This is a genomic window from Paenibacillus sp. Paensp38 (assembly GCF_059491915.1).
Genome location: NZ_CP168516.1, coordinates 57,186 through 114,856 on the forward strand (window position 1 = coordinate 57,186; position 57,671 = coordinate 114,856).

The following is a 57,671-nucleotide window of genomic DNA, read 5'->3' on the forward strand; positions in this document are numbered from 1 at the left end:
TGTGAGAAGCATGCGGAACTTGTGCATGAAGGTGAACTATGACGGAACCCACTATGATGGCTTTCAGACGCAGCCTAACGGTAACACCATTCAGGACTGCCTTGAACATGCTATCTACTCATTGACGGGCGAGCGTCTTAAAATTACAGGCTCAGGCCGTACAGATGCAGGTGTACATGCATACGGGCAGGTATTCAATTTTCACACTGAATCGCCGATTCCAATACAGCGCTGGTGTCTGGCACTTAATGCCTGGTTGCCTCGTGATATCATCGTTACGGATGCGAGAGAGGTGCCAATGTCCTTTCATGCACGCCGCATGGCGAAGCGGAAGACATATCGGTACAGTATTAATGCGAACCGGTTTCCGGACATCTTTCACCGTCGTACACAGGCCCATCATCCAACGAGTTTGGATGTAAGAGCGATGGAGGAAGGGTTGGCTCATTTAGTTGGCACCTTTGATTATACTTCGTTCGCATCTCGACGTTCCCAAAAGACGAATCATGTTCGCACTATTTACGAAGCCTATATGACAGTAGACCATTCCTTTTCACGTCCGGGCTCGGATGATCAGGGAATTATCCATACTTATATTACAGGTAGCGGATTTTTGCAGCACATGGTTCGGATTATTATGGGGACTTTGCTGGAAGTGGGAGAAGGCAAAAAATCGTCGGATGATATTCCTTCCATTTTGGAGGCGAAAAATCGTTCAAAGGCTGGACCTACGGCCGTCGGACACGCTTTAACTCTCTGGAATGTAGAGTACGACAAAAACATCAAAAAACATTGATTTTACTCTTGCGGAATTGATGGTTATCCTGTAATATAAAAGTTGTGTTTTCTTAATGGCTTTCCCACAGCCCCAATTAAGATAATCACTTTAAAGTAACATCTAATCCATCAATAATGCAGCAACTTAACGAACGAAGATAAATGATGATTTCTGTTAACGAACTTAAGGAGGATACTTTTCATGCGTACTACGTATATGGCGAAGCCAAATGAAGTTGAGCGCAACTGGCACATCATTGATGCCGAAGGCAAAACGCTCGGTCGTCTGGCAAGCGAAGCGGCTGCGTTGATTCGCGGCAAACACAAGCCACAATTTACACCACATGTGGACACAGGTGATTTTGTTGTTGTAATCAATGCGGAAAAAATCGTATTGACCGGTAAAAAAATGGAGAACAAGAAATACTACCGTCACTCCCTGCATCCGGGTGGTCTGAAAGTAACGGTTGCACAAGAAATGGTTAAGAACAAGCCTGAGCGTATGTTGGAATTGGCTGTTCACGGTATGCTTCCTAAAACTCGTCAAGGCGAGAAAATGAAGCTGAGACTTAAAGCTTACAGAGGCACTGAGCATCCACATGCAGCACAAAAACCTGAAGTTTACGAACTTCGCGGATAATTAAAAGGGAGGACAGTTTCATGGCACAAGTACAATACTATGGGACAGGTCGTCGTAAACATTCGGTAGCTCGTGTTCGTCTCGTACCGGGTGAAGGACGCATTGTCATCAATAAGCGTGATATTAATGAATATTTCGGTTTGGAAACTCTCAAACTGATCGTAAAACAACCACTGAACCTGACAGAAACAGTTGGTAGCTATGACGTACTCGTTATCGCTCATGGTGGTGGTATCTCTGGTCAAGCCGGCGCAATTCGCCACGGTATTTCCCGTGCTCTGTTGAAAGCAGATCCGGAATTCCGTCCAGCTTTGAAAAAAGCAGGATTTTTGACTCGTGACCCACGTATGAAAGAACGTAAAAAATACGGTCTCAAAGCCGCTCGTCGTGCACCACAGTTCTCGAAACGTTAATATTTCGAATACAAAAGAACCTTTTCCTTATGGAAAGGGTTCTTTTTTAATTTCCTAATCATTATCCACATGTGGATAAGTAGACCTAGTCTAAAGCTATGAGTTTCAGCATGTTTCAGCGAATACATAAATAACCGCATGGAAATGCACGGAAAACGAGAAGTTATCCACGAAGGAATTGAAGATGATATTGTTATATACAAATACAGTTTGCTATTTCAACGTAGTTTATTCTGTAATGTTTATAACATGTGACTAAATATATTGTCCGGCTATTTAGTTTAGCCTGGTCTTAATATTCTTTGCTAAGTGCTGTTTTGTGAGGATACTTTGGTATCACCTGTTTATGTAAAGATCTCCTTGATATGTTCTGGAGGGGTTGTCTATGCCTCTTGTAGAGCTGTTTTGGGCGCAGCTAGGGATAGGGCAAGGAATACCTCTTTTTATTTGTGCGCACTGGGCAGCAGGACGATCCTTAGCCTAACAATGTCCGCTGCCTAAGCTGCTGCAATTGTAGCGGCGATGTACATGTTACTGGTAATGGAAATAGTCTACACAGCAATCGCCCTAAACTATGACCAGGAGCACTATTGTATTGTCCGACTGTTTACTCTCATAAAATCGCTCCTCATTGATGACAGACTCTAAAAAGGCTTCCAGTAGCGATAAGAGCTTTGTTTGTGTCCAGTGGATCAATTGTTCGGTAATTGCCTCTACAAGCGCTATAGGATTGGATAGAGGCATAATAAGAGTTCAGCGCGGAGTCATTTCTTTTATAATTTCCACAATGAAGGTATCGCTGACGCCAGAGCTCCAGAATAGTGTAGTGGTTTCATCTGGCTAAAAATTCGGGTAAATGCTATTTCGCTTTTGCCCTCTTCTGAACTTATCCACATACGGACTTCATCTTTTGAATGCAAAATAAGAATTCTGAAGCTAAAGGTATTTTCAAATCCCTCAGTTGGCACCCTCCGATAATCTTAGATTCAGAAACGATGCTTGTTATCTTCTATAGATAGTTTTGCATGATCAAGTAACCCAAAGCTGTTCAGTATTGCCGATGGCTGCCTCGCACTGGGCACAGGATTAGGATACGCTGCTCCTAGTTGATTCTAAAGCATTTTACTCAGAAAATCCGCAAGCAGACGTTAAGTACAAAAACATTTTGGCTATCAAATCATTCAACCAAGTGATTTTACGTAGCATGATAGATTGTCAAAAAAATGCTTATCCGTACGTTCGGTTTGCTCTTCCAAAGTCACCATAGGAATATTCCTTCAAGGACCAAACTATTTCCATATGTTGTTGTATAAGAAAGGCCTTTTTTAAAAGCGTACTGTTAGTACATCTTTGTCTTCGACAGGGTGGAGAACAAGCCATCTTTCTTGACGGAAAAAATCCCTAATTCAAGCATACTTTCAGCTACAATAGTTACCTTTAGTAACCAAAGAGCCTATGGACCATTCTCAAATGTTTGGTATAAGAATATTTTATATAAAGTCAATGAACTTGGTTGGATACGCAAGAAAGCATTAAAGAATGCTGACAGAACAACATTCCTACAAGTTTGGGTGGATAAATGCTTGCATCAGGACATTTTGCCTTGGATTGACAATGATTAAGAAAGTTTTATACTGTATTTAATCTTATTAGTTTAGTCGGTATTGGAGTGACACTATTTATGAATCTTCATATGGAGGCGCATTGATAATGAATTTATTGGAGAAAGAAGCGTTGATTAGAGTCAAGGCAATTGAACTGGAAGATGCTACGCCAGAGGAAATTATCCAGTATGCTGTTCTTACATTTCCCAATCTTACCTTTGCTTGTAGCTTCGGAGCAGAAGATGTAGTACTAGTAGACATGCTTCAAAAAATTAGCCCTTCCACCGACATTTTTTACTTGGACACCGACTTTCATTTTCAAGAAACTTACGATACGCGAGATCAGATGAAGGCCAGGTACAACTTGGATTTTGTTAGAGTCTCTCCCTTAATTACTCCCGAAGAGCAAGCGGCTAAACATGGAGAGGAACTGTGGAAAACAGATCCTAACACATGTTGTGGTATACGCAAAGTTGAGCCGCTGACACGCATTTTGTCGCAATACGATGCATGGATTACCGGTATTCGCCGCGATCAGGCCCCTACCCGTGCGAATTCAAAAAAGATAGAGTATGATGAAAAGTTTGGACTCGTTAAATTTAACCCCTTGGCAAGCTGGACATCCGAGGATGTATGGAACTATATCCGCACTCATGAAGTGCTGTATAATCCATTGCATGACCGTAATTATCCAAGTATCGGTTGTGAGCAATGTACCCGTGAGGTTCTACCAGGTGAAGATCCTCGTGCAGGTCGCTGGTCTGGCAATGAGAAAACGGAATGCGGGCTCCATCAATAAAATGATATCCAGGTAGCTATGAGTCATATTTATGAAGAAGAAGGGAAGTGCATTATGACTGCAATTCTTCCGCATGGCGGAACACTTGTTGATAAAATCATTACAGGACCGAAGCAAAAAGCACTTTTGCAGGCCGCAGAGGAATTGTTTCCTATCCGTGTAAACTCATGGACCATTTCTGATCTGGATTTGATTGGAGTGGGGGCTTTCTCTCCTTTGACGGGGTTTATGAATGAAACTGACTATCGGTCAGTGGTAACAGATATGCGTCTTGCCGATGGTACAGCCTGGAGTATTCCCATTACTCTTGCAGTTGCAGAAAGTATAGCCAGTGAATTGAAATTAGGTCAGCAGGTGGCTTTAGTGGGGGAAACAGATGGTACCATTTATGCTGTACTTAATATTGAAAGTATTTATCAGGTAGATCAGGCTGAGGAAGCCAGAAGAGTATTCAAGACGGATGATCCGGCTCATCCTGGCGTAAACAAACTGTTAGATCGACCTGCTACGTATGTTGGTGGATCTGTGCAAGTGCTGAATCGGCCGGAGCCCACACAATTTAGTGAGTTTTACTATACACCATCACAGACACGCGACTATTTTGCAGAAAAGGGCTGGAAAACAGTGGTCGGTTTTCAAACGCGAAACCCGGTACACCGAGCACATGAGTACATCCAAAAAAGCGCGATGGAGATTGTGGATGCATTGTTTCTAAACCCACTCGTTGGTGAAACCAAGTCAGATGACGTTCCGGCAGATGTGCGTATGAAGAGCTATCTGGTGCTGCTGGACAATTATTATCCGGCTGATCGGACTTTTCTGGGGGTATTTCCTGCTGCCATGCGATACGCGGGCCCTAGAGAGGCCATTTTTCATGCTATTGTGCGAAAGAACTATGGCTGCACCCATTTTATTGTTGGAAGGGATCATGCTGGTGTAGGAGACTATTATGGTACCTACGAGGCACAGGAAATTTTCAGGCACTTTACACCTGAAGAGCTGGGGATTACTCCATTGTTCTTTGAACACAGCTTTTATTGCACCCGATGTGGAAACATGGCTTCAAGTAAAACATGCCCACATCCCAAGGAGCATCATTTAACGCTCTCGGGCACCAAGGTACGGGAATTGTTGCGCTCTGGGGTTTGCCCGCCACCTGAATTTACACGACCGGAAGTCGCTCAAGTGCTGATTGAAGGTATGAAGGAATTTGTTCATGCCTGAGTTGTACTATCTACACGCCTCGTCCCATATAGATTATTAGTATCTGTATAGGACGGAGGCGTTTTGTTATGCAAAAAAATAATCGTAAAAACGAGGTTACACTGTGGATTCGCTATCGGACGTTGCAAAAAATGCTGTTGGGCTGTTGTCTCGCCGTTCTATTTATTACACTGGCATTGTATGAGATACCTGCTTCGAGAGCTTGGACCCATTGGAGTTTACCCCTTACAGGTAAAGTAATTGCCATAGATGCTGGACACGGAGGGCCTGATGGAGGGGCGGTTAGCAAAGAAGGGATTATTGAAAAGGATATTAATCTGGCAATCGCTTTTTATTTGCGGGATTATTTACAGCAAGCAGGTGCTGTTGTTGTCATGACACGTGAGGATGACCGTGACCTGGCGCAGCAAGAAACGAAAGGTTATTCCAGAAGGAAAACGGAGGACTTGAAGCAGCGTGTGCGTATAATTGAGGAGCAGAAAGCAGACCTCTTTCTAAGTATTCATATGAACAGTATCCCGTCGAGCCGTTGGAGTGGAGCCCAGACCTTTTACGTACCTAACCATGCAGATAACGAGAATTTGGCGTCTTTAATTCAGGAAGAGATCAAACGCAACTTGGAAAATACGGACAGAGTGGCTAAGACCGTGAACACAGTTTATTTATTGAAAGCTCTCAAAATGCCATCAGCCCTTGTTGAAGTCGGATTTTTGTCCCATCCAGAGGAGGCCAGACGACTAAGTGACGTGAACTATCAAAGACAGGTGGCGGCGTCCATATATAAGGGGATTTTGCGTTACTGTGCCGGGGAAAAGGGGATCTCACCAGCACCTGAGGCCAGATAGTGGTATACTGTAAGTGTTTACCACTCCGTAAATTCATCAAAGCAGAGGTGCTGATAAATCATGCAATCAAGAGAGCAAGTTATAGAGTTACTTCAACAAGTACGGGAGCCTTATACAGGACGCCGTCTAGTCGATCTCCATTTTATTCGGGATGTGGTTGTTAAAGAGGAACGTGTATCCTTGACCGCTATTAGTCTGAATAACCAGGAAGAGACGCTTGCAGAACTGGAGCGGGAAATCCGGCAGACTTTAGAAGAGGCGGGATTAAGCCACGTCCATATTCGTATTCGTGAGGCATCTGAGCATGAAAAGTCCGCAATTCAAGCTGGGGAGAATACCGAGGACGCCGCTGACCCGGTTTTGACCAAAGGACATGCTGTCGGTATGGAAGAACATGAGCTGCTTAACCCAGCATCTGGCGTCCGGTTTATTGCTATTGCAAGCGGAAAAGGTGGTGTCGGAAAATCGACAGTAGCTGTAAATTTGGCTGCTGCTTTAGCTAGACAGGGGAAGCGTGTGGGTTTAATTGATGCGGATATCTATGGATTCAGTGTGCCGGATATGATTGGAGTAGAGGATGTGCCTTCTGTCGTAGAGGGTATCATTCAGCCAGTAGAGCGATTTGGTATCAAAATCATGTCTATGGGCTTCTTTGTCAGAGAGAACAACCCGGTGATCTGGAGAGGTCCCATGCTGGGGAGAATGCTCAGACAGTTTTTTAGTGATGTCGAATGGGGAAAACTGGACTATATGATTCTCGATTTACCACCAGGCACTGGCGATGTAGCGCTTGACGTACATCAAATGATTCCGCAGAGTGAAGAAATCATTGTTACTACTCCACATGCGACGGCGGCTTTTGTAGCTGCACGTGCAGGCGCAATGGCGCTTCAAACGGATCATAAGGTCATCGGTGTTGTGGAGAACATGTCTTATTATGTGTCCTCCACTGGAGAAAAGGACTATGTTTTTGGGCGAGGAGGAGGGGCTATGCTGGCAGACACTCTTCATACAAAACTTCTTGCTCAAATTCCGCTGGGTATTCCAGATAATCATCCGTCAGAAGCCGACTTTTCTCCATCAGTATATAAATCCGAGTCGGCGACAGGAGCCATTTACAATGATATTGCTGCTCAAATTATGATCTTGCACACGAAATCTAAATAAAGAAAAAAGGCTGGTTTTTAAACCAGCCTTCAGATTGTCGAGAAACCCCGTCATTTTGAGACGTGGGTTTCTTTTTTACATCATAATGCTTTGGTCTCTGGAGAAGCAGGGGGGGTTACCCCTGTTTCTCCAGGCGATCTAGGTGGATCGCCATCTTCTTCATGTTCTGCACGGCTGCCGTCATAAGGGCTTGTTCCCTGACGTTTGGAAGACCGCGCAAACGGCAATAGCGAAACCCATGGAGCTCTTTGGCATCCGCGAAGCTTCGCTCAATCGTCTCTTTTCGTTTGCGGTACAGCTTTTTACCAGATGGGCTCAGCCGGTTGCTCCGTACCCACTCTTTGCTGTCTTCCCAGACATGCCGAGTCACCACTTTGCGGTGGTTTCGAGACTGGGTACACTGACTTAGCAGTGGGCAATGCTGGCACTGAGCTGGGTCAGAGGCATACTGCCGGTATCCCTTACGGTCCGTCGTTCGGTAGGGCAGTTCCTGTTGGGCTGGGCATCTATACGCATTGCGTTTGGCATCGTATTCAAACTTCCATTTCGGAAACAGTCCTTGTCTGGGATGGAATCTTCGGTGAGCAATCACGGCAAAAATCTTTCGGTTCTGCAACCCTCGGCAAATCGGCGTTGTTAAATAACCTGAATCTAGTGCAACAGCTTCTACTTGAAAACCAAAACGTTCTCTTTGGCGATCCAAACGGGACAAATAGGGGACAGAATCATGTACATTCCCCGGTGTCACATGCACGTCCGTAATCAGATTGTACTTCATATCCACCGTGCGGTGGTCCAGATAGAAGAAGCCTTCGGGCTTGCCATCACGGATCATATAGCCGCTGTCCGGGTCTGTTTTGCTCACTTTAATTTCTTTTTCTTCATTCACTTCCTCTCGGGATTTTAAGGCTTTTTTCCGTGGTTTCTCCGGTCATCCTTCACCGCTTCGTTCAGCTCGTCCATATAGTCTTTAGTATTCTGCGACACTTGTTCTTTGGTGTACTGGTGCCTGTTAGCATTGGCTTTGACGTGTGTGGAATCGGTGACGAGAACACGCCCACCCACCATTCGGTGAGAGATCGCCTGCAGCACAATTTCATCGAAGATATCTTGAAAGATCGTGGTGTCTTTAAAGCGAGTGCGACGATTCCAGCTCATCGTCGTATGGTCCGGAACTTTATCCGTTAAGCCCAACCCCAGAAACCAACGATAAGCTAGGTTCGTCTGAATTTCTCGCTCGAGTTGCCGTTCTGAGCGAATGCCATAGAAATAACCGAGAAAGATCATTTTAAACAATACGGTAGGATCAATGGCAGGACGCCCGTTGTCTGCACAATACAGTGGTCGAACTTTATCATCGATAAACGAAAAATCGATATACTTATCTACTTTGCGGAGCAAGTGATCTTGAGGAACCAGATCTTCGATGGAAACAAATTCGTAGGATTGTTGTTTTTCGCGGTTGGAGCGTAGCATATCAACACCATCCGTTCTACAATAGTTACCTATATTATACAACATTAACGCGGTGTCGTCTTAAACAAAATTAATATAAAATAGGCTGTCGAGACTTTCTCGACAGCCTGAGGCTGGTTTTTAAACCAGCCTTTTTATTATTGGCTTCCTCCTTGTTCTCCTTCGCCTCCACCTTCGCCGCCTGCACCGCCTTGCTTATCGCCGCCTGCACCGCCTTGCTCACCACTTTTTTTCTCAACCTTGGGTTGAAGCTCCTCTTGTACGACGGTTTTGAGTAAATTCATAACCTCAAGTCGGAAAATCGGATTTTGCATGGCATCATGCATGACTGTCATAGATTGTTTGCGATATTCAGGGGTTTTAGTTAAGTCCATATACATTTTGGTTAATTCTGGCGACTTGAGCATTGCTTCAATTGATTTTTGATAAGAAGGGTCTTTTATAAGTTGCATATGAAGCTGTTTGCTTTGGCTGTTGATGGCTTTGGCAAATTCTCCGGCAAAACGCGGATCAGTCATAATCTTTTCGATTTCTTTTTTATATTCAGGTGATATCAAAGTATCTTTGACTGCGATCTTCATCTGCTCAGCCGATTGCATGGGCATAAGCATTTTCATTCCCATGCTGCCACCAGCCCCACCCTCTTCACTGCTTTGACCGGATTGTCCTTCTTTGGATGAACTGTTTTCCCCAGTTAAAGCTTCCTCTACCGCTTTTTTTCCGTCATCACTTTTCAGGATATCGACAACCATCGTTTTCATCTCTTTATAACTGTTCTGGGGGGGCGCAGAACCCTGATCCGAGCCGCATCCACTCAGTGCAACGCCCAGTACGCATACCGTGCTAACAAATCGCAAACGAGTCCAATTCATGGCCGTATTCCTCCTTCATCATGAATGTGGATAGTATGCGGATGAATGGGGAGAAATATGTTGATTTGCTTTTGGTTTTTAGCTGAGAACGATGTAAAATAACTCCTTAAAGACCCAGTGCCTGATCGCGTACTTCTTTGCCTTTTACTGTACCCTGTTGAAGCAGTTCAGATACAGTCACGAATTCATAGCCCTGTGCACGCAACTTGTCGATAATGACGGGCAAGGCTTCATGCGTTTGTTTACAGGAATCACTGGCATGCAGAAGGACGATATCGCCAGGATGCGCTTTATTTACAACACGGTCGATTATGACCTGAGTACCAGGGTTTTTCCAATCCAGGGAATCTGTATCCCACTGAATGGTTTTGTAGCCTAAAGTGCCGGCAACCTGAAGGACTCGTTTATCAAAGTCGCCATTAGGCATACGGATCAACTTCGGGGACTGTCCCGTCAGTTCGGTTAATGTGGTATGAGCAATTGAAATCTGCTTACGAATATCTTCATCGCTTAAGCTACTGTAATTTTCATGTTTATGGCCATGACTGCCGATTTCAAATCCACTTTCTTTAATCTGATTCACAAGCTCTGGATGTGTTTTACTCCAAGGGGCAGAAAGGAAAAAGGTGGACTTGGTCACTTTTTTATCCTCAAGGACTTTTAAGATGGGGGCAGTACGCTTATCCCCCCAACTAATATCAAAGGTGAGAGCGATCAACTTTTTGTCCGTGGGTACACTATAAATAGCGGTTGGTGCTTCCTCGGAAAAAACCGTAACATTATCGGTTTCTACATAAATGACTCCAACGGTAAAGATGGCTGCAGCCATTACGATTAAGAATCGTTTGATTTTTTTACCGTTTAATACATAGAAAAAAGAATTCATGGTTAATAACGCTCCTTTCATCCTAGAAGTGCTTGTTTACTTAAAGCTATGCCGGGGGTTGTCAATTATTCCATTGGACAAAATAGGAGGAATTATCAAATGGGACTAAAAGCATTTCTTCACGATTTACACACGACAAGACGGTTAATTTTAATCTCTGCACTTCTTTTCTGCGCAAGTATTATAGTGGGATGGTTAAGTTCAGGCACTATTCAATCCATACTGGCGCAACAAATGGAGGGGCTGGGAGAAGTAGCGCGGCGCTTGCAGAATTCTGAGCATCCACAATGGAGTTTTTTTGTATTTATCTTTTTCAATAATGCAATTAAATGTGTGCTGGTTATATTTATGGGGGCTGTATTTGGAATCGTACCGTTTATATTTTTGATTGTGAACGGTATGGTATTAGGGTTCGTAGTACACTTGCAGACAGATATAGGAAGAAGTATGTATGAAGTTGTTGTAAAAGGGTTACTGCCTCACGGTGTGATTGAATTGTCTGTTTTGATTATCGCCTGTGCCTTTGGATTGAAGTTTGGAATCAACATAATGGCTACTATAGGTACAAGCATAGGGCTAAAGCGCAAAGGAACTGGCCCATCGTGGGATGTATTTATGAAACAAACGTTGAGGATCTCCCTATGGTCTGTCATCTTACTGCTTATAGCAGCTGCTATTGAGAGTGGCATAACTTATCGTTTATTGTCACAATAAAATATTATGGCCAATTATTTATATATTTCCTGAAAATTGAACATAACAAAGGGGAGAGCCTAAAGAGAAGCTAAAGATTAATCGGGGTAAGTTTGAAACCTTAGCAGTTGAGTTTAAAAACAGGTAAAGATTGGAACAATAGTTGAGCAAATATAAGTACTTTATAATCTGCTGATAAGGGAGTATGGTCATATGTTGGGAATGCTGTTTAACGAAAAAGAATGCAAGGAACTTGACTACGTTCTTCGTAAGGAGCTAGATGAAATGCTGCTTGATATGAGCGATACTCGATTGGATCAAGATATTCGCTACGCAATCGCACTTCGATATAAAACAGTCTTCCGCATGTATGCCCGTTTTGCACCCGCCAAGGAACTATCAAAATATGCTCGCAGAGGGCGAGTCCCACAAACTAAACAATGAAAAGGTAGAAACTACATCAGATATCAGGAAGTAAACTATTTTTAAAAGTTTATACTTTCTGATATCAAAAAAAGTATTGACTCTATTCAATATTCATGGTAAATTAATTTTCGTTCCTTTTTAAAGAATTTGCTCAAAAAAAAAGAAATTAAAAAAACTCTTGCAAATCTTAAAAAGAGATGATATATTATAAAGGTCGCCACTGAGACGCGGTGACGAAACAAAGTAAGGCATTATGCGAGTTTGATCTTTGAAAACTGAACAACGAGTGAGTACGGATTTTGTTTACAAAATCCAACGCTGAAATTTCGGTACATGCCATCAGGCTGTATAAAATGGAAGCAAACAAGAGATATTTTATCTCGTCAGTTTCAACATGAGCTTATCGCTCTTTCTATAAACCAGCTTCGGCTGGTCTTTAATGGAGAGTTTGATCCTGGCTCAGGACGAACGCTGGCGGCGTGCCTAATACATGCAAGTCGAGCGGGGTTATTTAGAAGCTTGCTTCTACATAACCTAGCGGCGGACGGGTGAGTAACACGTAGGCAACCTACCCACAAGACAGGGATAACTACCGGAAACGGTAGCTAATACCCGATACATCCTTTTCCTGCATGGGCAAAGGAGGAAAGACGGAGCAATCTGTCACTTGTGGATGGGCCTGCGGCGCATTAGCTAGTTGGTGGGGTAAAGGCCTACCAAGGCGACGATGCGTAGCCGACCTGAGAGGGTGATCGGCCACACTGGGACTGAGACACGGCCCAGACTCCTACGGGAGGCAGCAGTAGGGAATCTTCCGCAATGGGCGAAAGCCTGACGGAGCAACGCCGCGTGAGTGATGAAGGTTTTCGGATCGTAAAGCTCTGTTGCCAGGGAAGAACGTCTTGTAGAGTAACTGCTACAAGAGTGACGGTACCTGAGAAGAAAGCCCCGGCTAACTACGTGCCAGCAGCCGCGGTAATACGTAGGGGGCAAGCGTTGTCCGGAATTATTGGGCGTAAAGCGCGCGCAGGCGGCTCTTTAAGTCTGGTGTTTAATCCCGAGGCTCAACTTCGGGTCGCACTGGAAACTGGGGAGCTTGAGTGCAGAAGAGGAGAGTGGAATTCCACGTGTAGCGGTGAAATGCGTAGAGATGTGGAGGAACACCAGTGGCGAAGGCGACTCTCTGGGCTGTAACTGACGCTGAGGCGCGAAAGCGTGGGGAGCAAACAGGATTAGATACCCTGGTAGTCCACGCCGTAAACGATGAATGCTAGGTGTTAGGGGTTTCGATACCCTTGGTGCCGAAGTTAACACATTAAGCATTCCGCCTGGGGAGTACGGTCGCAAGACTGAAACTCAAAGGAATTGACGGGGACCCGCACAAGCAGTGGAGTATGTGGTTTAATTCGAAGCAACGCGAAGAACCTTACCAGGTCTTGACATCCCTCTGACCGCTGTAGAGATATGGCTTTCCTTCGGGACAGAGGAGACAGGTGGTGCATGGTTGTCGTCAGCTCGTGTCGTGAGATGTTGGGTTAAGTCCCGCAACGAGCGCAACCCTTATGCTTAGTTGCCAGCAGGTCAAGCTGGGCACTCTAAGCAGACTGCCGGTGACAAACCGGAGGAAGGTGGGGATGACGTCAAATCATCATGCCCCTTATGACCTGGGCTACACACGTACTACAATGGCCGGTACAACGGGAAGCGAAATCGCGAGGTGGAGCCAATCCTAGAAAAGCCGGTCTCAGTTCGGATTGTAGGCTGCAACTCGCCTACATGAAGTCGGAATTGCTAGTAATCGCGGATCAGCATGCCGCGGTGAATACGTTCCCGGGTCTTGTACACACCGCCCGTCACACCACGAGAGTTTACAACACCCGAAGTCGGTGGGGTAACCCGCAAGGGAGCCAGCCGCCGAAGGTGGGGTAGATGATTGGGGTGAAGTCGTAACAAGGTAGCCGTATCGGAAGGTGCGGCTGGATCACCTCCTTTCTATGGAGAATCGTTTCCTGCGATGGAAACATTCAAATTAGCAGGTATAACGTACCTGCGACCGGATATTCAATTCGGTTCATCACGTTCGTGTGAATGAAATGAATATCCTTAAATTACTCACTCGTTGCTCAGTTTTGAGAGCTCAAACTCTCGAACGTTTGGTGGCGATAGCGGAGGGGTTCCACACGTACCCATCCCGAACACGACCGTTAAGCCCTCCAGCGCCGATGGTACTTGGACCGCAGGGTCCTGGGAGAGTAGGACGTCGCCAAGCGCAACCACTAAAGAAGAACTTCTTTGGTGGTTTATTATGGGCCCTTAGCTCAGCTGGTTAGAGCGCACCCCTGATAAGGGTGAGGTCGGTGGTTCGAGTCCACTAGGGCCCACCATATAACTTTATATTCCTTTTGGGGCTATAGCTCAGCTGGGAGAGCGCCTGCCTTGCACGCAGGAGGTCAGGGGTTCGATCCCCCTTGGCTCCACCAAAAAACTGCATGAATATCATCCGCTCGAATGAGATGGACCGATGTGCACACAGGCTACAGTTTCGATGAAACTGTATTGCACCTTGAAAACTGGATACCGAAACGAAATTGCGTTTTAGAATATTCCTTTAAGCTGATCTTGTGTAAACAAGTGAAATAAAGGTAGCAGGTAAGGAAAGATCTTTTGCCTTTGGCAAAAATCATTCTTTATCGAACATCGACATTTTCTTTTATCAAAGAAAAGTCTAGGTTAAGCTACAAAGAGCACACGGAGGATGCCTAGGCGCCAGGAGCCGACGAAGGACGTGGCGAACAACGATAAGGCCTCGGGGAGCTGTAAGCAAGCTTTGATCCGGGGATGTCCGAATGGGGAAACCCGGCTGTCTTCATCGACAGTCACTACTCACTGAATTCATAGGTGAGTGAGAGGCAGACCAGGGGAACTGAAACATCTAAGTACCCTGAGGAAGAGAAAACAATAGTGATTCCGTCAGTAGCGGCGAGCGAACGCGGATTAGCCCAAACCAAGGAGCTTGCTCCTTGGGGTTGTGGGACGTCTCACATGGAGTTACAAAGGAACCGGTTAGATGAAGAGGTCTGGAAAGGCCCGCCAGAGAAGGTAAAAGCCCTGTAGTTCAAAACTTGTTCTCTCCGAGACGGATCCCGAGTAGTGCGGGGCACGTGAAACCCCGTATGAATCCGGCAGGACCATCTGCCAAGGCTAAATACTCCCTGGCGACCGATAGTGAAGCAGTACCGTGAGGGAAAGGTGAAAAGCACCCCGGAAGGGGAGTGAAATAGATCCTGAAACCGTGTGCTTACAAGAAGTCAGAGCCCGATCTATGGGTGATGGCGTGCCTTTTGTAGAATGAACCGGCGAGTTACGTTCCCGTGCAAGGTTAAGGTGAAGAGCTGAAGCCGCAGCGAAAGCGAGTCTGAATAGGGCGATCTTTAGTACGTGGACGTAGACCCGAAACCGGGTGATCTACCCCTGTCCAGGGTGAAGGTGCGGTAACACGCACTGGAGGCCCGAACCCACGCATGTTGAAAAATGCGGGGATGAGGTGGGGGTAGCGGAGAAATTCCAATCGAACCCGGAGATAGCTGGTTCTCCCCGAAATAGCTTTAGGGCTAGCCTCGGAAAGAAGAATCGTGGAGGTAGAGCACTGATTGGGTGCGGGGCCCGCAAGGGTTACCAAGCTCAGTCAAACTCCGAATGCCATAGATTTAGTTCCGGGAGTCAGACAGTGAGTGCTAAGATCCATTGTCGAAAGGGAAACAGCCCAGACCATCAGCTAAGGTCCCCAAGTGTGTGTTAAGTGGGAAAGGATGTGGAGTTGCACAGACAACCAGGATGTTGGCTTAGAAGCAGCCACCATTGAAAGAGTGCGTAATAGCTCACTGGTCGAGTGACTCTGCGCCGAAAATGTAACGGGGCTAAACACACCACCGAAGCTATGGCTTGATGCTTTGCATCAGGGGTAGGGGAGCGTTGAATGCGGGTTGAAGGTGTACCGTAAGGAGCGCTGGACTGCATTCAAGTGAGAATGCCGGTATGAGTAACGAAAAGATCTGTGAGAATCAGATCCGCCGAAAGCCTAAGGGTTCCTGAGGAAGGTTCGTCCGCTCAGGGTAAGTCGGGACCTAAGGCGAGGCCGATAGGCGTAGTCGAAGGACAACAGGTCGAAATTCCTGTACCACCGTAATCCGCTATGAGCGATGGGGTGACGCAGTAGGGTAGTGACGCGGACTGATGGATGTCCGTCTAAGCAGTGAGGCTGGTGTGTAGGCAAATCCGCACATCGTTAAGGCTGGGCTGTGATGGGGAGCGAAAATTGTAGTAGCGAAGGTCATGATCTCAGACTGCCAAGAAAAGCCTCTAGCCAGGAGAAGGTGCCCGTACCGCAAACCGACACAGGTAGGCGAGAAGAGAATTCTAAGGCGCGCGGAAGAACTCTCGTTAAGGAACTCGGCAAAATGACCCCGTAACTTCGGGAGAAGGGGTGCCTCGGTAGGGTGAATAGCCCGAGGGGGCCGCAGTGAAAAGGCCCAAGCGACTGTTTAGCAAAAACACAGGTCTGTGCGAAGCCGCAAGGCGAAGTATACGGGCTGACGCCTGCCCGGTGCTGGAAGGTTAAGGGGAGTGGTAAGCCTTCGGGCGAAGCTATGAACCGAAGCCCCAGTAAACGGCGGCCGTAACTATAACGGTCCTAAGGTAGCGAAATTCCTTGTCAGGTAAATTCTGACCCGCACGAATGGCGTAACGACTTGGGCGCTGTCTCAACGAGAGATCCGGTGAAATTTTAATACCTGTGAAGATGCAGGTTACCCGCGACAAGACGGAAAGACCCCATGGAGCTTTACTGCAGCTTGATATTGAATTTGGGTACGATCTGTACAGGATAGGTGGGAGCCGTCGAACTTTGAGCGCCAGCTTGAAGGGAGGCATCCTTGGGATACCACCCTGATCGTATCTAGGTTCTAACTTGGTACCGTGAACCGGTGCGAGGACAGTGTCAGGTGGGCAGTTTGACTGGGGCGGTCGCCTCCTAAAGAGTAACGGAGGCGCCCCAAGGTTCCCTCAGAATGGTTGGAAATCATTCGAAGAGTGCAAAGGCAGAAGGGAGCTTGACTGCGAGACCTACAAGTCGAGCAGGGACGAAAGTCGGGCTTAGTGATCCGGTGGTACCGCATGGAAGGGCCATCGCTCAACGGATAAAAGCTACCCTGGGGATAACAGGCTTATCTCCCCCAAGAGTCCACATCGACGGGGAGGTTTGGCACCTCGATGTCGGCTCATCGCATCCTGGGGCTGAAGTAGGTCCCAAGGGTTGGGCTGTTCGCCCATTAAAGCGGTACGCGAGCTGGGTTCAGAACGTCGTGAGACAGTTCGGTCCCTATCTGTCGTGGGCGTAGGAAATTTGAGAGGAGCTGTCCTTAGTACGAGAGGACCGGGATGGACGTACCGCTGGTGTACCAGTTGTTCCGCCAGGAGCACCGCTGGGTAGCTATGTACGGAAGGGATAAGCGCTGAAAGCATCTAAGCGTGAAGCCCCCCTCAAGATGAGATTTCCCAGTATGTAAGACCCCTTGAAGACGACGAGGTAGATAGGTTGGGGGTGGAAGTGCAGTAATGCATGGAGCTGACCAATACTAATCGGTCGAGGGCTTATCCTAAGATAAAACGCAAAAGAGTTTCGGATCCAGTTTTCAGGGTGTAACCTTGAACGTATGTACAAGTGACATACAACAAGCGCATGGCTATTCATTCACACGATAAGTGGTGAAGCGAATAACCGTACGGAAGAATTTGCACAGCAAATTCATGTTTGGTGGCGATAGCGGAGGGGTTCCACACGTACCCATCCCGAACACGACCGTTAAGCCCTCCAGCGCCGATGGTACTTGGACCGCAGGGTCCTGGGAGAGTAGGACGTCGCCAAGCAGAGCTTTATGCTTAATATTCCCTGATAGCTCAGTTGGTAGAGCACTCGACTGTTAATCGAGTTGTCACAGGTTCGAGTCCTGTTCGGGGAGCCATTTGCTCTCATAGCTCAGCAGGTAGAGTGCATCCATGGTAAGGATGAGGTCACCGGTTCGAACCCGGTTGAGAGCTTGTTATAGGATGGCCCGTTGGTCAAGGGGTTAAGACACCTCCCTTTCACGGAGGTAACAGGGGTTCGAATCCCCTACGGGTCATAGGGTAGTATGGAGGCTTAGCTCAGCTGGGAGAGCATCTGCCTTACAAGCAGAGGGTCGGGGGTTCGATCCCCTCAGCCTCCACCATTTTTCATCCTCTTACCTGGATGAATTCTTGGGGAATTGTGAATCATATGCATATTGGGGATTAGCCAAGCGGTAAGGCAACGGACTTTGACTCCGTCATGCATAGGTTCAAATCCTATATCCCCAGCCATTAAGAGCCATTAGCTCAGTTGGTAGAGCACCTGACTTTTAATCAGGGTGTCGAAGGTTCGAGTCCTTCATGGCTCACCATTGTATTACATGCGCGTGTGGCGGAATTGGCAGACGCACTAGACTTAGGATCTAGCGTCTTTGACGTGGGGGTTCAAGTCCCTCCACGCGCATATTGTTTTTGCGGACGTGGCTCAGCGGTAGAGCATCGCCTTGCCAAGGCGAGGGTCGCGGGTTCGATTCCCGTCGTCCGCTCCATATTTGCGCCCTTAGCTCAGCTGGATAGAGCGTTTGACTACGAATCAAAAGGCCGGGAGTTCGAATCTCTCAGGGCGCGCCATATTTAAAAAAGTATAATATCGGGATGTAGCTCAGCTTGGTAGAGCACCTGGTTTGGGACCAGGGGGTCGCATGTTCAAATCGTGTCATCCCGATACTAATTTGCGGGTGTAGTTCAATGGTAGAACTTCAGCCTTCCAAGCTGATAGCGTGGGTTCGATTCCCATCACCCGCTTACCGATTACCTAGAAGCCGAAAGGCTTCTTTTTATTTTGTCCACATTACATTTACTTCTATGTATATAGGCCAATGCAAATATGTCTCCTGTCATGCACAGTTGGGGATGACTTGTGTATATTGTACATAGGCTCTTGTTACTTTTGACACCTAGATCTCGAATTTCCTCCTCTAACGTACCCCTTTCTCCTGCAGTAAGGCTAATTTCGTGATCAAATCCTTTAAATATAGGAATCCTATAGCTATTATGGTGCGAATTTATGGTGATAACTCAACAGTTGCTCTTGGGTTGTGCACATTTCCCTTTATTTATGTGGGTAAAAATCGGAGTGTTAATGAGGAAATACCTTAGAAACACTGAGAAAATGGCTAATTTGTGTATATCTTTGTGGATAGAAGGCTAATGGAGTTGACTTTGTCAACAAATAATAAACATATACACACTACGTTGCATGAATTTGTACCTTTAAAAACACACTCTTTATAAGAGACTGTGCATAATGTTTCACGTATCACTAGTGTATACATTAATTTCTATTTATTAACTTCATATTTATTCATAAGAATCCAATATTTTCTCGAAAGAAGTAATTCAAAAAGATGATTTTTTACTGTAAATTTTGCAGCTTTTCATGCGGTTTTATTGTATGATGTTAAGAAAGTGTCAAATTTCGTGTGTATACGTACCTTTTCTACAACTGTATATGGTGTGGAACAGATCAGATGGGGGGAAAAGCATGACTGAGCTTACGTTAACCGCTAACAAAAACCAATCCAACAATCTGCTGCGGCGGGACGTTCGTTTTCTAGGGAATATTCTTGGTGAGGTATTGGTTCATCAGGGTGGCAACGAACTTTTGGATATCGTGGAGAAAATACGTGAGACAAGTAAATCGTTACGTGCCGGGTATCAGCCGGAGTTGTATGAGAATTTCAAACAAATGGTCAGCGGACTGGATACGGATATTCGTCACCAGGTTATTCGCGCGTTTGCGATTTATTTTCAGTTGGTGAATATCGCTGAGCAAAACCATCGTATTCGTCGTAAGCGGGATTATGAGCATTCGGCTGGTGAAGATGTTCAACCTGGTTCCATTGAAAGTTCCGTTCAGGAGCTTAAACAAGGGGGCTTCTCCGCTGAGGACGTTAGTAACTTGCTGAATGAGCTCTCTTTGGAGCTGGTCATGACCGCACATCCTACAGAAGCGACACGACGAGTAATACTTGATATCCATAAGCGCATTTCCGAGGACGTCATGCTGCTGGATAATCCGATGCTTACCTTGCGTGAGCGGGAACAGGTACGGGAGAATCTGCTAAACGAAGTAATTACGCTGTGGCAGACAGATGAGCTGCGTGATCGCAAGCCAACTGTATTAGATGAAGTAAGAAATGGAATGTATTATTTTCACGAGACCTTGTTTCATGTACTGCCAGATGTATATCAAGAATTGGAACGATGTTTAGACAAATATTATCCCGAACAAAAATGGCACATACCCACTTATCTGAGATTTGGTTCCTGGATCGGTGGAGACCGGGACGGCAATCCGTCTGTGACATCTCATGTGACTTGGGAAACGTTACGTATGCAGCGCAAGTTGGCTTTGAGAGAATATCAGCACACGTTAAAGGAACTCATGGGTTACTTGAGTTTCAGCACCAGCATTGTGCGAGTTTCCGATGCTCTGCTGGCTTCTATTGAAGAAGACCGTACTCACATTACACTTAAAAAGATGGAAGTATGGCATAACGAAAAAGAGCCTTACCGCATTAAACTGGCATATATGATTGCTAAAGTGAACAACATCCTGGATGAAAGCAAACAGGGTACCAATGAGCGTTACAATTCTGCGGAAGAGCTCATTGCAGACCTAAATGTTATTGACCACAGTCTGCGTCATCATTTTGCCGATTATGTGGCAAACACGTATATTCAAAAGATGATTCGCCAGGTAGAGTTGTTTGGATTCCATACAGCTACGCTGGATGTCCGTCAGCATAGTCAGGAACATGAAAATGCGATGACTGAAATTCTTTCTAAAATGAATATTGTGTCGGATTACAGTAAGCTGTCAGAAGAAGAAAAAATTAATCTGCTGGAAAAGCTGCTGAATGAACCTCGTCCGATTACTTCACCTTATTTAAAATATAGCGATAGCACACAGGAATGTCTTGATGTATATCGTACGATTTATTTGGCTCAGGAGGAATTCGGCAAGCAGTCCATTACAAGCTACTTGATCAGTATGACTCAGGGAGCTAGTGACTTACTGGAGGTTATGGTCTTATCCAAAGAGGTAGGCCTGTTCCGCATCGAGAAGGATGGCACTGTTATCTGTACGCTGCAATCTGTCCCTTTGTTCGAAACGATAGATGATCTGCACGCTGCACCTGATATTATGAGAAGATTGATGAACTTGCCTGTATATCGACAATCTGTGGCTGCGATGGACCAGCTTCAGGAGATTATGCTGGGATACTCGGACAGCAATAAAGATGGCGGTGTGGTTACAGCGAACTGGGAACTTCGGGTCGCTATGAACAGCATTACGGAAGTAGTTAATGAGTTTGGCGTAAAAGTGAAGTTTTTCCACGGTCGTGGAGGTGCGCTGGGTCGTGGAGGAATGCCACTTAATCGCAGTATTTTGGCTCAACCTCCTCATACGATTGGAGGCGGAATCAAGATTACTGAGCAAGGTGAAGTACTATCATCCCGATACTCGCTCAGAGGTATCGCGTACCGGAGCTTGGAGCAGGCAACATCGGCGCTGATTACGGCTGTAGCATATCATCGTTCCGGGAAGAAGGAAGTGTTTGAGGAGAGCTGGGAGGAGATTATCGCCCGCATTTCCCAAGTATCACTGGATAAGTATCAGGATTTGATTTTCCGAGATCCAGATTTCTTCAACTTCTTCAAAGAATCTACACCGTTGCCTGAGGTGGGCGAGCTCAACATTGGATCTCGTCCATCCAAGCGTAAGAACAGCGAACGTTTTGAGGACTTGCGCGCCATTCCATGGGTTTTTGCATGGACACAAAGCCGTTACTTGTTACCTGCATGGTATGCGGCTGGAACAGGTTTGCAAAGCTTCTATCAAAACAATGAGGATAACCTTAAAGTGCTGCAAACGATGTTTAGGGACTCTGCTTTCTTCCGGTCACTTATTGATACACTGCAAATGGCAATCGCTAAAGCGGATTTACTGATTGCAGAAGAGTACGCTGGGATGTCGGATAATGAAGAGGCCCGGCAGCGTATTTTCGGGCAGATTTCAGCGGAGTTTAAGCTGACATCTGAGTTGATTTTGAAAATAACCGGACAATCCGAGATTTTGGACGACGTGCCGGTTATTCAGGAATCTATCCGCTTGCGTAATCCTTATGTCGATCCGTTAAGTTACTTGCAGGTTCAATTGCTAAGTGAGCTACGTGAGCTGCGGGATCAGAACGGTGATGATACGGAGATGCTACGTGAGGTATTGTTGACGATTAACGGAATTGCCGCAGGCTTGAGAAATACGGGCTGATATAGTACGGTTGTACGAATACAGGCAATCGGGTACTCATGGGGTGCCCGATTGTGCTGTTTGTATATTGATGGCAGGCGTGCTTGCAGTTATTAACAATACTACAGTTGATTTCCGGATAAAATTAAACTACGATGAATAATCATAAACATATAATAAGTAACCCATCAGCAAGTCTGGGGGAGTATAGAGTGGATAATATGGAAAGCCGCTTGGTAAGGCTGGTACAGAAAGGCGATCAGCGAGCTTTTGCGGAGTTAGTCGAGTTATATAAAGATCGGATTTTTCATCTTTCCTACCGGATGCTAGGTAATCGCCATGAGGCGGAGGATCTGGTGCAGGAAACTTTTTTGCGTGTGTATCGTAATTTGGAAAAATACGATCATGGACAGAAATTCTCAACTTGGATTTATCGAATTGCTACAAATCTGTGCATTGATCGTCTGCGAAGGAGAAAACCTACATACTCACTTGATGCTGAAATGAATGATCAGGAAGGTGTCGATGGGTACGCCATGCTCGCCAGTGAAGAGCTTACCCCTGAGGGGAGCACGCTTCTGTCTGAAACACAGGCCTTGATTCATGACGCCATCGACAGCCTTCCGGATAAATACAGAACGATTATGGTTTTACGGTACTTGCAGGAGCTTTCCTTACAGGAAATCAGCGATGTGCTCAATCTCCCAGTCACCACTATTAAGACAAGAGTACACAGGGGACGGGATTTTCTGCGCAAAAAACTGGAGCACAAGCTATAGATCATGCGCATAGATTCTAGGAAAAGAGTCTGCGTAGATGTTTTTATGAAACATAATGCTCGTTGTAACGTATGTAAGATGAGCAAAGTTTCTAAGCCGGAGCATGTTATGTTGAGAAACACGGAAGAATATTAGAAAGGATTGGCTCATATGGATTGCAAACAAGCCGTCTCTTTTATGCATGACTATCTAGATGGCGACCTGTCTGAGCAGGACAAACATGAGTTGGAACAGCACTTGTTAGACTGCCCGGAATGCCGCATGCGTTTTAAAGAGCTGGAGCGGACGGATGCGATGCTTTACGGTACACGCTATCATCAAGTGCCGTGTGTATCGGATGAGCTGACATTTCGCATTATGAATGCTTTGCCGCCGCATAAAAGACAGACTGCGGTGCCTATGCTGACCTGGGTGAAAAGGCATCCCGCTGTAACAGCCGCCGCCTTCTTCCTTATTGTTATATGCTCAAGCATGGCCAGCTTTTCTGGCACGGACCATCAATTGGTAGTCAAAGGAAGTCATCTGGATCAAGTTGTTATTCAGGGCGATACTGTGATTGTGCCTGAGGGGAAATCCATTGCCGGAGATTTAACAGTGCAAAATGGTGAAGCCCGTGTATACGGTGAAGTGGAAGGAAATGTCACTGTAATTGATGGTTCTTATTATCAAGCGTCCACCGCCCATATTGCAGGACAGGTTAAAAGTATTGATCAAACCTTGGATTGGATTTGGTACAAGGTTACTGATTTATTCGGGGGACCTTCTTCTCCATAAAAGAAGCTTGAAATGGCAAGGACGATATCGAGCGCCTCTTTCCGCTGGAAAAGGCGTTTTTTTGTATATGAAGCTGGCGAATTGTACTGTATTTTACTGATTTTGGCGGTTCTTTTGTCACACAGCTTGCAACGTGAGCCTGATCGTTATAACCTAGATAGAGAGAGCACACTGTGTACATATTACACCCACTCACTACAGAAAATTGCGGGGGCATGCGCATGTTGGATTATTTTGCGGACCTGACTTGGAAAGAGTCCATTAAAGATATTATCGACATTTTGATCGTAACCTATATTATGTATCAGCTTATTTTACTTGTTCGCGGAACGCGTGCAGTTCAATTGTTGAAAGGGATTCTGTTTCTGGTTGTCATTTGGGCGGTTAGCACCTGGTTTGATTTGTATACGCTCAAGTGGTTGATGAATCAGATGTTCACCTTTGGTGTGGTGGCTATCTTTATTATTTTTCAGCCTGAGTTGCGTCGTGCACTGGAGCAATTGGGGCGTGGCAAATTATTTGGGCGTTCGTCTGCGGATGATGAAGAGATTAACAAGTTAATCGGAGAAATGATTAAGGCGCTGAATTATTTATCACGTAGGAAAATAGGAGCTTTGGTCGTATTTGAGCGCGAGACCGGGCTAAACGAATATACGGAGTCTGGTATCAAGACACAGGCTGTAGTCAGTTCTGAACTGCTAATTAACATCTTCATTCCTAATACACCTCTGCATGATGGTGCGGTGATTATTCAAAATAAACAGATTGCTTCTGCGGCCTGTTATTTGCCATTATCGGAAAATCCGTTCATTAGCAAAGAGCTGGGAACCCGTCACCGGGCTGCGATTGGGGTGAGTGAGGTAACGGATGCCGTAACTGTCGTGGTATCGGAGGAAACAGGACAAATTTCTTTGGCCATTAATGGACAGGTCGTGCGCGACATTAAGGAAGAATCCCTAATCTCCAAGCTGTATGAGGAGTTGCGGCCAACACCGTCTTTGAAGGAAAAACGCGGCTCATTCTGGAATCGGAGGGGAGGCCGTGGAAATTCATGATGGACAAATGGATTAACAATAATACGATTTCCAAGATATTGGCGCTTGCGGTTGCTATCCTGCTGTGGGGAATGGTCCATCTAGATACAGGTACACCTTCATCTACGCTGACCGTTTCTTATAATAATAAAGTGATTGATAATGTAGCCATTCAGGCCAGTGGTCTGGATGATTCAAAATATGTATTGTCAACCATGGATACTGACCATGTTAAGATGGAGGTCAGAGGACAGCGTTCTGTGTTGACTTCCTTTTTTGCGGATAATTATCAAGCAAAGCTAAACTTAAACGGCTTAGGAGCAGGTACTAAAACATTGTCACTCGAACCGGACTTGCCGGATGGAGTGGAGTTGGTATCTATGACTCCTAACCGTGTTACAGTGACGATTGAGGAAAAACAAACGAAATCATTTAATGTATCTATAGTTCCTAAAGGAAACCCAGATGCGGGACTGCAGCTTGGTAAGCCTGTGATTGCTCCTCAGACCGTGAAGGTCACCTTGCCCAAAAGCCAGTTGAGTACCGTCACTGCCGTTCTGGGGGCTGTTAATACGGATGGCATCTCAGAAAAGTTTGAACAGAAGCGTGTAAAACTGAAGGCTTATAATAAAAAGGGACAGGAACTTACGGGAGCGGTCATTGAGCCGTCTACTGTGTCCGTTGAAATTCCGGTAACTCAGCAGGCGAAGTCTGTGCCTGTTAAGATTGTCTATTCCGGAGAGTTGCCAGACGGACTGGTGCTTTCTAAAGTGAATGCAAACGTGAAGGAAGCGGCGGTATATGCATCGCAGGATGTATTGAGCAGCCTCAGCTCTTACGTCACGGCTACATTGGATTTAAGCCAATTTACGGAAGCGGGGACTCGTACAGTTCAAGCTAATTTGGCAGCCCCCTCAGGTTCTGATAAAATCGAGCCAGGGTCCATACAAATTCAGGTGACTGTTGTTCCTTCCAATGAAGTCACAGATACGGAACGGACGCTGTCAGGCATCCCAATCGTTTTACAAGGTGCAGGAGATGGAGCGACTGCGACTGTTACAGCGCCCGCAGGCAAGACGATGGATGTTACTGTGAAGGGCCCGCAGGATCTGGTAAACAATTTAACCAATGATGATATTAGTTTGGTGGCAGATGTAAGTGGCCTCGCGGCTGGTCAACACGAGGTTACTCTGAAAGTAGGCTTGCCTAAATATATTACGCAAGCCGGAAATGCTGGCCAACTAAAGGCAACGATCAACATTGAGATCCCTTCTACGCCTGCTGTAACGAATCCGAATAGTGAGAATGAATCAAACCCCTCTGGTAGTGGCGAAAAGGGGCAGGAGAGGCCACAGGAGGGGCAAGGCAATCAAAGTGGAAACTCTGACGTTAAGACCGGGGACAACGCAGCTGCGGAGGATAAAACAAATCCTCATAACGGCGCAGATTCTTCTGCGAATGGAACCCCGGAGAACAGTCAGCCATAACATGTTTTATCTGTAGTAAATAATCATGATTTATTAGACAAAAAAAGGGAGTCATTTTACATGGGGAAATATTTTGGTACAGATGGTGTACGAGGCGTTGCTAATCAGGAACTTACAGCCGAACTGGCATATAGCATTGGCCGCTGCGGCGGATATGTTTTAGCAGGTAATGTAGAGAAACCGACAGTTGTTATTGGTATGGATACACGGATATCCGGTCTGATGCTGGAATCGGCTCTTGTAGCCGGTTTGCTGTCCATTGGAGCTAATGTGGTTCGCCTAGGTATTGTTTCGACGCCTGGGGTGGCATATCTCACACGTCAATTGAAAGCTGACGCTGGTGTAATGATCTCAGCATCACACAATCCAGTTGAAGATAACGGCATTAAGTTTTTTGGCGGTGACGGTTTTAAATTGACAGACGAAACGGAATTGAAAATTGAAGAGCTCATGGATGCAAAAGAAGACCAACTGCCTCGTCCGATTGGCGGCGGATTGGGAACGGTTGTTGTAGACGAGCATTCCCGTTACGATTATCTGGAGTTCTTGAAAACAACAATTAGCCATTCTTTTGAAGGAATAAAAATTGTACTGGATTGTGCAAACGGAGCAGCTTATGAGCTGGCGCCGAAGCTTTTTGCAGAATTGGGAGCTGAGGTGCACACCATCGGTGCCGAGCCTAACGGTTTGAACATCAATGATCATTGCGGCTCGACTCATCCTGAAAAGCTGAAAGAGGAAGTGCGCCGCTTGAAAGCGGATATTGGTCTGGCCTTTGACGGCGATGCCGACCGTCTGATCGCAATTGATGAGAACGGGGAAGAGGTAGACGGCGACTATATTCTCTGCATTTGCGGAGATGCAATGAACCGCGCTGGAAAACTCAAGGACAGCACTATTGTATCGACAGTGATGAGTAATATCGGTTTTTATAAAGCTACTGAAAAGCTGGCACTCAAGACTGCAAAAACTGCGGTCGGGGACCGTTATGTGATGGAAGAAATGCGTCGGGGTGGATTTAATCTGGGCGGTGAGCAGTCTGGTCATGTTATTTTCCTGGATCACAATACGACAGGCGATGGCATGCTGACTGGGATTCAGCTGGTAGATACCTTGAAAGCTTCCGGCAAGAAAATGAGTGAGCTAAAGTCGCTCATGAAACAGTATCCGCAAGTGCTCGTAAATGTGCGTGTGCAGGACAAACGCAATTACGAGGGGAATCCTGCTATTGCAGAAGCAATTGAGCAGGTGGAACAACAATTGGGCGATAATGGGCGTGTACTGGTTCGTGCTTCAGGCACAGAATCGCTCATTCGTGTGATGGCCGAAGGCCCGGATAAAGATGAGCTGGAGCAATTTGTCGGTCAGATCGTAGATGTCGTGAAGAAAGAATTAGTTTAAAATTTTGTAAACGTCGGTTGCCTGTGAAAAAGAAGCAGGCAACGGCGTTTGCGGTTATTTACTAGCGATTTATTGCCTTCATGGTGTAATTATGAATAAAGTGTCATTGCCAAATGATACTTAGCTGAATATAATATAGGGATGCTGTGACTCAGATAGAGAAAGCGAGGGTTGTAAGGTAACGTAATACAAGCGCCAGAGCTTGATTTTGTGCGGGGGAACTTGGTGGAGAAGCAACGGATTCAGTTGAAATAAAGTTGCTTGCAGATCGGTTCACGACAAAACAAGCTGACGAGGTGAAGGTGTTCGAAACATTCGGCGGGGACCTTCCGGTGAAGCATCAAGCCGTAAACCGGCAGCGGAAAATGAACAGGCAACTGTTTACACAACGCACCGGTAGATGCCTTTATTATTTTATAACCTAAATTATAAGATTCATTTCATGAATGTGCGGCCATCATCATTGGCGTGCGCGGTTTGGGAATTTCGTTACATTCGTGAAGAGATGCCTGTAAATTCTATAGTTATCATTGACAACTTCATAGATGAATGAACTTTATTCCACAATCTACCGCACACGTTAGTCCTGTGATGAGTCGTCTTGTGAAATGATGATCGGGAGGATAACGAATATGTGTGGCATTGTAGGATATATTGGTAATCAGAATACGCAAGAGGTATTGATTGACGGATTGAAGAAGCTGGAGTATCGCGGTTATGACTCTGCGGGTATTGCCGTGTTTACAGATTCAGGATTGCAAGTAGCCAAGGCTAAAGGTCGTCTGGCGAATCTAGAAGCTAAACTGGATGGTACGCCGTTGGTAGGCCATGCAGGTATCGGACATACACGTTGGGCAACGCACGGTAAGCCTTCTGATGAAAACTCCCATCCACATTTGGATGAGAGCCAAAAGTTCTCTGTAGTTCACAACGGAATCATTGAGAATTATCTGGAGCTGAAGGAGCAGCTGATCAGCGAAGGTCATACCTTTATTTCCGAAACGGACACCGAAGTTATTTCCCATCTGGTTGCGCGTGAATATAAAGGGGATATCGTTAAAGCAGTACAAAAAGCAATTACCTTTATGCGCGGTGCTTTTGCACTGGGTGTGCTGACAGAGCATGAGCCTAATAAGCTGGTTGCTGTTCGTCAAGCTAGCCCGCTGGTTATTGGTGTGGGAGAAGGCGAGAACTTTATCGGTTCCGATATTCCGGCTATTCTGAAATATACACGCAATGTATTTATTTTGAACGATGGCGAAATGGCTGTTTTGACCAGTGATGCTGTCGAATTAATGACAATCGAAGGCCAATTTATTTCTCGGGAAATGATTCATGTCGAATGGGATGCTGTAACAGCGGAAAAAGGCGGCTATGAGCATTTCATGCTGAAAGAAATTCACGAGCAGCCTAAGGCTTATCGTGACACAATGTTGGGCCGTATCGATAAAGATACTAAAAAAGTTGTTCTTCCTGAACTGAAGCTGACAGAAGAACAAATTAAAAATATCCGCAACATTCAAATTGTTGCGTGTGGTACAGCTTACAATGCAGGTTTGATTGGCCGTACGGTTATTGAAAGTCTGGCTCGTATACCGGTAGAGAATGATGTGGCTTCCGAATATCGTTATCGTTCACCTATCGTAACACCAGAGACATTGGTGATCGTGGTGAGCCAATCCGGTGAAACTGCTGACACGTTGGCAGCACTGCGTGAAGCACAAGCAAACGGCGCTCATGTACTGGCGATTACAAACGTAGTCGGTAGCTCCATCGCTCGTGATGCAGATGATGTGTTGGTTACACTGGCAGGACCGGAAATTGCCGTAGCCTCGACTAAAGCCTATTCTTCGCAGTTGATTGCGTTCTATCTGTTTGGTTTGTATCTCGCTCAAGTGCGTGGCACACAAACGGATGAGCAAGTAGCCCATGTGCTGGCTGCTATGGAATCTCTGCCAGAGCAAGTGGAAGAGATGCTGGGTAAAGCAGATGCGATCAAATCCTATGCTGAGCAAATTGCAAGCCACAAGCACCTGTTCTTTATTGGTCGCGGTCAGGACTATGCTGTAGTACAGGAAGGCTCCCTGAAGCTCAAGGAAATCTCCTACATTCATTCCGAGGCATATGCTGCGGGTGAGCTGAAGCACGGTACACTGGCATTGATCGAAGAGGGAATTCCAGTTATCGCTTTGGTAACACAGGAATCCGTGTTGGAGAAAACCGTGAGCAACATTAAGGAAGTCAAGGCTCGTGGTGCAGATGTTCTTGCGATTACGTACGAAGAGCACGCAGTTGAGTTGTTGAAGTCCGTGGATCAGGTATTTGCCATTCCGAAGACACTTCCAATTCTGTCTGCTGCAATTTCGGTTGTATCTCTCCAACTGTTGGCTTACTACGCTTCTCTTGCGCTGGGTCATGATGTTGATAAACCACGTAACCTGGCGAAAAGCGTTACCGTAGAATAAGCTTTAGTAAAATTCTAAATTAATGTTGTGTACAGACAATAAAGTCATGTACTAGACATTAAAGTTGTGTACTATTATTAATGACAGATAACAAGAATATTTCTTCTTAGTAAGTATTTAACAAAAGCCCGATGAGCACGTATCATCGGGCTTTTTATTAAATTCAGAGGGTGACTGCTTAGGTTTCAATCAGAGCGAATATGAATTGCATAACAAGTCAAAAGCTTTTGAATCCTTTCCTGTTAGCGAAATCTGCGCAAATTCATTAAACCAAAGACTTAATCGGTGAACCGGCTGTATCCGTATAATGCACCTCGATGGCCAAGTCCGTTTCATGGTGGAGCAAACCGTCGATGACGTGTACGGCATCCCGAGTGTTCGTATTGATGACTTTCGTGTAGAAAATGGAAAATTGGTTGCTCATGAACCGATAAATCGTAGCTCTTTTTCCCGTCCCGTAATGGGGATTCGCATCACCGTGAAGCGTCGAAACTCCAATATGGACTTAAATTCCATCAATTGCATTATTTAACATACAAAAAGAGCAGCCAGTTTAGTTGCTCTTTTTGTATGTAAAACATATTGAGTTTTCATCAATTGAATCTCCTAATAGAGAATATTACTGTCCCATTTCCTTGTAGATTAATCAATTGTACATATTTTCCCCTTTAGAGGATACTCTCTACTAGAAGATAAGAATATAATCTTTTCGTCAAAATATTTATTAAAATAGTTGTTCGTTTTAAAATGAATATCAGGCTGATACCATTTAGAAAACCCATTTCGCTGAAACAACAAGGGCATACCCAATTGCTCGGATCGCTTCCCCTTTAAACCATCTCCAATGTTCAGCGAATCAATATATATTCGATCAACAATCCCCTGTAATCTTTTGGGGAAATCTGGCGTGAAGGGTAAAAGAGGAGAAATGGATGCCTGTGTAGCAATTCCTGCTGCATGGACATTTCTAAGAGCCTTTAAGCGCTGGTTGATCCCTGGAGCTAAAGGTGCAAAAAGTCGCTTTACATCTTCTCGGTCTGTTTCAATAGTCATAGAAACTAATAATTCACAACGTTGTTGCAATTCTAATAGTATATCGAGATCTCTAACCACCAGAGGACTTCTTGTTTGGATTTGAAGGAAATCTGGTGGAGATTCAATCATCTCCGTTAATATTTTTCTTGTGATCTCAACCTTACGCTCGATGGGTTGGTATGGATCTGTAGCAGTAGACATGAATATATTGATAGGCTTATTTCTTCGGCGAAGACTATTAATTTCTTTACTGTAGTTTTCAACAGCGTTAAGTTTAATATCAATCCATTCTCCCCAAGGAATATCTTTATATTTTTGAATGGGCATTTCTCTAACATAGCAATAACTACATCCAAAAGCACAACCACTGTAAGGATTCAAAGAGTGAGTAAATCCAACAGTAGATGCTCCTTTGGTTTCGCTCAAAATTTTTTTGCCATCGTATTATCAATCTGCATGTTAGATACCCCTTCATTTTAAATATTTACATAAATGAAATTCCGAATGAACAGAAACTCCCTCCACCAGTTCAACTGATAAAGGGAGTTTTAATTAATTATAATAAAAGGTGTGTGTATTTAGAACGCATCAAGACCCGATAAAATCCCAGGATGACGGACAAAAGACCAATGGGAATGTACTGTGCGCCATTCGCCATTAATTAAACGAAAAACTTAAGTAGTATTCCAACTTTTTTGAAGTTCTTCTTGTCCATCTTCTCCTGCTACGTAATTGTGTAAATTATAACTCAACACTGCCAAATCACCAGCTTCACTGACAGCGACATCTGGATTGAGATATTCACTCCGAATTATATTAGGATTTTTATAGCGTGACAAAATATGTTCTCTCACCGCTGAATTACCTACAATAAGTTTTTCAGCCACAGGATCGAAGTATGAAATATCATCACTGTAACTATCCAGGTATCCATAGCAGTCTCCTTGATTCCACCGTTCATTATTGGCGCGTTCTATATTCAATACAGTTTCAGCTACTTCTTTGATATTTACACTCATTTTTTTGCTCCTTTTTTTTAGATGTTGGAAGTGATATGATCATTTTAGGTCATTCAACACAAATGATAAAGGCAAAACCGGGAAAATAAATGATACTTTTCGGACATTCTACATTTTAAGTAAAGGAGGTTTATGTAGTGGTTCGCATATCAAAGCAGAAAATAAATATAGAACGTCTTAAATATCAACCTGTACTACCTTATCCATACGATGTAGAAATTTTTCGAGTCTCTGATCTTAAACAACGGACACCCAAAGAAAGGATGAGTGTAACTTATAGATATGAATTCTATATGCTTATATGTGTTACTCAAGGTGAGTGTATACAATGGGTCGATTTTGAGCCGATTTCCTGCAGCACAGGAACCTTTCTTGCCATATCCCCAGGTCAGGTTCATAATTTCGGACATGATGAGAATTGGGATGGTTGGATTATTTTGTTTCGTTCGGAGTTTCTTATACCTAACACATCAACATTAAATGAGCTTAAACTAGCTTTTGATTTTGAAAGGCTACCAAGCATTCTAAATTTAAATCATAATGAGTTGCGTCGTAGCATCACTTCTATCGAACGAATGATCGAAGACTTGTTGATTGAAGGGACAGAAGAAGATATTCATATGTTGTTGCGTTACCAACTCTACGCATTTGTAACTTGGCTCAGTATTCTTCATAAATGCAAACGGATGAATGAAACAATAGATTCTCAAACATCGCTGCGTTTTATAAGCTTCCAGAAACTCGTTGAGAAATACTTCGCTAAGTTGAGCCATGTCAGTGAATACGCTACTCGCCTAAACTGCACGGAAAAAACTCTAACTCGAGCAACTATGGCAGCAGTTGGAATAAGTGCAAAGGCTTTCATTTCGGCCCGGATTAATCTTGAAGCAAAACGTCTGCTGATGCATACGGACTATTCTATTAGTGACATTGCGGAAAAGCTTAACTTCAAGGAAGCCACACACTTTAGTAAATTTTTCAAACGTGAAACAGGTTGTACGCCTGCAGAATTTCGACAGCAGCATCTTTGAAATTATTAACTTACTCGAGTGTCTACTACCTTTCATATTGAATAAAACACTAATTGTAGTTATATATAATGTCATCTTATGAACTCTTTTAAAATATGTTGTTTGAGGAAGTGATTTTATGATCCAAGGATCTTTATTTGATGACGAGTATGATCAGGGACGGCCTTTAGCAAATCGGGTACGTCCACAAAATTTAGAAGAATTTGTAGGTCAAAAACATTTGCTTGAACCCGGAAAAGTATTACGTGAAATGATTGAGAATGATCAAGTTTCGTCTATGATTTTTTGGGGGCCACCAGGAGTGGGAAAGACAACGTTAGCTAAAATAATCGCCAATCAAACCCAATCTAAATTTATTGATTTTAGCGCTGTGACTAGCGGTATCAAAGATATTCGTAGTGTCATGAAAGAAGCTGAAGGAAACAGGCAATTAGGCGAGAAAACACTTCTATTTATTGATGAAATTCATCGTTTTAACAAAGCACAGCAGGATGCCTTTCTGCCTTATATGGAAAAAGGAAGCATTATATTGATTGGAGCAACAACCGAAAATCCATCGTTTGAAGTGAATTCAGCCTTGCTTTCTCGTAGTAAAGTGTTTGTGCTTCATCCGCTCAATCATGCAGATATTTTAGAGATATTGCAAAAAGCATTAGCGAACCCAAAAGGGTTTAATAATCAATCAATCGAGATTGAAGACGGCGTTTTATCAGCGATTGCTGAATATTGCGATGGAGATGCCAGAGTAGCTTTAAACACACTAGAAATGGCTGTATTACACGGAAAAAAATCAGATGGAGCTATTGTAGTGAATAAAAATGATTTAGTACAAATGTTAAATCGCAAGTCATTATTATATGACAAAAATGGTGAGGAACATTATAACATCATATCTGCTTTGCATAAGTCGATGAGAAATAGTGATGTTAATGCTGCAATTTACTGGTTATCGCGCATGTTGGAGTCCGGAGAAGATCCATTATTTATTGCTCGAAGATTGGTCAGATTTGCAAGTGAAGACGTTGGTTTAGCAGATAACCGAGCTTTGGAGATAGCAGTAGCTGTTTTCCAGGCTTGTCAGTTCATTGGTATGCCAGAGTGCGATGTACATCTAACCCAAGCTGTCATTTATCTCACCTTGGCCCCGAAGTCCAACGCAGCTTATTTGGCCTATAGAGCTGCCAAAAAAGACGCCTTGCATTCCGTAAATGAACCTGTTCCCTTACAGTTACGAAATGCTCCGACTAAATTGATGAAAGAACTGAATTACGGGAAAGGTTATAAATATGCCCATGATACTCAAGAAAAATTAACAATGATGCAGACCATGCCAGATTCTCTCATTGGACGGGAATATTACCACCCCACTATACAAGGATCTGAAATGAAATTTAAACAACGGATGGAAGAAATTTCAGCATGGTATGCAAGCCACAAAGAAACCTAATTGCGTTTAATGAATAGATGATCCAATAGAAATCGAGGTAATTCGTCATGACAATAGAAGAAATTATGGAGCATTGCTTATCATACCCAAGTTCATATGAAGATCACCCTTTTGGTGACGGATGGACTGCGATGAGACATCAAGGGAACAAAAAAATTTTTGCCTTGATATACAATCATGATGAGCATCTTTGCGTCAACCTAAAATGCAACCCTGATCATGCTGATTTTTTGCGAAAAGCGTTTGAAGAGGTAAAGCCTGGTTATCACATGAACAAGGAACATTGGAATACAGTAATATTAGATGGTGATCTACCAGAAGATGAAATTCACGATATGGTGCATCATAGCTTCGAATTGACCAAGCCAAAAAGCTCCAAAAAACATACTAGCTAGAGAATAAATTTCTTATTGACAATTAAATTTTGCGGAAGTCATTATGTAAAAGTATCCGTTTCGAGAGGTGTAATATGAAGTTTAATGAATTCTTTGTAGGGCAGCGGTTCGAGACTGATTCTATAAAAGTAACCAAAGAAAAAATTATGGAATTCGCATCTGAATTTGACCCTCAGTACATGCATTTGGATGAGAAGAAAACTCAGGAAGGCATGTTTGGAGGAATTATAGCTTCAGGAATCCAAACATTAGCCCTAACATTTAAACTATGGGTAGAGTGTGGTTTATACGGTGAAGATGTAGTGGCTGGTACTGCTATGGACAATATCCGATTTATAAAACCTGTATACCCTGATGATGAGTTACATGTAGTTGTTGAAGTCATTAATCTAGAAGATAACCGAAAGAATACAGGAATTGTAACTGTGAATTTATCTACTTTTAATCATACGACTCAAAAAATTTTTGAAGGGGATCTTTCTGTAATAATAAAAAAATAACGTATCTTTAAACAAATGAAATTAAAAATTGTATTCTGAAGAGATATTAGAAAATATAAAAATGGACGCACATTTTAATATAAAATGAAATTAAAATAAGTACTTTAATAATATTATTAGTACTATTTTTTTAATGAATTAATTAAAAATACTGGACTTCAGTACACAACTTTATTGTATGTACACAAATGTCTGGTGATAAAAAAGTCTTGAACCAGTAAAAAAAGTCTGGAACTAGTCATTTTACAAACATCAAGAAAGATCCCGATGATATATCGGGATCTTTTTAGCTTAGGAGGGCAATTATGTCTACAATAGGCCAACGAATTCGAACTATTAGAAAAACAACAACTTAAATCAAATAAAGTTTGCAAATATAATTGGCATTTCTCAAAGAACGTTGAGTGAGCTGGAGCAAGATAAATACAGACCCTCTCTTGATATAATTATAGCAATTAAAGAAAACTTCAATTCCCATATAGAGTGGTTAATCTTTGGAGATACGCCTGTATCAATTGAGCCCACACAGTAGGGAACGTCATTCGATTAGCAATACAAAGTAGATAATCAGTTGTAACGTCAAAAACCTTTGCTAAAGATATTAAATGATTAATTTCAGGCCGTGCTACGTTTCGCTCCCAATTAGAAGCAACCTGTTTAGTTACCCCGATCTTATTAGGAATTTCCTTTTGTGTCCATTTATGGAGTAGTCTCGATTTTTTACAGCGCTGTTCCAAAGTATTCATGAATTCATCTCTATTGAGAAAATCAAATAGCTTTTACCCGACCCATCTGCTTACTAATTATACTTACTTATAGCCCATATTATAGCTTATTCATACCCTACTGTACCCTACGAGTAGCCTATGAATAGGCTACGAAGTAAAATATAGCTAAAAAATATTACTTTGCTATTGTATAAAGCTGTGAGTTGTTATATTCTACATTTGTATTTTGAAGTAAAACTAAAATATATCTTAGGAGTAGAAAAAGATAACTGAACTTTACTCTGATTTAGTAGTTCTAAAAAGAAGGTGAATAATGAGCAAAATTCGATCAAGTAACTCTATAGCATCTATTCAACGGAAAATCAAAGAAGGAAGAGGTCAAGGCCACTTTTCGGAATATAAACCTTGGTTGACGGTACATGATGTACCTTCAATAGGGATAGTTACTCGAATTCTTGGTTGGAAAAGTGGTCGACTTCACCATTATCTGTCTGAACACTTTGAATTGGCACATCATTGCCAAATGGAAGTGGTCAGAGCAAGTGATTGATATTCGCGAACAATTTCCTTTATTACCCCTAGATAAAACCCTCTATATTGCATAAAAGTTAAACATCCAACTGACCCCAAGAATAAGCTTCCCATCATTATGACTACAGATATGTTACTTACAGTAAAACAAGAAAAAAGTATAAAATTTATTGCACATTCTATCAAACCTTTTAACAAGTTGACAAAACGAGTTGTAGAGAAATTACAGATTGAAAAAGAGTTCTTTAAAGACCAAAAGATAGAGTGGGCACTTATTACGGAAAGGCAGATAAACTACAATTTATTCAGGAATGTCGAATGGCTTCATAATGCTAAAAACAACGATAAGTTGTCAAATCACCATATAAATAGTCTCGAAGATAATCTCTATTATGCTATTCAACAAAGTGAAAAACCATTTGCGAAAGTTACAAGAGAACAAGATGAATTATTTGGTTTACCAAGTGGGTACTGGATATGACTCATCTAATACAGCCTACTCTACAATCCATGATTATTTTAGAAAATAGACGCAAGCGCAAGGATTCGGAGCACCAGCAGAGAATATATACAGGGAAGATCTCCCAAATTGGCCGGCACCCCGCCTCAGTGTCGACACGCGTCGAATTCCCCGATTGATGGCAAGCCATTCCCAGTGTTTCTTCTCCATTCGCTCTTTTTAGGCAAAATATTAACACTTTATGTTGGGAAGACCCAATTTAACTAAAGTTTTACTATACATTATTGGAAATTTTGATATAATTCTACCTAGGTCAACCTTCCAATTATGATAGAAAATAGAATTGGATGGTTTTTATACCTGTCCAAGCTGTGCCGCGAGAGACCAGTCCACTGGCAACCCAGCAAGCTGGCATGCGGAGACCGACAATTGTGGAAAATGACAGTCGAGAATATGTTGCTCCATGACGTCAGAAGGTCCAGAAAGGATGAAGCCAACCTTATCCCAATTCCGATGGAAGATGAAGCGCGTGAGCATTTTTGAAAAGCTGGAATTCACCGCCAATCCAAGGGCTGTCCCGTTCATGCCATACGGAGCATTCTTTGAGCCTCATGCAGCACCATCGTCACATCTAATCGTCAGGAAAGGCTCACTACCCCGCAGCCGGATCTTTACTTATCCACACCAGGCGGGGGAATACACAAATCGTACATAGAGTGTATCAATATCCTTAAACATAAGCTTCGACAAAGGCAGCTCCGGTGCCGAATCCGGAGGTACGGCCGACTTTGTGCTGGCCGGCCGGAACCCTACAGCAAGTCTTACATCGATGGGAGGAACATCCCTTGTCCACCCCCAAATCCAATTCCGAACCCAATGTTAAACCAAAGCCCGTCTTCGGGCGGCTCGTCCGCAGCAAGCATATTGAAGCAGAGGAGCCGGGAGCAGCCGCATCTCTTGCATAGAACGATGCTCTTTGTTGTCTTTCACGCATGGGAGCCGAGCGGGATAGCTGCTAGGCAGAGGATTGCCGCATGCGATCAACCGGGCAAGCGAAGCGGTGACTTGGCGAGAGCCATTGACATTGTTGTCACATGTTTGAAAAGGCGGGGAGCGAGGCTGGAGCGTTGCTGCGGCATATGCTCCGCCGGATTGCTTTTGCCGATGAAGAAAGGGGAACGATCCAGATGGCTTTTGAAAAAGAAACGTTGTTTTGGAACGAAAAATTCGGTAGCGACGATTATACCTTGACGCGTCTGCCTTACAGCAAGGCTCCAAGCTCCCTGGCGCCCATTATGACAACCGTCGGCGGTTCGCTTTCGGAGGAAGTGGCGCAGCGCGTCCTTCAAATGAGCAAGGGCGCTCCGCTGGCCACTTTTATGATTTTGCTCGCCGGTGTTCAGTCGCTCTTGCATAAATATACAGGCGCTTCTGACATTCTGGTCGGCATGCCGGTTGTACGGAAACCGACGGAGACGCGCCGATCCGTTAATCATACGGTCATTTTGAAAAACTCGCTTTCGGTGGGTGCGACTTTTAAAACGCTTCTGAGCGAGCTGAGGACTTCCTTGCCTGAAGCGTTTCAGCACCAACATATTCCGTTCTTGAAAATGGCGGAGAAGCTGGACCTGCAATATGCAGACGGGATACCCGTCATCCATACGCTAGTATCTCTTAAGGAGCTGCATCTGGACGAAATCGGGCAAAACGTGGTCACGGATTGTTCCTTTGAATTCAGCTTAACCGGCGGGACGATACAGCTAGCGCTGTCATATAACGAGCACTTATATGACTCCGAGTTCATGACTCGGGTCGTCGGCCATCTGAATCGCCTGCTGGCCGTGGGGCTTCACGAGTTGGAGCTGGACATCGTGCGGGCGGACATGCTGTCGGAGGACGAGAAATTTCAATTGCTGCAAAGCTTTAACGATACCGAGAAGGACTATCCCCGTGATCGGACGATTCATCAGCTCGTGGAGGAGCAGGCGAAGCGGGTGCCCGAAGCGACGGCGGTTGTCTTTGAGGGGCGGCGGCTTTCGTACGCGGAGCTGAATGAACGGGCGAACCGGCTGGCGCGGACGCTGCGATCGGTCGGGGTGCTGCCCAATCAGCTGGTAGGCTTGATGGCCAGGAGATCGCTGGAGACGGTCGTTGGCATTCTGGCGGTTCTGAAAGCTGGCGGTGCCTACGTGCCGATCGACCCGGAATACCCGGAAGAACGCATCCGCTACATTCTGGAGAACTCGAACGCGCAGTTGCTGCTGACTCAAAGGGAGCTGCTGCTGCAGGTGCCGTTCGAAGGGACCGTGGTGGCGCTGGATGACGAGCAGGCCTACAGCGACGATGGCTCGAACCTGGAGCCGGCCAGCGGTCCGAACGATCTGGCTTATGTCATCTATACATCAGGTACGACGGGCAAACCCAAAGGGGTCATGCTGGAGCATCGCGGGCTGGTCAGCTTGAAACTGACGTTTGCCCATACGCTTCACACGACCGAACAGGATCGAGTGCTGCAATTCGCCAGCCTATCGTTCGATGCGTCGTGCTGGGAGATGTTCAACGCCCTGTATTTCGGGGCGACCTTATATATACCGTCAACCGAGACGGTTTTGGATGATCAGCTGTTCGAACGTTTCATGAACGAGCATGCAATTACGATCGCCACTTTGCCGCCAACTTATGCGGCTTATTTGAATTCAGACCGCCTGCCGAGTCTGAGCAGGCTCATCACGGCGGGCTCCGCCGTTTCAGCAGAATTCGTGCAGCAGTGGAAAGACAAGGTACAGTACTATAACGCGTACGGTCCGACGGAAGCCTCGATCGCCACATCCGTGTGGGCGGCGTCTACGTATGACACCGAACGCAGAGCGATACCGATCGGACGTCCGATCTGGAACCATCGCTTGTATATACTGGGCGCACAGAATCAGCTAGCGCCTATCGGAGTGGAGGGAGAATTATGCATCGCGGGCGTCGGCCTCGCCCGGGGATATTGGAACCGGCCGGATCTGACGGCGGAGAAATTCATCGAACACCCGTTTGAGCCCGGAGAGAGACTGTACCGGACGGGCGACTTGGCCCGCTGGCTGCCGGACGGAAATATTGAGTACTTGGGCCGGATTGACCATCAGGTGAAAATCCGTGGATTCCGGATCGAGATCGGCGAGATTGAAGAGCAGCTTCTGAAGATCGACTCCGTGCAGGAGACGATCGTAATCGCGCGGGAAGGCAAAAGCGGGCAAGAACTGTGCGCTTACCTGGTCGCGGGCCGCCCGCTTACGCTCGGCGAGCTGAGAAGCGAGCTGGCGCAAAAGTTGCCGAATTACATGATTCCGGCGCATTTTGTTCAGCTTCCGCGGATGCCGCTCACGCCGAACGACAAAATCGACCGCAAGGCTTTGCCCGCCCCGGAAGGAAACGCACTGACCGGCGGCGCGTACGTAGCTCCCCGCAATGAAGCGGAGCGGACGCTTGCCGATGTGTGGCAGGCGGTATTGAACGCCGATCGCGTTGGGGTAACGGATCATTTCTTCGAGCTGGGCGGAGACTCGATCAAGTCCATTCAAGTATCTTCGCGGCTTCATCAAGCCGGGTACAAGCTGGAAATCCGGGATTTGTTCAAATATCCGACTATCTCACAGCTCAGCCTGCATGTGAAACCGATCGGACGTACCATCGATCAAGGTGAAATAACGGGTGAAACGGAGCTGACACCGATTCAGCATTGGTTTTTCGGGAGCTCCTTTGCGGACCCGCATCATTTCAACCAGTCGGTGATGCTGTACCGGAAGGAACGCTTCGACGAAGAGACGGTGCGTCAGGTGCTGCAAAAGCTGGCCGAGCATCATGACGCCTTGCGGATGGTGTTCTGCAAGACGGAACAAGGGTTTAGCGCGCGGACCCGCGCGATTCAGGAAGGCGGGCTGTTCACGCTGGACGTGTTCGACTTCAAGGATGCGGAGAATACCGCGCAGGCTGTGGAAGCGAAGGCAACGGACATTCAAGCGGGCATCGATCTGGAGAACGGGCCCCTCGTGAAGGCGGGACTGTTCCGGTGCGCGGACGGCGATCATTTGCTGCTCGCGGTTCATCATGCCGTGGTGGACGGCGTGTCTTGGCGCATTTTGATGGAGGATTTCGCTCTGGGTTACGAGCAGGCCGGCAAAAGCGAGGAAATTCGTTTCCCGGCCAAAACGGATGCGTACCGCACTTGGTCCGAGCAGCTGGCCGCTTACGCGCAAAGCCCGGAGATGGCGAAGGAACGGGCCTATTGGCAGGCCGTGGAACAAATTGCGGTTCCGGCCGTGCCGAAGGATCTGGAGGCGGACGTTACGACGCAGCAGGACAGCGAATCGCTGTTCGTGCGTTTGACTCCCGAAGAAACGGAGCTGCTGCTGAAGCGGGTTCACCGGGCCTACAACACCGAAATGAACGATATTTTGGTAACGGCGCTCGGCATAGCCGTTCGCAAGTGGACGGGACACGAACGGGTGCGGATCAATCTCGAAGGACACGGACGCGAACCGATCGGAACGGATATCGACATCACGCGCACAGTCGGATGGTTTACGACCAAGTTTCCGGTCGTCCTAGAGCCGGAAACTGACCGGGATTTGGCCTATCAGATTAAACAGGTCAAGGAAAGTTTGCGCCGCATTCCGAACAAAGGACTTGGGTACGGCATATGCCGCTATCTCTCCAAATCGGAGGATGGCTTTGTTTGGGGCGCAGAGCCGGAAATTAATTTTAATTACCTCGGCCAGTTCGACAATGATGTCAACCAGGACGAGATCGGTATATCTTCTTATTCCAGCGGCAGCCCGGCCAGCGACCGGCAGGCCCGCAGCTTTGTGCTGGATATCAACGGCATGGTGCTGGACGGCGCTTTATCGCTTGATCTTAGCTACAGCCGGAAGCAGTATCACAAGGTAACGATGGAAGCCTTCGCTCAGCGGCTTGAGCAAAGTCTACGAGAGCTCATTATCCACTGCGCAGGCAAAGAAAATACCGAATTGACGCCTAGCGACGTGCAATTTAAAGGCTTGACCATCGCCGAACTAGAGCAAATCGCCCAGCGCTCGGGCCATCTCGGGGAAATCGAAAATATTTACTCGCTTACGCCGATGCAGAAGGGCATGTGGTTCCACAGCGCGCTTGACCGGCAAACGGCCGCTTACTTCGAGCAGACGCGATTTACGATGAGGGGAGTACTCGACGTCCAGCTTTTCGAGAGGAGCTGGACGGAACTTGCGAAACGTCATTTGGTGCTGCGGGCGAATTTTGTGCAAGGACCGGCGGGCGAGCCGCTGCAAATCATATACCGCGACAAGCCGGTCGGCTTTGAATATGAAGAGCTGCTTCATTTGCAGGCGGACGAGAAACAAGCGTATTTGGATAAAAAGGCCGAGGATGACAAACTTCGCGGCTTCGACATGGAACATGACGCGCTCGTTCGGGTTACGATCCTGCGCACCGAAGAGCAAAGCTATCATGTGCTGTGGAGTTTCCAGCATATTTTGATGGACGGCTGGTGCCTGCCGCAGCTGACGCAGGAGCTGTTTGAGACGTACTCGGCCTTGGCATCCGGCAAGCAGCCAGCGGGAGATAAGGGATCGGATTATGGCGCTTACATCGAATGGTTGGAGAAACAGGACGATCAGGCGGCATCCGGCTATTGGACGGCATTCCTGGCAGGTTATGAAGGGCAAACCGTACTCCCGGGACAAAAGGAACCGGCGCCGAACGGCAGATTTACGGCTGATCACGTCACCGCCGAGCTGGGCAAGGACTTGAGCGAGCGGATGGACCGGGTGGCGAAACAGCGCCTGGTTACGGTCAATACGCTGCTGCAAGCCGCTTGGGGCGTGATGCTGCAAAAATATAACGGAACAAACGATGCCGTATTCGGCAGCGTCGTGGCCGGAAGACCGGCGGAAATCCCGGGTATCGAGTCCATGATCGGGCTATTCATCAATACGGTGCCGGTCCGCGTCACGAGCGAAGCGGACACCGTGTTCGCCGACCTGATGGCGAAGCTCCAAGAGTGGGCGCTGGAGTCCGGGCGTTATGATTACTATCCGTTGTATGAAATTCAAGCCCGCAGCGTGCAAAAGCAGAACCTGATCAACCATATCATCGCTTTCGAGAACTATCCGGTGGACGAGCAGATGGAGCAGGCGGGCGACCAGCAGCACGGCGACCTGACGATCGCTGACGTTCAGATGGAGGAGCAGACGAACTATAACTTCAACGTGACCGTGGTGCCGGGAGTCGAAATCGAAATCCGGTTTGACTTTAACGCCGAAGTGTTCGATAAAGACAGCATCGAGCGGCTCAAGGGGCATCTCGTCCATCTGCTGGAGCAGGTGACGGATAACCCGGAAATTACAGTGGGCGAGCTGGAACTTGTGACGGAGGCGGAAAAGGCCGACCTTCTCGGACGTTTTAACGACACCACCACGGAATTTCCGCGCGAGAAGACGCTCGTTCAATTGTTCGAAGAACAGGCGGAGCTTTACCCGGACAACGTGGCCGCCGTCATGAACGAGCGACAGCTGGCTTACCGCGAGCTGAACGAGCGATCCAACCGCCTTGCGCGGAAGCTGCGGGAGACGGGAGTAGAAGCGGACCAACTGGTAGCGATTCTGGCCGAACGCTCGCTCGATATGGTCGTCGGCATTCTGGCGATTCTCAAAGCGGGCGGAGCCTACGTGCCTGTCGATCCCGACTACCCGGAGGAGCGCATCCGCTTCATGATTGAGGATTCGGGCGCGCCGTTATTGCTGATTCAAAAGCATCTGCACGAGAAGACCGACTTCGCAGGAACGCGCCTCGAATTGGACGATTTCGTTTGGGGCGACAGAGGGGCGGACTCCGAAGGTGCGTTGGACGCTTCGAACCTGGAGCCAATTTCCGGGCCGGGCAACCTGGCATATGTCATCTACACGTCAGGAACGACCGGCAGACCGAAAGGAACGCTGATCGAGCATAAGAACGTCGTGCGCCTCCTGTTCAACGACAAGAACCTGTTCGACTTCGGGCCGTCTGACACGTGGACGCTGTTCCACTCGTTCTGCTTCGATTTCTCCGTCTGGGAAATGTACGGAGCGCTGCTGTACGGAGGCAAGCTGGTCATCGTACCGCCGCTGACGGCGAAAAGTCCAGCCGATTTCCTGGCGCTGCTGGGCCGCGAACAGGTCACGATTTTGAACCAGACGCCAACGTACTTCTACCAGCTACTGCGTGAGGTCTTGGCGGACCATCCGTACGATCTGCGGATTCGCAACGTCATCTTCGGGGGCGAAGCGCTGAGTCCGCTGCAGCTCAAGGGCTTCAAGACGAAGTACCCGGAGACGAAGCTGATCAATATGTACGGCATTACCGAGACGACTGTTCACGTTACATATAAGGAAATAACGTGGGTCGAAATGGAGGCGGCGAAGAGTAATATCGGCAAGCCGATCCCGACGCTGAAGGTGTACGTCCTGGATGAAAACCGCCGCCCTGTGCCGATCGGCGTAGCGGGCGAAATGTACGTGGCCGGGGAAGGCCTTGCGAGAGGATACCTGAACCGTCCGGATCTGACGGCGGAGAAGTTCGTCGATTCCCCGTTTGCGGAGGGGGAGAAACTGTACCGCTCGGGTGACTTGGCGGCTTGGCTACCGGACGGCAACATCGAATACCTGGGCCGGATCGATCATCAGGTGAAGATCCGCGGGTACCGGATCGAGCTGGACGAAATCGAGACGCAGCTGCTGAACGTCGAGGGCGTGGAAGAAGCGGTGGTGCTCGCCCGTCAGGACGGCGAGGGCGAGAAGGCGCTTGTCGCCTACTTTGTGGCGGACCGAACGCTGACGGTCAGCGAAATGAGAACCTCGCTGGCCCAGGGAATGCCGGGGTACATGATCCCGTCGTACTTCGTGCAGCTGGAGCGCATGCCGCTGACGACCAACGGCAAAGTGGACCGCAAAGCGCTACCGGAGCCGCAAGGCGGCATACAAACGGGCGTCGAATACGTAGCGCCGCGTAACCGGACGGAGTCCCAGCTTGTGAAGATCTGGGAGGAAGTACTGGGCTACTCCGGCATTGGAGTCCTGGACAATTTCTTCGAGCTTGGAGGCCACTCCTTGCGGGCGACGAACCTTGTCAGCAAGATTCAGAAGGAAATGAACGTCGAACTTCCGTTGCGCGACGTATTCCGCTACTCGACAATCGAAGAGATGACTCTTGCCATCTCCCGGATCGGAAAGCAATTGTTCTCGTCGATTCCGCGGGCAGGCGCAAGAGCATATTATCCGCTTTCCTCGGCTCAGAAGCGGCTGTTTATCCTGAATCAGCTGGAAGGGGCCGATCAGAGCTACAACATGCCGGGCGTGCTGCTGCTGGAAGGATCGATTGACCGGAGCCTGCTGGAGAAGGCTTTCCGGGGACTGATCGCACGGCACGAAACGCTGCGAACCGGCTTTGAGATCGTACAAGGCGAAGCAATACAGCGCATTTACGAGAGCGTCGACTTTGCTGTCGAGTACCGTCATGCGAGCGAGGAAGAAGCGCCTGAAGTCGTGCAGGCCTTCATCCGGCCTTTCGACTTGGCGAAGCCTCCGTTGCTGCGGGCGGAGCTTGTAGAGCTGGCAGCCGAACGTTATTTGCTGATGTTCGACATGCACCATATCGTCTCCGACGGGGTTTCGATGGACGTGTTAGTCGAGGAACTCGTTCGTCTGTACGGTGGCGAGTCATTAGAGCCTTTGCGCATTCAATACAAGGACTATGCGGTATGGCAGCAGTCGGACGAGCAAAAAGTGCAGTTGAAACGCGAGGAAGCTTACTGGCTGGACCGTTACCGGGGCGAGCTGCCGGTTCTGGAAATGCCGACGGACTATCCGCGTCCTGCCGTGCAGAGCTTTGAGGGACAAACGCTGACGTCCTTCGTGGACGAGGCAACGAACGAAGGCTTAAAGCAACTGGCGGCTCAAAGAGGAACGACGCTGTATATGGTGCTGCTTGCGGCATATACCGTGCTTTTGCATAAATACACAGGTCAGGACGATTTGATCGTCGGAACGTCGATTGCGGGCAGAACGCACGGAGACACGCAACCTTTGATCGGAATGTTCGTTAATACGCTGGCGCTCCGCAATTATCCGGCTTCGGAGAAGACCTTCCTGTCGTATCTGGAAGAAGTGAAAGAAACGACCTTAGGCGCTTACGAGCATCAGAATTATCCGTTCGAAGAGCTCGTCGATAAAGTGCAGGTCAGCCGGGATTTGAGCCGCAACCCGCTGTTTGACACGATGTTCTCCCTGCAAAACTTGGAGGACAAAGAGTTTGGGCTGGAAGGGCTGAAATTGTCCCCGTACCCTAGCGAATACGGCACGGCCAAGTTCGACCTGAGTGTGGATGTTACGGAAGAAAACGGCGGCCTGGAGTGCAGCTTTGAATTCGCAACGGCTCTTTATAAAGAAAGCACGATCCGGCGGCTGTCGACTCATTTCGGACATTTGCTTGCGGCGATCGTAAGCCGTCCGGATGCGAAGATTGCCGAGCTGAACTTGTTGACGGCAGAGGAAAAAGAGCAAATTCTCGGCGCGTTCAACCCGGCGCAGCCGGAAGCGGCTCCTGTGGCGGCGTTCCATCGGCTGTTCGAGGAACAGGCGGAGCGCACACCGGAAGCGGCGGCCGTCGTGTACGAGAACGACCGGCTGACGTATGCGGAGCTGAACGAGCGGGCGAATCGCTTGGCGGCTACGCTGCGCGCAAACGGCATCGGCCGGGAGACGATCGTCGGCATTCTGACCGAGCGTTCGGTGGACTTGCTGGTGGCCGTGCTGGCCGTCTGGAAAGCGGGCGGGGCGTATGTGCCACTCGACCCGGATTATCCGGCGGAGCGCGTGCGGTTCATGCTTGAAGACAGCGGAGCGAAGGTGCTGCTGACGCAAACGCCGCTGCGAGAGCGTGCTGAAGCTTGGCTCGGCGAAGAGGAGCTGGCGCTGGCGGCGGTGCTGTACCTGGACGACGAAGCGTCGTACAGCGAGGAGCGGACGAATGCCGACAGCTTCCATGAAGCCCGTCCGGAGGATCTGGCGTACGTGATCTATACGTCGGGAACGACGGGCAAGCCGAAGGGCGTGATGATCGAGCACCGCAGCCTGGTGAACACGGCGGCGGGCTACCAGCGGGAATACCGGTTGGATCAGTTCCCGGTGCGGCTGCTGCAGTTCGCAAGCTTCTCGTTCGACGTGTTCGTGGGAGATATCGCGCGGACGCTGTACAACGGAGGCACGATGGTGATTGTGCCGAAGGACGACCGGATCGATCCGTCTCGTCTGCACCACTGGATGGAGCGGGAACGGGTCACCATCTTCGAATCGACGCCGGCGCTGATCGTGCCGTTCCTGGAGTACGTGCACGAGCAGCGGCTGGATATGAGCTGGATGGAGCTGTTGATCACGAGCTCGGACAGCTGCAGCGTGGCGGATTACCGGACCTTGCAGGAACGCTTCGGCTCGTTGTTCCGGATCATCAACGCATACGGCGTGACGGAAGCGGCGATCGACTCAAGTTTCTACGACGAGCCGCTGACGAAGCTGCCGCAGACAGGCCATGTGCCGATCGGCAGAGCGTGGCTGAATGCGAAATTCTACATCGTGGATGCGCACCTGAATCCGGTGCCGGTCGGGGTGCTGGGCGAGCTGGTTATCGGCGGAGTCGGAGTGGCGCGCGGGTACTTGAACCGTCCGGGGCTGACAGAAGAGAAGTTCGTAGACAGCCCGTTCGCCGCGGGCGAGCGGTTGTACCGCACGGGAGACTTGGCGCGGTGGATGGAGGACGGCAACGTGGACTTCATCGGCCGGATCGACAACCAGGCGAAAATTCGGGGGTACCGGATCGAGACGGGCGAGATCGAGTCGCAGCTGCTGCGGGTGGAAGGCGTGCGCGAAGCGGTGGTGCTGGTTCGAAGTGACGCGAACGGGCAGAAGGCGCTATGCGCGTATTACACACCGGATACCGGAGCGGAGCTGGCAGTGAACGATCTGCGCGGCGCGCTGGCGCAGGAGCTGCCGGGGTACATGATCCCGTCGTACTTCGTGGAGATGGAGCGCCTGCCTCTGACGCCGAACGGAAAAATTGACCGGAAGGCGCTGCCGGCGCCGGAAGGGGAAGCGGGAAGCGGAACGGAGTACGTCGCACCGCGCAATGAGCTGGAAACAAAGCTGGCGGCGATTTGGCAGGAGGTGCTGGGGCTTGCGAAGGAGATTGGCGTTCACGACAACTTCTTCGACATCGGTGGTCACTCCCTGCGGGCGACGACGCTGGTCAGCAAGATTCATAAAGAATTGAGCGTGGATCTGCCGCTGCGCGACGTGTTCCGCCATTCCACCATTGAGAGCATGGCCGCCGCCATTTCCCGGCTGGATGAGCAGACATTCGTTGCCATTCCGGTGGCGGATGACCGAGAGGTGTACCCGCAATCTTTTGCTCAAAAACGTCTCTTTATCCTGAATCAACTGGAAGGCGCGGAGCTTAGCTACAACATGCCGGAAGCGATGCTGCTGGAGGGGGCTTTGGACCGGGCAAGGTTCGAAGAAGCGTTCCGTAAGCTCGTGGCGCGGCATGAAACGCTGCGCACCGGGTTCGAAATGGTGGATGGCGAAGCATCGCAGCGGATTTACCAGGACGTGAATTTTGCCGTGGAGTTCTATCGAGTGGATGAGCAAGAGGCCGAAGAGATGGTTCGCCGTTTCGTCCGTCCGTTTGACTTGGCGAAGCCTCCGCTGCTGAGGGTAGGCCTTGTCGAGCTGGCTCCGGAACGTCATATTCTAATGTACGACATGCATCATATTATTTCCGATGGCGTCTCGATGGAAATCTTTGTTGAAGAATTCGTCCGCTTGTACGGCGGCGAGCAATTGGAGCCTCTGCGCATTCAGTACAAAGACTACACCGTTTGGCAGCATTCGCAGGAGCAGAAAGAACGGCTTCAGCGTCAGGAGGCGTACTGGCTGGACATGTTCCAAGGCGAGCTGCCGGTGCTGGAAATGCCGGCCGACTATCCGCGTCCGGCCGTGCAGAGCTACGAAGGCCAAACGCTGGAGTTTTCCTTCGACGCTTCGAAAACCGACGGCCTGAAGCAGCTGGCCTCGGAAACGGGCACGACGCTGTTTATGGTGCTGCTTGCGGCGTATAACGTCCTTCTGCATAAATATTCAGGTCAGGAAGACGTGATCGTCGGTACGCCGATTGCCGGAAGGAATCATGGAGATGTGCAGCCGTTGATCGGGATTTTCTTAAACACGCTGGCTATCCGCAGTTATCCGGCTTCGGAAAAGACATTCCTGTCATACCTGAACGAAGTCAAAGAAACGACCCTCCATGCCTTCGAGCATCAAAACTATCCGTTCGAAGAATTGGTGGACAAGGTGCAAGTCACCCGTGATTTAAGCCGCAATCCGCTCTTCGACACGCTGTTTACGATGCAGAATACGGAAAACGAGGAATTTGAGCTGGAAGGGCTTCGCCTGATTCCTTATCCGAGCGTATTAGATACCGCGAAGTTTGATATCAGCTTGGATGTGGGCGAGGAGAACGGCGGCTTGGATTACAGCTTCGAATATGCGACGGCTCTCTACAAAAGGGAGACGATCGAACGGCTGGCGAAACATTACGAGCAGCTGCTCGAAACGATCGTAAGCCGTCCAGATGCGAAGATTGCCGAGCTGGACTTGCTGACGACAGAGGAAAAAGAACAAATTATCGGCGCGTTCAACCCGGCGCAGCCGGAAGCGGCTCCTGCGGCCGCGTTCCACCGGCTGTTTGAGGAACAGGCGGAGCGCACGCCGGAAGAGGCGGCCGTCGTGTACGAGAACGACCGGCTGACGTATGCGGAGCTGAACGAGCGGGCGAACCGCTTGGCGGCTACGCTGCGCGCAAGCGGCATCGGCCGGGAGACGATCGTCGGCATTCTCGCCGAGCGTTCGGTGGACTTGCTGGTGGCCGTGCTGGCCGTCTGGAAAGCGGGCGGGGCGTATGTGCCGCTCGACCCGGATTATCCGGCGGAGCGCGTGCGGTTCATGCTCGAAGACAGCGGAGCGAAGGTGCTGCTGACGCAAACGGCGCTGCGAGAGCGTGCTGAAGCCTGGCTTGACGAAGAGGAGCTGGCGCTGGCGGCGGTGCTGTACCTGGACGACGAAGCGTCGTACAGCGAGGAGCGGGCGAATGCGCCGATTGGCTCGGGCATAGTCTCCGGCAAGCTGACGGATACTGTGGACGACGGCGATGAGAGCCATCAGAATGTTGGCACCGACAGCTTCCATGAAGCCCGTCCGGAGGATCTGGCGTACGTGATCTATACGTCGGGAACGACGGGCAAGCCGAAGGGCGTGATGATCGAGCACCGCAGCCTGGTGAACACGGCGGCGGGCTACCGGCGGGAATACCGGTTGGATCAGTTCCCGGTGCGGCTGCTGCAGCTCGCAAGCTTCTCGTTCGACGTGTTCGTGGGAGATATCGCGCGGACGCTGTACAACGGAGGCACGATGGTGATTGTGCCGAAGGACGACCGGATCGATCCGTCTCGTCTGCACCACTGGATGGAGCGGGAACGGGTCACCATCTTCGAATCGACGCCGGCGCTGATCGTGCCGTTCCTGGAGTACGTGCACGAGCAGCAACTGGATATGAGCTGGATGGAGCTGTTGATCACGAGCTCGGACAGCTGCAGCGTGGGGGATTACCGGACCTTGCAGGAACGCTTCGGTTCGTTGTTCCGGATCATCAACGCATACGGCGTGACGGAAGCGGCGATCGACTCCAGCTTCTACGACGAGCCGCTGACGAAGCTGCCGCAGACAGGCCATGTGCCGATCGGCAAAGCGTGGCTGAATGCGAAATTCTACATCGTGGATGCGCACCTGAATCCGGTGCCGGTCGGGGTGCTGGGCGAGCTGGTCATCGGCGGAGTCGGAGTGGCGCGCGGGTACTTGAACCGTTCGGAGCTGACAGAAGAGAAGTTCGTAGACAGCCCGTTCGCCGCGGGCGAGCGGCTGTACCGAACGGGAGACTTGGCACGGTGGATGGAAGACGGCAACGTGGACTTCATCGGCCGGATCGACAACCAGGCGAAAATTCGGGGCTACCGGATCGAGACGGGCGAGATCGAGTCGCAGCTGCTGCGGGTGGAAGGCGTGCGCGAAGCGGTGGTGCTGGTTCGAAGTGACGCGAACGGGCAGAAGGCGCTATGCGCGTATTACACACCGGATACCGGAGCGGAGCTGGCAGTGAACGATCTGCGCGGCGCGCTGGCGCAGGAGCTGCCGGGGTACATGATCCCGTCGTACTTCGTGGAGATGGAGCGCCTGCCTCTGACGCCGAACGGAAAGATTGACCGGAAGGCGCTACCGGCGCCGGAAGGGGAAGCGGGAAGCGGAACGGAGTACATCGCACCGCGCAATGAGCTGGAAACGAAGCTGGCGGCGATTTGGCAGGAGGTGCTGGGGCTTGCGAAGGAGATTGGCGTTCACGACAACTTCTTCGACATCGGCGGCCACTCCCTGCGGGCGACGACGCTGGCGGGCAAGGTATTTAAGGAATTAAACGTCAACCTGCCGCTGCGCGACGTATTCCGTCACTCGACGATTGCGGCGATGGCCGAGGCGATCGCCCGGATGGAACGGCGGGAGCATGAGGCCATTCCTCAAGCGGAGGAGAGAGAGTACTACCCTCTGTCCTCCGCGCAGAAACGGCTGTTCATTCAGCACACGCTGGATGGAGCGGATCAGCTTTACAACATGCCGGAGCTGGTGCAGGTGGAAGGCGAGTTTGACTTAGACCGGTTGGAAGCCGCCTTGCGGAAATTGATAACACGGCATGAATCGCTGCGCACCGGTTTTGAAATCGTGAAGGCCGAAGCGGTTCAGCGGATTTACCCGCAGGTCGATTTTGCTATCGAGCATCATCAAGCGGATAAAGAGGATGCGGCTCAAATCGAGCAGATCGTCCGCAGCTTCGTTCGTCCGTTTGATCTCGGCAAGCCGCCGCTGCTGCGCGCCGGGGTCATCGAGCTGGAGCCGAACCTGCATATTCTCCTTTTCGACATGCACCATATGGTGTCCGACGGCGTATCGATGGCGATTGTGATCGATGAGTTCTCGAGTTTCTACGCCGGGGAAGAACTGCCGCCACTGCGCATTCAATACAAGGATTATGCCGTTTGGCAGCAGTCGAAGGCCCACCGAGAGCGGATTGGGCGGCAGGAAGCGTACTGGCTGCAAACCTTCGAAGGCGAGTTGCCGACGGCGGACCTGCCGATGGACTACGAACGGTCTGCGGCTCGCAGCTACGAAGGCGCGCATCTGGAGTTCGACGTCGAAGCTTCTCTCTCTGCGCGGCTGCGCGAATTGGCGGCCGAGCGTGAAAGCACGCTGTTCATGGTGCTGCTTGCGGCTTATACCGTGCTGCTGTCCAAGTACAGCGGGCAGGAGGACTTGGTCGTGGGTACCCCGGTGGCGGGAAGAACGAACGCCGATTTGGAACCGGTCATCGGGATGTTTGTCAATACGCTGGCGATCCGCAATCGTCCGTCGGGCGACAAAACGTTCTTGTCCTACCTGGAAGAAGTGAAGGAAACGGCTTTGGGTGCTTTCGAGAACCAGGATTATCCATTCGAGGATCTGGTGGAGCGTTTGAATGTGAAGCGGGAGCCGGGCCGCTTCCCGCTGTTCGATGCCGTTTTCGACTTGCAAAATATCGAAGAACGAGACGCCGAGCTGGAAGGGGTCAGCCTGAAGACTTACGAGCTTGACCATTTGGAAGAAGCGAAGTTCGATCTGACGCTGTTTATGTATGAAAACAACGGGGCGCTGAGCGGGGGCTTCTTCTACGCCACCAAGCTGTTCAAAGAAGCGATGATCCGCACCTTGACCGAGGATTACCTGCGGGTACTGTCTCAAATTGCGGAAAATCCACAACTCGAGTTAAGCCGGATTGAATGTCATAAACCGGCGGCAGGCGCAAAGAGTGCCGTCGATACGATCGAATTCGCGTTCTAATCCTACAAGCGCGCCTCCGCCGTCAAGCGAAAGCGGCGCGCATCCCAAGGAAGACGGCGAACAACGTCCAAGCCCGTAAACGCGCAGGCCGAAAGCATGCTTTTTCGGACCTGCGCCGGGGCATGCGGTCACTTCATTTTTAGGGGAGGTACAAATGAAATCTTTGTTTGAAAAGGAAGAACGGTACTGGAGCGGCAAGTTTGACGCCGATGACAGCCTGAGCTTCCTTCCCTACAGTCAATCCTCCAAATTATACGCCGACGGGGAAGCTGTGGCCGAGCCGGGTTTGCTTCACCGTACTCTGCCGAGCGAACTCTCGGAGAGAATCATTTGCCTCGCCAACGGTTCGGATTTGGCTTTGTACATGATTGTTTTGGCAGGAGTAAAAAGCCTGCTGTTCAAATATACCGGGCGGGACCAAGTGCTGGTCGGCATGCCTTCTTATAGCGCAGACCCCGACGGGACTCCGCCGCCGCATGACATCTTGGTGATCAAGACGTCCGTAAGCCGCCAGACTACGCTGAAAACGCTGCTCGGGGGCATCAAAGCTTCCATCGGCGAGGCGCTGGAGCATCAGCACCTGCCTTTTCGGAAAATGGTGGAGCCGCTCCATCTGGACTATACGGGGGACGGCCTCCCGGTCGTCAACACCGTCGCATCCTTCGCCCCGATTCATCCGGAACCGCTGGGTAACCGGGTGGCGGCCGATACGGTTTTTCGCTTCGACCGTCAAAACCACTCCATTAAGCTGGAAATAAGCTTTGACGGGCAGCGGTACGAGCGGGCATTTGTGGACCAGGCGGCCGACCATCTTGTTCGGCTGCTGTCCGTGCTTTTATTTCAGCCGGATCTGGAGCTCGGACAAGCCGATGTGCTGTCCCCAGACGAGAGGGAGACGCTGCTGAAGCGATTTAATGACACCGAAACCGGGTTCGAGCGGGGGAAAACGATTTACGGCTTGTTCGAAGAACAGGCGGAGCTTTACCCGGACAACGTGGCCGCCGTCATGAACGAGCGGCAGCTGACCTACCGCGAGCTGAACGAGCGATCCAACCGCCTTGCGCGGAAGCTGCGAAAGACGGGAGTAGAAGCGGATCAGCTGGTAGCGATTCTGGCCGAACGCTCGCTCGATATGGTCGTCGGCATTCTGGCGATTCTCAAAGCGGGCGGAGCCTACGTGCCTGTCGATCCCGACTACCCGGAGGAGCGCATCCGCTTCATGATTGAGGATTCGGGCGCGCCGTTATTGCTGATTCAGAAGCATCTGCATGAGAAGACCGACTTCGCAGGAACGCGCCTCGAATTGGACGATTTCGTTTGGGGCGACAGTGGGGCGGACTCCGCCGATGCGCTGGACGCTTCGAACCTGGAGCCGATTTCCGGGCCGGGCAACCTGGCATATGTCATCTACACGTCGGGAACGACCGGCAGACCGAAAGGAACGCTGATCGAGCATAAGAACGTCGTGCGCCTCCTGTTCAACGACAAGAACCTGTTCGACTTTGGGCCGTCCGACACGTGGACGCTGTTCCACTCGTTCTGCTTCGATTTCTCTGTCTGGGAAATGTACGGAGCGCTGCTGAACGGAGGCAAGCTGGTCATCGTACCGCCGCTGACGGCGAAAAATCCGGCCGATTTCCTGGCGCTGCTGGGCCGCGAACAGGTCACGATTTTGAACCAGACGCCAACGTACTTCTACCAGCTGCTGCGTAAGGTCTTGGCGGACCATCCGTACGATCTGCGGATTCGCAACGTCATCTTTGGGGGCGAAGCGCTGAGTCCGCTGCTGCTCAAGGGCTTCAAGACGAAGTACCCGGAGACGAAGCTGATCAATATGTACGGCATTACCGAGACGACGGTTCACGTGACATATAAGGAAATCACGTGGGTCGAAATGGAGGCGGCGAAGAGTAATATCGGCAAGCCGATCCCGACGCTGAGGGTGTACATCCTTGATGAGAACCGCCGCCCTGTGCCGATTGGCGTAGCGGGCGAAATGTACGTGGCCGGGGAAGGCCTTGCGAGAGGATACCTGAACCGTCCGGATCTGACGGCGGAGAAGTTCGTCGATTCCCCGTTTGCGGAGGGGGAGAAACTGTACCGCTCGGGTGACTTGGCGGCTTGGCTGCCGGACGGCAACATCGAATACCTGGGCCGGATCGACCACCAGGTGAAAATCCGCGGGTACCGGATCGAGCTGGACGAAATCGAGACGCAGCTGCTGAAGATCGCCGCCGTGCAAGAAGCCAAGGTGCTCGACTGCGACGACGCGAACGGCCATAAGCAACTTGTCGCTTATTACGTCGCAGAAACGAGGCTGGCGGCGAATGAACTCAAAGAGGAGCTCGCCAAGCAGCTTCCGGGTTATATGATTCCTTCGTACCTCGTGCAGCTTTCGCGGATGCCGCTGACCCCGAACGGGAAAATCGACCGCAAAGCGCTGCCCGCGCCGGAGGAAGCCGCGGACGGAGGAACGGAATATGTCGCGCCGAGAACGCTGCTCGAAATGAAGATCGCCCGCGTCTGGCAGGATACGCTTGGCGTTCCGCAGGTCGGCGTAAAGGATAACTTTTTTGAGTTGGGTGGCAATTCGTTAAGTCTGATGAGGCTCGTTCAAGCCGTTTACGATGAAACGGGCATTGAGATACCGCTGAACCGCCAATTCCATCATGTAACCGTTGAGGCCATGGCTTTCGGAGAGGGGGATCAGGGCCTGGATAAAGGGGGAGACTCCTTCATTAAGTTGAATAAAGCAGGAGATCTGAACGTGTTCTGCTTCCCTCCAGGCAGCGGCTTTGGCATCGGTTATCGAGAGCTTGCAAGCAGGCTCGACGGCGGGTTCGTGCTCTACGGCATTGATTTTATCGACGATGCCGTCGATTACGAGGCCATGCTGAACCGTTATGTGGACGAGATCGTCCGCATCCAGCCGGAAGGACCTTACGTGCTGCTCGGCTACTGCTTTGGAGGCAACCTGACGTTCGAGGTAGCCAAAACGATGGAGAAAAGAGGCTATTCCGTAACGGACGTGCTCATGGTGGACTCGTGGATTAAGGACACGCTGACGTCTTCCGAAACGTCGGAGAAAGAGCTTGAAGAAATGCTTGCCGATTTCGACGAAGAAGAGAAGGAATTAATGAGCAACCCGCTCGTGCGGGAGCGGGTTCATCGGAAGGTCAAAGCGACCTTGGCGTACGAAGCGCAGCTTATTAATTCCGGCACGATCCCGGCCCGGATTTACGAACTGATTGCGAAGGACAGCGAAGCGTTCCGCCTGGAGCACCAATTGCCTTCCTGGCGTGGGGCAACGACGCAAGCTTACGCCGATTACCGGCTGGAGGGTGCGCACGAGGAATTGCTGGAACTCGCGCGCGTGGAAGAAACGGCCGTCGTCATCCGGGACATCTTAGAGCAAGTCAAGCGGCAGATCGAAGCGGAGGCCGGGGTACTGCATGGAAGCTGACCGCCAGCCGTCTGTTCTAGAACAAGGCACAGCGGCGCCTTCCAAGCGTCAAACCGCTTACGCCGCCTGGAAAGCGTTCCGCTGGTTGATGTCCTATGTAAGCCGTCACAAAGGCTGGATGATCGTCGGTGTCTTGTCCGCGATTGCCGCCGCCGTTATTGAGATATGGACGGGAAGTTTGATCGAGCAGCTGACCACCCAGGCCGAGAAGGGGGCGGGGCCAATCGTTCTGCAAATCGTGTACACGGTCTTTGTGGTCATCTTGATCGGTGTGCCGGCGAAGTTTTTCATGAGCTTCGGCGTGGAGCGAAGCAGCGCCTCTGCGGTGCAGGATATCCGCAACCATGTCATGCGTCATATCGGCAAACTCCCGGTCTCCTATTTGGAAAAGCAGCACTCCGGCGACGTATTGTCGCGGATCAACAACGACCTGCAGCTCATCCAGCAGTTTATGATTCGGGACCTCGCCCAGTGGTTTTATCATCCGCTGTTGTTCATCGGCTGTTTCACTTATTTGATCTACCTCCAATGGGAGCTGATGCTGTACAGCCTGCTGTTATTTCCCGTAGCGCTGCTGGTTTCCCAATGGATCGGCAAGCAGTTGGAGCGGTTGACGGAGGAAGCCCAGGCGAACATGGGCCGAATGAACGTCAACCTCCAGGATACACTTGGAGGTATGCCTATTGTAAAAAGCTACCTGCTATCCGGCATGTTATCTCGCTCCTACCAAGTGCTGCTGCAATTGACGGCTCAAAAAAAGCTGGCCGTGAAAAAGCGGGAAGCCTGGGTCAACCCGCTGCTTTCCACGCTGATGATCAGCCCGATCATTTTCGC

At 48.7% G+C, this 57,671-nt stretch carries 31 protein-coding genes, 13 tRNA genes, 4 rRNA genes and 2 pseudogenes (1 of these 50 only partly in view); 42 read left to right on the forward strand and 8 right to left on the reverse strand.

The window, feature by feature from the left end:
* The first annotated feature begins 10 nt into the window (after positions 1-10).
* The 3 genes from truA to rpsI all read left to right on the forward strand — a co-directional run bounded on the left by truA (position 11) and on the right by rpsI (position 1,830).
* Positions 11-796: a tRNA pseudouridine(38-40) synthase TruA gene (truA, locus tag ACEN8J_RS00345; protein ID WP_209950201.1), complete on the forward strand. Its 786-nt coding sequence runs from the start codon at positions 11-13 to the stop codon at positions 794-796.
* A gap of 183 nt (positions 797-979) precedes the next feature.
* Positions 980-1,417 carry a 50S ribosomal protein L13 gene (rplM, locus tag ACEN8J_RS00350; protein WP_013312141.1) on the forward strand — a complete coding sequence of 146 codons (438 nt, stop codon included), beginning with the start codon at positions 980-982 and terminating at the stop codon, positions 1,415-1,417.
* Positions 1,418-1,437: 20 nt separating this feature from the next.
* On the forward strand, positions 1,438-1,830 hold the full coding sequence (gene rpsI / locus ACEN8J_RS00355; protein WP_013312140.1) for a 30S ribosomal protein S9: 393 nt from the start codon (positions 1,438-1,440) through the stop codon (positions 1,828-1,830).
* Between the two features lie 567 nt (positions 1,831-2,397).
* Here the strand turns inward: rpsI and ACEN8J_RS00360 are convergent.
* On the reverse strand, positions 2,398-2,574 hold the full coding sequence (locus ACEN8J_RS00360) for a malic enzyme-like NAD(P)-binding protein (RefSeq protein ID WP_495594140.1): 177 nt from the start codon (positions 2,572-2,574) through the stop codon (positions 2,398-2,400).
* 966 nt (positions 2,575-3,540) lie between these two features.
* Here ACEN8J_RS00360 and ACEN8J_RS00365 point away from each other — a divergent pair.
* From ACEN8J_RS00365 to ACEN8J_RS00380, 4 genes are all read left to right on the forward strand, one after another.
* A complete protein-coding gene (locus tag ACEN8J_RS00365; protein ID WP_029514483.1) occupies positions 3,541-4,233 on the forward strand; it encodes a phosphoadenylyl-sulfate reductase in 693 nt (230 codons plus the stop codon).
* Between the two features lie 54 nt (positions 4,234-4,287).
* A complete protein-coding gene (gene sat, locus ACEN8J_RS00370) occupies positions 4,288-5,457 on the forward strand; it encodes a sulfate adenylyltransferase (protein WP_495594141.1) in 1,170 nt (389 codons plus the stop codon).
* A gap of 68 nt (positions 5,458-5,525) precedes the next feature.
* The gene (gene cwlD, locus ACEN8J_RS00375) at positions 5,526-6,302 is read left to right on the forward strand and encodes an N-acetylmuramoyl-L-alanine amidase CwlD (RefSeq protein ID WP_039274926.1); all 777 of its coding nucleotides are present in this window, start codon (positions 5,526-5,528) and stop codon (positions 6,300-6,302) included.
* 60 nt (positions 6,303-6,362) lie between these two features.
* The gene (locus tag ACEN8J_RS00380) at positions 6,363-7,469 is read left to right on the forward strand and encodes an iron-sulfur carrier protein/transcriptional regulator SalA (protein ID WP_342434523.1); all 1,107 of its coding nucleotides are present in this window, start codon (positions 6,363-6,365) and stop codon (positions 7,467-7,469) included.
* A 115-nt stretch (positions 7,470-7,584) separates the two neighbouring features.
* On the opposite strand, the gene ACEN8J_RS00385 is transcribed toward ACEN8J_RS00380, so the two are convergent.
* From ACEN8J_RS00385 to pdaB, 3 genes are all read right to left on the reverse strand, one after another.
* Positions 7,585-8,945, reverse strand: a protein-coding gene (locus ACEN8J_RS00385) for an IS1182 family transposase (protein ID WP_495594142.1) whose coding sequence is annotated in 2 segments (ribosomal slippage) — positions 7,585-8,378 and positions 8,378-8,945 — 1,362 coding nt in all. Because the reading frame shifts where the segments join, the coding sequence is not laid out codon by codon here.
* A gap of 137 nt (positions 8,946-9,082) precedes the next feature.
* On the reverse strand, positions 9,083-9,817 hold the full coding sequence (gene gerD, locus ACEN8J_RS00390) for a spore germination lipoprotein GerD (RefSeq protein WP_495594143.1): 735 nt from the start codon (positions 9,815-9,817) through the stop codon (positions 9,083-9,085).
* A 106-nt stretch (positions 9,818-9,923) separates the two neighbouring features.
* Complete coding sequence (gene pdaB / locus ACEN8J_RS00395; RefSeq protein WP_061831406.1) at positions 9,924-10,703, reverse strand: polysaccharide deacetylase family sporulation protein PdaB; 780 nt, start codon at positions 10,701-10,703, stop codon at positions 9,924-9,926.
* A 99-nt stretch (positions 10,704-10,802) separates the two neighbouring features.
* On the opposite strand from pdaB, the gene ACEN8J_RS00400 reads away from it, so the two are divergent.
* From ACEN8J_RS00400 to glmS, 26 genes are all read left to right on the forward strand, one after another.
* Positions 10,803-11,417, forward strand: a complete 615-nt coding sequence (locus tag ACEN8J_RS00400; RefSeq protein ID WP_495594145.1) for a stage II sporulation protein M — start codon at positions 10,803-10,805, stop codon at positions 11,415-11,417.
* A 192-nt stretch (positions 11,418-11,609) separates the two neighbouring features.
* Positions 11,610-11,840 (forward strand): hypothetical protein, encoded by a 231-nt coding sequence (locus ACEN8J_RS00405; protein WP_013312131.1) that lies wholly within the window; start codon positions 11,610-11,612, stop codon positions 11,838-11,840.
* Between the two features lie 418 nt (positions 11,841-12,258).
* Positions 12,259-13,814, forward strand: a 16S ribosomal RNA gene (locus ACEN8J_RS00410).
* Positions 13,815-13,974: 160 nt separating this feature from the next.
* Positions 13,975-14,091 (forward strand): 5S ribosomal RNA (gene rrf / locus ACEN8J_RS00415).
* Between the two features lie 38 nt (positions 14,092-14,129).
* A tRNA-Ile gene (locus ACEN8J_RS00420) sits at positions 14,130-14,206 on the forward strand.
* 20 nt (positions 14,207-14,226) lie between these two features.
* A tRNA-Ala gene (locus ACEN8J_RS00425) sits at positions 14,227-14,302 on the forward strand.
* A gap of 248 nt (positions 14,303-14,550) precedes the next feature.
* Positions 14,551-17,479, forward strand: a 23S ribosomal RNA gene (locus tag ACEN8J_RS00430).
* A gap of 151 nt (positions 17,480-17,630) precedes the next feature.
* Positions 17,631-17,747: ribosomal RNA gene (gene rrf / locus ACEN8J_RS00435) — 5S ribosomal RNA — on the forward strand.
* The 16S, 23S and 5S rRNA genes sit together here with 13 tRNA genes alongside, the layout of an rRNA operon.
* Before the next feature lie 19 nt (positions 17,748-17,766).
* Positions 17,767-17,842 (forward strand) — tRNA-Asn (locus tag ACEN8J_RS00440).
* A 3-nt stretch (positions 17,843-17,845) separates the two neighbouring features.
* Positions 17,846-17,918 (forward strand) — tRNA-Thr (locus ACEN8J_RS00445).
* 11 nt (positions 17,919-17,929) lie between these two features.
* Positions 17,930-18,001 (forward strand) — tRNA-Glu (locus tag ACEN8J_RS00450).
* An 11-nt stretch (positions 18,002-18,012) separates the two neighbouring features.
* A tRNA-Val gene (locus tag ACEN8J_RS00455) sits at positions 18,013-18,088 on the forward strand.
* A 55-nt stretch (positions 18,089-18,143) separates the two neighbouring features.
* Positions 18,144-18,218, forward strand: a tRNA-Gln gene (locus ACEN8J_RS00460).
* Between the two features lie 4 nt (positions 18,219-18,222).
* Positions 18,223-18,298: transfer RNA gene (locus ACEN8J_RS00465), tRNA-Lys, on the forward strand.
* 11 nt (positions 18,299-18,309) lie between these two features.
* Positions 18,310-18,390 (forward strand) — tRNA-Leu (locus tag ACEN8J_RS00470).
* Positions 18,391-18,400: 10 nt separating this feature from the next.
* Positions 18,401-18,475: transfer RNA gene (locus tag ACEN8J_RS00475), tRNA-Gly, on the forward strand.
* Between the two features lie 5 nt (positions 18,476-18,480).
* Positions 18,481-18,557 (forward strand) — tRNA-Arg (locus ACEN8J_RS00480).
* Positions 18,558-18,577: 20 nt separating this feature from the next.
* A tRNA-Pro gene (locus ACEN8J_RS00485) sits at positions 18,578-18,651 on the forward strand.
* Positions 18,652-18,660: 9 nt separating this feature from the next.
* Positions 18,661-18,731 (forward strand) — tRNA-Gly (locus ACEN8J_RS00490).
* A 739-nt stretch (positions 18,732-19,470) separates the two neighbouring features.
* Entirely contained in the window at positions 19,471-22,263 is a 2,793-nt protein-coding gene (gene ppc, locus ACEN8J_RS00495; protein ID WP_029516811.1) for a phosphoenolpyruvate carboxylase, read from the forward strand.
* 191 nt (positions 22,264-22,454) lie between these two features.
* Positions 22,455-23,021: an RNA polymerase sigma factor SigW gene (sigW, locus tag ACEN8J_RS00500; RefSeq protein WP_016818747.1), complete on the forward strand. Its 567-nt coding sequence runs from the start codon at positions 22,455-22,457 to the stop codon at positions 23,019-23,021.
* Between the two features lie 150 nt (positions 23,022-23,171).
* Positions 23,172-23,795 (forward strand): anti-sigma factor, encoded by a 624-nt coding sequence (locus ACEN8J_RS00505; protein WP_069011562.1) that lies wholly within the window; start codon positions 23,172-23,174, stop codon positions 23,793-23,795.
* A 221-nt stretch (positions 23,796-24,016) separates the two neighbouring features.
* A complete protein-coding gene (gene cdaA, locus ACEN8J_RS00510; RefSeq protein WP_013312127.1) occupies positions 24,017-24,850 on the forward strand; it encodes a diadenylate cyclase CdaA in 834 nt (277 codons plus the stop codon).
* Entirely contained in the window at positions 24,847-26,316 is a 1,470-nt protein-coding gene (locus tag ACEN8J_RS00515) for a CdaR family protein (protein WP_069011563.1), read from the forward strand. Before cdaA ends, ACEN8J_RS00515 begins: the two co-directional genes overlap by 4 nt.
* Positions 26,317-26,376: 60 nt before the next feature.
* Complete coding sequence (gene glmM / locus ACEN8J_RS00520; RefSeq protein ID WP_029516808.1) at positions 26,377-27,717, forward strand: phosphoglucosamine mutase; 1,341 nt, start codon at positions 26,377-26,379, stop codon at positions 27,715-27,717.
* A 632-nt stretch (positions 27,718-28,349) separates the two neighbouring features.
* Positions 28,350-30,182, forward strand: coding sequence for a glutamine--fructose-6-phosphate transaminase (isomerizing) (gene glmS, locus ACEN8J_RS00525; RefSeq protein WP_029516807.1), 1,833 nt, complete (start codon positions 28,350-28,352; stop codon positions 30,180-30,182).
* A 245-nt stretch (positions 30,183-30,427) separates the two neighbouring features.
* Here glmS and ACEN8J_RS00530 read toward each other — a convergent pair.
* From ACEN8J_RS00530 to ACEN8J_RS00540, 3 genes and pseudogenes are all read right to left on the reverse strand, one after another.
* Positions 30,428-30,687, reverse strand: a pseudogene (locus ACEN8J_RS00530) (Tn3 family transposase); the annotation flags it as partial.
* Between the two features lie 137 nt (positions 30,688-30,824).
* Positions 30,825-31,643 carry an SPL family radical SAM protein gene (locus ACEN8J_RS00535; RefSeq protein WP_449292752.1) on the reverse strand — a complete coding sequence of 273 codons (819 nt, stop codon included), beginning with the start codon at positions 31,641-31,643 and terminating at the stop codon, positions 30,825-30,827.
* Between the two features lie 248 nt (positions 31,644-31,891).
* Positions 31,892-32,236 (reverse strand): YybH family protein, encoded by a 345-nt coding sequence (locus ACEN8J_RS00540; RefSeq protein ID WP_449292753.1) that lies wholly within the window; start codon positions 32,234-32,236, stop codon positions 31,892-31,894.
* A 137-nt stretch (positions 32,237-32,373) separates the two neighbouring features.
* On the opposite strand from ACEN8J_RS00540, the gene ACEN8J_RS00545 reads away from it, so the two are divergent.
* The 5 genes from ACEN8J_RS00545 to ACEN8J_RS00565 all read left to right on the forward strand — a co-directional run bounded on the left by ACEN8J_RS00545 (position 32,374) and on the right by ACEN8J_RS00565 (position 36,141).
* Complete coding sequence (locus tag ACEN8J_RS00545) at positions 32,374-33,267, forward strand: AraC family transcriptional regulator (protein WP_495594147.1); 894 nt, start codon at positions 32,374-32,376, stop codon at positions 33,265-33,267.
* 118 nt (positions 33,268-33,385) lie between these two features.
* Positions 33,386-34,714 (forward strand): replication-associated recombination protein A, encoded by a 1,329-nt coding sequence (locus tag ACEN8J_RS00550; protein WP_495594148.1) that lies wholly within the window; start codon positions 33,386-33,388, stop codon positions 34,712-34,714.
* 47 nt (positions 34,715-34,761) lie between these two features.
* Positions 34,762-35,109 carry an MmcQ/YjbR family DNA-binding protein gene (locus tag ACEN8J_RS00555; protein WP_029516804.1) on the forward strand — a complete coding sequence of 116 codons (348 nt, stop codon included), beginning with the start codon at positions 34,762-34,764 and terminating at the stop codon, positions 35,107-35,109.
* A gap of 74 nt (positions 35,110-35,183) precedes the next feature.
* Positions 35,184-35,609 (forward strand): MaoC family dehydratase, encoded by a 426-nt coding sequence (locus tag ACEN8J_RS00560; protein ID WP_104497168.1) that lies wholly within the window; start codon positions 35,184-35,186, stop codon positions 35,607-35,609.
* Between the two features lie 400 nt (positions 35,610-36,009).
* The gene (locus tag ACEN8J_RS00565; protein WP_449292756.1) at positions 36,010-36,141 is read left to right on the forward strand and encodes a helix-turn-helix domain-containing protein; all 132 of its coding nucleotides are present in this window, start codon (positions 36,010-36,012) and stop codon (positions 36,139-36,141) included.
* A gap of 40 nt (positions 36,142-36,181) precedes the next feature.
* On the opposite strand, the pseudogene ACEN8J_RS00570 reads toward ACEN8J_RS00565, so the two are convergent.
* Positions 36,182-36,355: pseudogene (locus ACEN8J_RS00570) on the reverse strand (helix-turn-helix domain-containing protein); the annotation flags it as partial.
* 631 nt (positions 36,356-36,986) lie between these two features.
* On the opposite strand from ACEN8J_RS00570, the gene ACEN8J_RS00575 reads away from it, so the two are divergent.
* From ACEN8J_RS00575 to ACEN8J_RS00590, 4 genes are all read left to right on the forward strand, one after another.
* Complete coding sequence (locus ACEN8J_RS00575; protein WP_238438049.1) at positions 36,987-37,349, forward strand: TnsA endonuclease N-terminal domain-containing protein; 363 nt, start codon at positions 36,987-36,989, stop codon at positions 37,347-37,349.
* 1,073 nt (positions 37,350-38,422) lie between these two features.
* Positions 38,423-53,374, forward strand: coding sequence for an amino acid adenylation domain-containing protein (locus ACEN8J_RS00580; RefSeq protein ID WP_495594149.1), 14,952 nt, complete (start codon positions 38,423-38,425; stop codon positions 53,372-53,374).
* Positions 53,375-53,528: 154 nt separating this feature from the next.
* Positions 53,529-56,837 (forward strand): non-ribosomal peptide synthetase, encoded by a 3,309-nt coding sequence (locus ACEN8J_RS00585; RefSeq protein WP_165150848.1) that lies wholly within the window; start codon positions 53,529-53,531, stop codon positions 56,835-56,837.
* A protein-coding gene (locus ACEN8J_RS00590) for an ABC transporter ATP-binding protein (RefSeq protein WP_029517530.1) crosses the window boundary here: on the forward strand, positions 56,827-57,671 show its beginning. It continues 982 nt past the right edge of the window; only the first 845 of its 1,827 coding nucleotides appear in the window; its start codon is at positions 56,827-56,829; the stop codon falls past the right edge of the window. Before ACEN8J_RS00585 ends, ACEN8J_RS00590 begins: the two co-directional genes overlap by 11 nt.

Coding starts and splice junctions, on each gene's coding strand:
- ACEN8J_RS00580 (WP_495594149.1), top strand. CDS start 38,423: ATGTTTGAAAAGGCGGGGAGCGAGGCTGGAGCGTTGCTGCGGCATATG.
- ACEN8J_RS00505 (WP_069011562.1), top strand. CDS start 23,172: ATGGATTGCAAACAAGCCGTCTCTTTTATGCATGACTATCTAGATGGC.
- ACEN8J_RS00540 (WP_449292753.1), bottom strand. CDS start 32,236: ATGAGTGTAAATATCAAAGAAGTAGCTGAAACTGTATTGAATATAGAA.
- ACEN8J_RS00550 (WP_495594148.1), top strand. CDS start 33,386: ATGATCCAAGGATCTTTATTTGATGACGAGTATGATCAGGGACGGCCT.
- ACEN8J_RS00515 (WP_069011563.1), top strand. CDS start 24,847: ATGATGGACAAATGGATTAACAATAATACGATTTCCAAGATATTGGCG.
- ACEN8J_RS00400 (WP_495594145.1), top strand. CDS start 10,803: ATGGGACTAAAAGCATTTCTTCACGATTTACACACGACAAGACGGTTA.
- glmM (WP_029516808.1), top strand. CDS start 26,377: ATGGGGAAATATTTTGGTACAGATGGTGTACGAGGCGTTGCTAATCAG.
- ACEN8J_RS00555 (WP_029516804.1), top strand. CDS start 34,762: ATGACAATAGAAGAAATTATGGAGCATTGCTTATCATACCCAAGTTCA.
- rplM (WP_013312141.1), top strand. CDS start 980: ATGCGTACTACGTATATGGCGAAGCCAAATGAAGTTGAGCGCAACTGG.
- glmS (WP_029516807.1), top strand. CDS start 28,350: ATGTGTGGCATTGTAGGATATATTGGTAATCAGAATACGCAAGAGGTA.
- pdaB (WP_061831406.1), bottom strand. CDS start 10,703: ATGAATTCTTTTTTCTATGTATTAAACGGTAAAAAAATCAAACGATTC.
- ppc (WP_029516811.1), top strand. CDS start 19,471: ATGACTGAGCTTACGTTAACCGCTAACAAAAACCAATCCAACAATCTG.
- ACEN8J_RS00560 (WP_104497168.1), top strand. CDS start 35,184: ATGAAGTTTAATGAATTCTTTGTAGGGCAGCGGTTCGAGACTGATTCT.
- ACEN8J_RS00585 (WP_165150848.1), top strand. CDS start 53,529: ATGAAATCTTTGTTTGAAAAGGAAGAACGGTACTGGAGCGGCAAGTTT.
- ACEN8J_RS00380 (WP_342434523.1), top strand. CDS start 6,363: ATGCAATCAAGAGAGCAAGTTATAGAGTTACTTCAACAAGTACGGGAG.
- ACEN8J_RS00360 (WP_495594140.1), bottom strand. CDS start 2,574: ATGCCTCTATCCAATCCTATAGCGCTTGTAGAGGCAATTACCGAACAA.
- cwlD (WP_039274926.1), top strand. CDS start 5,526: ATGCAAAAAAATAATCGTAAAAACGAGGTTACACTGTGGATTCGCTAT.
- rpsI (WP_013312140.1), top strand. CDS start 1,438: ATGGCACAAGTACAATACTATGGGACAGGTCGTCGTAAACATTCGGTA.
- cdaA (WP_013312127.1), top strand. CDS start 24,017: ATGTTGGATTATTTTGCGGACCTGACTTGGAAAGAGTCCATTAAAGAT.
- gerD (WP_495594143.1), bottom strand. CDS start 9,817: ATGAATTGGACTCGTTTGCGATTTGTTAGCACGGTATGCGTACTGGGC.
- sat (WP_495594141.1), top strand. CDS start 4,288: ATGACTGCAATTCTTCCGCATGGCGGAACACTTGTTGATAAAATCATT.
- ACEN8J_RS00365 (WP_029514483.1), top strand. CDS start 3,541: ATGAATTTATTGGAGAAAGAAGCGTTGATTAGAGTCAAGGCAATTGAA.
- ACEN8J_RS00405 (WP_013312131.1), top strand. CDS start 11,610: ATGTTGGGAATGCTGTTTAACGAAAAAGAATGCAAGGAACTTGACTAC.
- truA (WP_209950201.1), top strand. CDS start 11: ATGCGGAACTTGTGCATGAAGGTGAACTATGACGGAACCCACTATGAT.
- ACEN8J_RS00575 (WP_238438049.1), top strand. CDS start 36,987: ATGACTACAGATATGTTACTTACAGTAAAACAAGAAAAAAGTATAAAA.